The following is a 55,319-nucleotide window of genomic DNA, read 5'->3' as shown; positions in this document are numbered from 1 at the left end:
GCAGTGGGGCTGCAAGGACTGCCGCGGCCTGGTCACCGTCGACGGCGACCAGGTGCGGCCGGAGCCGGAGCTCTACACCCTCGCGCACCTGTCCCGGGCCGCGTCGCCCGGCGCCCGCGTCATCGCCTCGAGCGCGACCCCGGGCCTGTCGGCGGCCGCCTTCCGCAACCGCGACGGCAGCATCGGCGTGTTCGGTCAGAACGCCACCGGCGCCACCCGGACGGTCGCCATCAGGATCACCGGCCGGATCGACCTGTCCTACACCGTCGCTCCGGGGGAGATGTTCACGTTCCGGAGCGCGGCCGCCTGAGGGCGGCGACCAGCAGGACCGTGGCGATCGCGCCGAGGACGATGCCCGCGACCAGCAGCCCCACGGCGATGTTGTCGAGGATCGGGATGGTGGCACCCACCGAGACGTCGGCGGCCACCGGCGTGGTGCCCTCGCCGTTCATCACCACGAGCGTCCAGCTGCCCTCGTCCGCCGGCCAGGTGATCGTCTGCTGTCCCTGGCCGCTGGCCGAGGCCACCCAGAAGTCCTGGTCCTGCGGGGCGCCGCGCGGGGAGCCGCCGTCGACGAAGTCGGTGTCCGGTGTGCGGTCGCCGCCCAGCGGGTCGTTCACCGTCGAGCGCGCCACGCCGGCGAGGTAGGCCTCGACGTCGCTGGTGCGGGCGATCCCGACGAAGACGCCGTTGTCGGTCCGCGCGTCCGCCTCGACCTTGACGGTGCCGAGCCAGCGCTCGGGCAGGTCGGCGGCCGGGGTGCCGTTGCGCAGCTCCACCTCGGGGCTGGTCGCGGCGTACCCGGGCGAGGCGAACACGACGTCCGAGCTCATCAGGTAGCCCTGGCCGTCGCGGACGGCGTCGTCGGCGAGCCGCAGCACGCCACCACCGGCCAGCAGGCCCAGGGAGGAGAACGCGAGGACCGCGCCGACGATCACCGCGATGATCCGCCCGGCGCCCCAGCGCGACGGGGGCCGCGCGGGCGGGACGCCGGGTCCCTGCGCGGGTCCTTGCACGGGTCCCTCCACCGGGCCCTCCACGGGGCCGGCGCCGAACGGTGCGGCGGCCGGTGGGACGGGGGAGGGCGGGCCCTGCGGGGGTGGTCCGGTGGCCGGCGGCGGGCCGCCGCCCACCGTGAGCAGGCCGGTTCCCGGGTCGGTGCCTCCCAGGTCTAGCCGGAACGGCGGGTAGTCGTCGGTCATCAGGGCGGCGTACGCCGCGACCCGCAGCACCCAGCGGTTGAGCCCGAGCACGAGGTCGAAGATCCCGCGCGGGTAGCGTCCGGTGAAGAGCAGCACGACCGCGGCCACGAGCACGAGGAGCCCGATCAGGCCACCGCTCCAGCCCTGGGAGGCGTCGGCCTCGCCGCTGGTCGCGACGTACACGCCGGTGCCGACGAAGAACGCCACCACCACGTAGTGCGGGATCGCGAGCAGCCACCACTTGACCAGGGCCAGGCCCCGCGAGAGCTGGGCGGGGTACTCGATCTCGAGGTGGGCCGGGTAGTCGGGCCGGTCCTCGAGGGTGAACGGCGGGTAGCGGTCGGTGCCCAGCCCGCCGTACGCGTAGTAGGCGACCCGCCAGCTCCAGCGCAGCACCCCCACGTTGAAGTCGAAGACGGCGCGTGGGTAGCGACCCGTGACCAGGATCGCCACCCACGCCACCACGCTGAGCACCACGAACGCGACCCACAGCAGCGCCAGGACCAGGTAGTGCGGGATCGCCAGCAGCCACTTGACCAGCCACAACCAGCGGCTCAGGTCGGCGTCCAGCGTCGCATCCACCCGGACGGGGTAGCCGTGCGAGCTCATGGTCCCTCCCTCTCAGCGCGCCCTCGGTGGTCCTGCGCGCGGACCCGGCTCAGGACTCCGGGCGCTGGACCGGGATCGGGGTCGGCCCCGTCGACGTCGAGACGGTCGGGAACCCGACCTCGAGGATCCCGTCGCGGTACGTCGCGGTCACGGCCGACGGGTCGGTGCCCTGCGGCAGGCGCACGCTGCGCGCGAACGCGCCGTACCGGAACTCGCTGTGCTCCTTGTCGCGCTCCTCCTCGCGACGCTCGCCACGGATGGTGAGCACGTCGTCGTGGACGGTGAGCTCGATGTCCTTGGTCGGGTCCACCCCGGGGATCTCGGCCCGGATCGTGCCGTGGCCGTTGTCCACGAAGCTCTCGACCCGGATGAAGTGGCCGCCCTCCCGCGGCGAGAGACCGACTCCGGACTCGAGCCAGTCGAGCATGTCGGCCAGCCGGTTCGAGGCGCGTACAGCAACAGTGGACATGGTGGGTTCTCTCCTCTCGGCAACCGGACTGACGGGGCCGGTCCTGACCTCCAGCGTTGCCCCGGCCCGGAGGCCGACGCAGGGGAGAAGGTCCCGCTGGGGCAGGGACGTTGTGCGGGAAGGGCACACTGGCGGCGTGCACGCCCAGCCCCGCCTGCTCGCGACCCGGGTCCCCCGTCGGCCCGAGGGCGTCGTCGTCGTGCTGCACGGCGGCGCCAGCAGGCCGGGCCGGCCAGCCGTCAGTCCCACGCAGCTCTCCGTGGTGCGGATGGTGCCGGTGGCGCGACGCATCGCCCGCGGCGGTCGGGGGCGGCTCGTCGTCCTCCGGCTGCTGAACTCCTACCGCGGCTGGGACGCCACGCACACCCCGCTCGACGACCTCGCCTGGGCGCTGGGCCGGGTGCGCGACCGGCACGGTGACCTGCCGGTGGCGCTGGTCGGCCACTCCCTCGGAGGCCGGGCCGCGCTGCTGGGCGGGGCCGAGAGGGGGGTCCGCAGCGTGGTCGCGCTCAACCCGTGGGTCTACCCGAGCGACCACGCCGACCTGACCGGCCGTCGGGTGCTGGTCGTGCACGGCACCGAGGACCGGGTCGCCGACCCCGGGCGCTCGGCGACGGTGGCCCGCAACCTGGCCGGCACCGCCGAGGTCGAGTACGTCGAGGTGCCCGGCGCCCGGCACGCCATGCTGCGCAGGGGCGGGCGGTTCGAGCGGCTGGCGTCCGCTTTCGTCAACCAGACCCTCCTCGGTGACGGCGACCTGACGGCCCGGTGACCAGTGGTGGGGAAGCCCCAGATTTGGGCAGACGGATACCAGGCCGACCACGTAGGGTCGAGGCACGGCCCGCAACGTCAGCGGCATAGTCAACGGGAGGCGGCCTTGCGCCGGGCACTGGTCATCATCGTGGGGGCGGTCGTCGCTGCCCTCGTGCCGTTCTCCGCTGCGCGTGCCGACAGCACCGTGGTCGTGCGGGGGCTCGGGTTCTCGGCCGACAGCATGACCAATCTCGCGATCGTCGGCTGCGCCGACCTCTTCGGCATCGGCGGCGGCTCGCCGACGACGTACCTCTCGCCCAGCCCCGGCGGCCCGGCCGGAAGCCGCAGCCTGAAGTTCGACCTCGACGGCGGCACCGCCGTCGGCTCCCAGCACCGGGTCTCCTCGATGGCCGCCACCACCGTGGCCGGCCTCTCGGTCCTGGCCCCGCAGGGGACCAGCGGCGTGGCGTACGCCGGCTACCAGTCGCCCGAGGACGCCGGCACGACCCTGGTCTGGGTCGGTCGGGCCCCCCTCTCCGTCGCTGCCGGCCCGTGGCGCCGGCTGGACGCGCCGGCCCTGACCTACCGCTGGACCAAGTACGACCTCGCCAGCCGCCAGCCCGTCGACTCCGGCGCACCGACCAGCAGCACGGTCAGGGCCTTCATGGCGGCGCACGGCGGTGACGGTGCCGGCTTCTACGCCCTCGGCCTCGGCTGCGACGGCCGGCCGTTCAAGGTCGACGCGCTGCGCACCGGCCGCGCCGGCGACGTCACCACCTACGACATCGAGGGCTACACCACCGCGACCGGCATCAGCGGCTCCGCGATGCGGATCTCCGCGGGCGACGCCCTGACGATCAACGGCCACGTGTCCAGCGACATGATCGGCCCGCTCGCCCAGGGCCTGCTGGTGCTCGAGGCGCAGTCGTTCGGCGAGCAGGGCTTCAAGCCGGTCGACGGGGCCGCCCTCGAGGTGTCGGGCGGCGGCACCAGCGCGACGGTCAGCCCGACCACGCACACCGTCTACCGCTGGCGGTTCGGTGGCTCCTCGTCGGCCGAGGGCAGCGTGTCGCCCGTCTTCACCGTCGACGTCGCGCCCGTCGTCACCGCCACCCCCGACGTCGCCGCCGCCAAGGCCGGCGGACAGCTCGCGATCGTCGGCACGACCACGCCGGCCCGTCCGGGCACCCGCGTCACGCTCTGGCAGGTCGGCCCCCACGGTCCCGTGCGGATGGGCACCGACACCACCGACGCCGACGGCGCCTACCGGGTCACCGTGCCCCGGGGCGAGACCGGCGGCTTCCGCTACTTCGTCACCGTGCCGGCGGGCGGGGGCAACCTCGCCGGGCAGTCGCCCACGCAGTCCTTCGCGCCCCTGCAGTAGGCACGCCACCGGGCTTGGTGCGGTCGGCGAGAGTGGGGGCATGCGCGCTCACGTCCTCACCGCCACCATGACCGCAGCCGCCGCGGCGATCGGCAGCCGCGGCACCACGCCCGACAGCGCGTGGTACAGGTCGCTGGACAAGCCGTCCTGGCAGCCGCCGGGCGTCGCGTTCCCGCTGGTGTGGACCCCGCTCTACGGCCTGATCGCGTGGGGGACCGGCCGGCTCGTCGAGCGCGCCGCACCCGAGGACCGGGCCCGGGTGGTCGCGCTCACCGGCGCCGACCTGGCCGTCAACGCCGGCTGGTGCTGGGCCTTCTTCGACCGTGAGTCGCCCCGGGCCGGGCTGGCGACCATCGCGGTGCTGAACGGGCTGAACCTGGCGCTGCTGCGGGAGGCCGCCCGACGGGACCGGACCGCGGCGGCCGCGCTCGCGCCGTACGTCGCGTGGACCGGGTTCGCGACCGCGCTGAACGCCTCGATCTGGCGCCGCAACCGGTGACCGACCCCCTCGCCGACCCCGATCGGCTGCTCGCCGTCCGTCTCCTCCGGGAGGAGCGGGACCGGACGGCCGACCGCCTGGCCCGCCTGCGCCGCGACTTCCGCGGGGTGGTGGACGCCTCGCTGGACTCCAACGCCGACGACGAGCACGACCCGGAGGGCGCCACGATCGCGTTCGAGCGCTCGCAGGTCGACGCGCTGATCCGCCAGGCGGAGGCGCACCTGGCCGAGGTCGAGGCGGCGCGCACCCGCCTCGCGACGGGCGCGTACGGCGTCTGCGAGGTGTGCGGCGAGCCGATCGCGCCGGAGCGGCTGGAGGTCCGGCCCACCGCCCGCACCTGCGTGCGGTGCGCCTGACCCGGGCGTCAGGAACATCGGCGGCGGTGCCGCGGTTGGGCGTCGTATGAGCCAGCTGTTCAGCCCGATCACCCTGCGCGAGGTCACCGTCCGGAACCGGGTGTGGGTCTCGCCGATGTGCCAGTACTCCGCCGTCGACGGTGTCCCGGACGACTGGCACCTCGTGCACCTCGGCTCGTTCGCGCGCGGCGGTGCCGGGCTGGTGCTCACCGAGGCCACCGCCGTCGTCCCGGAGGGGCGCATCTCGCCGGCGGACACGGGGATCTGGAACGACCAGCAGCAGCAGGCGTGGGCGCGGATCGTGGAGTTCGTGCACTCGCAGGGTGCGACGGCGGGCATCCAGCTGGCGCACGCGGGCCGCAAGGCGTCCACGAAGGCGCCGTGGGAGGGGCGCGGATCCGTGGGCGACGAGGACGGTGGCTGGCAGCCGGTCGGCCCCTCGGCCTCGGCCTTCCCCGGCCTGCGTGACCCGCGGCCGCTCGGGCTCGACGAGCTGCCCGGCGTGGCCGTGGCGTTCGGTGACGCCGCAGAGCGTGCCCTCGCCGCGGGCTTCGACGTGCTCGAGATCCACGCCGCGCACGGTTACCTGCTGCACGAGTTCCTCTCGCCGCTGTCCAACCAGCGCCAGGACCAGTACGGCGGCTCCTTCGACAACCGGGTGCGCCTGCTGCTCGACGTCGTTGCCGAGGTGCGCCACCGGGCCGGCGAGGCGGTCCCCGTCGTGGTCCGGATCTCGGCGACCGACTGGGTCGAGGGTGGCTGGACGGCCGACGACTCGGTCCGGCTCGGTGTCCTGCTGCGGGAGGCGGGCGTCGACCTCGTCGACGTCTCCTCCGGCGGGAACGCCCTCGCGGAGATCCCGGTCGAGCCCGGCTACCAGGTGCCCTTCGCCCGTCGCGTCCGCACCGAGGCGCGGGTGCCCACCGGCGCCGTGGGGCTGATCACCGAGCCCAAGCAGGCCGAGGAGATCGTCGCGGACGGCTCTGCCGACGTCGTGCTGCTCGCCCGCGCGCTGCTGCGCGACCCGCACTGGGCGCTGCGCGCGGCGCACGAGCTCGGGGTCGAGGTCGGGCGGGGGATCGACTGGCCGGACCAGTACCTCCGCGCCGCCCTCTGACCGGCACGAGTCAGGTCTGCTCCTCGCGCAGCGCGGTCGCGGCCTCCTCGATGATCTTGCGCATCGCGGTCTCCGCCGTGGCGCTGTCACCGAGACGGACCGCGCGGGCCACCTCGTCGTGCAGCGCGATGGCCTCGGGGTTGGGGCGCGCCGGCATCATGCCGTGGTGGGTGCGGCCGCTGAGCACCTCCTCGACGACGCCGTCGAGGGCCCGCAGCATCTCGTTGCCGCTCGCCTCGAGCAGGGTGCGGTGGAAGATCGTGTCGGCGAGCAGGTAGGCGTCGAGGTCGCCGTCGCGACCGTGCACGACCATGTCCGACACCGCCGCGGCCAGGATCCGGCACTGGTGGCCGTCCGCGCGCTGGGCGGCCAGGGCCGCCGCGACCGGCTCGATCCCGCGCCGCAGCTCCGAGAGCGAGAGCAGCTGCTCGGTCCGGTCGCCCTCGTCGAGGCGCCACCGGATCACCCGCGGGTCGAAGACGTTCCACCGGTGTCGGGGCTGGATGGTGATGCCGACCCGGCGTCGCGAGGCCACCAGCCCCATCGACTCCAGCACCCGGATGGCCTCGCGGGCCACGCTGCGCGAGACGGCGTACTCGCTGCAGATGCCGTCGAGCGTGAGCACCTGCCCCACCTCGAGCCGGCCCGACGCGATCCGGCCACCCAGGGCGCTCAGGACGCTCGCGTGCTGGCCGGGGGGCGGGATCGTGGTCACGGCAAACATCATGTCACCCTGGCTCTCGTTGCGTAATGAACGGGCAATTTCCTTCTAGGGGTTGCAAAAGTATGACTAATCGGGTCACCATGTGACGACCAGCACAACCCCGCCCGGTGCGAACGCGTCGGGCACGAGCCAGGGAGTACGCCGCATGCAGCACCCGCCGCTCCTCGTCGTCATGGGTGTCTCCGGATCGGGCAAGTCCACGGTCGGAGCCGCACTCGCCCAGCGCCTCGGCGTGCCCTTCGTGGACGCCGACGACCTGCACCCCGCCGCCAACATCGCCAAGATGACCCGCGGTGAGCCGCTCGACGACGACGACCGGCACCCCTGGCTCGAGACGATCGGCGACTGGCTCGCCGGCCACCCCGAGGGCGGTGTGGTGAGCTGCTCGGCGCTGAAGCGGAAGTACCGCGACCAGCTCCGTGACCACGTCGCGAGCCTGGAGTTCCTGCACCTGCAGGGCAGCCGCGAGGTGATCGCGCGCCGCCAGGCCAGCCGGCCGGGCCACTTCATGCCCGCCTCGCTGCTCACCTCGCAGTTCGCGACCCTCGAGCCCCTCGGACCGGACGAGCGCGGCGTCGTGATCGACGTCGACCAGAGCGTCGACCGCATCGTCCAGCAGTACGTCGACCGGCACGCCGCCGCGTCCACCCCCGTGAAGGAGAACTGATGTCCACCCTGACCGCCCTGCTGCCGCTCGCCGGCACCAGCCTGATCGAGCCGGTGGCCGGCGGGACCCAGCTGATCCTGGCCACCCTGCTCGGCATCGCGCTGATCGTCGTGCTCATCACCGTCGTCAAGGTGCACCCGTTCCTGGCCCTGACCTTCGGTGCCCTCACCGTGGGCGCCGTCGCCGGGCAGAACATCCTGGCCAACGAGGCCAAGACCGGCGTGCTGCCGTCCTTCCTCGCCGGTTTCGGGACGACCGCGGCCGGCGTCGGGACCCTGATCGCGCTGGGTGCCATGTTCGCCAAGCTGCTGGCCGACTCCGGCGGCGCCGACCAGATCGTCGACACCATCGTCAGCCGGGCGACCCCGCGCACCCTGCCGTGGGCGATGGCCCTGGTCGGCGGCATCATCGGCCTGCCGATGTTCTTCGAGATCGGCCTGGTCATGCTGATGCCGGTGATCTACCTGGTCGCCCGGCGGGCACAGGTCTCCCTGATCACGGTCGGCATCCCCGCGCTCGCCGGCCTCTCGGCGATGCACGGGTTCGTGCCCCCGCACCCCGGCCCGGTCATCGCCGTCGGCAACCTGGGCGCCAACCTGGGCCTGACGCTGGGCCTCGGCGTGCTCGTGGCCGTCCCGACCGTGATCGTGTCGGGCCCGGTCTTCGGCCGGTTCGCGGGTCGCTGGGTCGACATCCCCGCGCCGGCGACGTACGACACCGCCGCCCAGCAGGTCTCCGACGGCCCCGGCGCCACCACCACGCTGCGCCGCCCGACCTTCCGGGTCACGCTGTTCAGCGTCCTGCTCCCGGTCGTGCTGATGCTGGGCAAGGCGCTGGCCGACGTGCTGGCCGACGACCCGACGGCCCCGGCCCGGCGCGTCCTCGACCTCGTCGGCGAGCCGTTCTTCGCGCTGCTGATCGGCCTCGTCGTCGCCATGTTCACCCTCGGTCGCGGCTCGGGCATGGACCGCAACCGCATCTCCGTCACGCTCGGCGAGTCGCTGCCGCCCATCGCCGGCATCATCCTCATCGTCGCCGCGGGCGGCGGGTTCAAGCAGGTCCTCGTCGACACGGGCGTGGGCACCCTGCTCGGTGACTGGGCCCGCGACGCCAACGGTTCGGTGCTGCTGCTCGCCTGGGTCCTGGCGGTCCTGATCCGCCTCGCCACGGGCTCGGCGACCATCGCCACCATCACGGCGTCCACGCTGGTCGTGCCGCTCGTGGCCGGGCTGCCGTCCGCCGAGGTCTCGCTCGTCGTGCTGGCCATCGGTGCCGGCTCGGTGTTCTTCTCCCACGTCAACGACGCCGGGTTCTGGCTGGTCAAGGAGTACTTCCGGATGGACGTCCCGCAGACCATCAAGACCTGGTCGGCGATGGAGACGGTGCTCTCGGTCAGCGGCCTGGTGTTCGTCCTGCTCCTCAACCTGGTGATCTGACCCGGCAACGTCGTACGCCCCGGTCGCCCGCGCGACCGGGGCGTATGACGTCCACGCCTGCGTGATGCATCCTGTGCCGATGCTGATCAAGGGACCGGACGCGGGGCGACTGCGGGTGCCGGCCGTCCTGCGCGACGAGCCGCAGTACCGGCTGCTCTTCGGCAGCCAGGTGCTCTCGATCCTCGGCGACCGGGTCACCTCGATCGCGCTGCCGTTCGCGGTGCTGGCCACCGGTGGCGGGGTCGCGGACGTGGCGCTGGTCTCCGCGGCGCAGTTCGTCCCCTTCGTCGTCCTCGCGCTGCCCGCGGGAGTCTGGGCCGACCGGCTGGACCGCAAGCGCATCCTGGTCGCCTCCGACCTGGTCCGGATGGCCTGCCAGCTGGTGGCGGCGGCGCTGCTGCTCGGGGGAGGGGCGTCGGTGACGGCGCTCGTCGTGCTGGCCGCGGTGTACGGCGGCGCCGACGCGTTCTTCGCCCCCGCGTTCACCGGGCTGCTGCCCTCCACGGTGAGCCCGGCCAACCTGCAGCCCGCCAACGCGCTGCGCGGGCTGTCGTTCTCGGTGGCCAACGTCGTCGGACCGGTGGTCGCCGGGCTGCTGATCGCGTACGCCGGAGGGCCGGGTGGTGCGTTGCTGTTCGACGCCTCGACGTTCGTGGTGTCGGTCGCGCTGCTGGTGCCGCTGCGACCGCGGGTGGTGGAGCGGGCCATGCACGAGGAGGACCCGGCCGCCACCACCGACCACTTCTGGACCAGCCTCCGCGAGGGCTGGGGGGAGGTGCGCCGCCGGCGCTGGGTCGTCGCGTTCCTGGCCGGGATGAGCGTCTACCACGCGGTGGTGCTGCCCTCGATCTTCGTGATCGGGCCGGTGCTCATGGACCGCGAGCTGGACGGCGCCCGCTCCTGGGCGGTGGTCACGGCGTGCTTCGGGGTCGGCTGCGTGCTGGGCGACCTGCTCTTCCTGCGCTGGCGCCCGCGGTTCGCGCTGCGCGTCGCCAGCCTGATGCTCGTCGGGGCCTCCTGCCAGGCCGCCTTCATCGGCAGCGGGCTGGGCGCCTGGGGCATCGGTGCGCTCGAGCTGCTGGCGGGCATCTGCGTGACGGGTGCGTTCACGCTCTGGGAGACCTCGCTGGGCGAGCACGTGCCCGAACGGTCGCTGTCCCGGGTGTCGAGCTACGACTACCTCTCCACGGCCGGCGTGATCCCGCTCGGCAACCTGCTCGCGGGCCTGGCCAGCGCGGCGTACGGCCTGCACGCCACGCTGGTCGGCATGACGGTGATCGGCGTGGGCGTGTCCGTGGCCGTGGCGTCGTCGAGGTCGGTGCGGACCCTGCCGCGGGGCGCGGAGGCGGCTCAGGCGGGCTGAGCCAGCACGTCGTCCATCGGCAGCGGCACCAGCTGGTCGTCGGTGGCGAGGTGGACGACGTCGGTCTCCACCCCGGCGCTGCGGCAGGCGGCGTACAGGCTGCGGGCCCAGGCGAGGTCGTCGGGGCCCGGGCCGCCGCGTCCGGGACGGGAGCGCAGGAAGGCGACCCGCTCCCCGCCGCGCATCTCGCCGCGGAAGAACCCGAGGAACTCCACGAGCGACGCCTGCTGCTCCGCGTCCGGCGGGTCGACGGTCTCCTCCACCTGGGTCAGGTGCGGCAGCGGCGTGTGGTCGGCCTGGATGAACATCACCCACAGGCTGTGCCCGTCGAAGCCGAGCGGCTCCATGAGGTGTCGCCAGGCGGCCTCGAGGTCGGCCTGGGTGCGGATGGTGGGCGTGAACGGCGTCTTCTCGGTCATGCGGTCCAGCCTCACCCGGGGCGCCGGTCGGCGCGACCGGTCATCCACAGGGGCCGGCCGGGTCAGAGCACCGACCGGTAGACCTCCACGGTCCGCTCGGCGATGGCACCCCAGCTGAACGCGTCGATCGCGCGCTGCCGCCCGGCCCGACCCATCTCCGCCGCGCGCTCCGGGTCGCCGACGACCTCGTTCAGGGCCGCGGCGAAGTCGGCGACGTACTGCTCGGGGTCGAGCGGGGTGCCGGTGCCGTCACCCGCCTGCTCGATCGGCACCAGCCGGCCGGTCCCCCCGTCGACCACCACCTCCGGGATGCCGCCGGTCGCGGTCGCCACGACCGCCGTCTCGCAGGCCATCGCTTCGAGGTTGACGATGCCGAGGGGCTCGTAGATCGAGGGGCAGGCGAACGCCGTGGCCGCTGTGAGCAGCGCGACGACGTCGCGGCGCGGCAGCATCTCGCGGATCCACACCACCCCGCCGCGGGTCGCGGCGAGCCCGTCCACGAGACCGACGACCTGTGCCTCGATCTCCGGGGTGTCGGGCGCGCCCGCGCACAGCACGATCTGCACCTCGGGCGGCAGCTGCGCGACCGCGCGCAGGAACAGCGGCAGGCCCTTCTGCCGGGTGATCCGGCCCACGAAGACCACCGAGGGGCGGTCGGGGTCGACGCCGAGCTCGCGGACCCGGTCGGGGTTCGCGACCGGCCGCCAGTCGTCGGTGTCGATGCCGTTGTGGACCACGTGGACACGGGCCGGGTCGATCGAGGGGTAGGAGGCGAGCACGTCGTCGCGCATCGCCGACGACACCGCGATCACGGCCGCCGCGGCTTCGTACGACGTCTTCTCCACCCACGACGAGACGGCGTACCCGCCCCCGAGCTGCTCGGCCTTCCACGGCCGCAGCGGCTCGAGGGAGTGAGCGCTGACGACGTGCGGCACGTCGTAGAGCAGCGAGGAGAGGTGGCCGGCGAAGTTGGCGTACCACGTGTGGGAGTGGACCAGGTCGGTGCCGGCGCAGCCGTCGGCGATCGAGAGGTCGACGCCGAGGGTCTTCAGCGCGCCGTTGGCGCTCGCGAGCTCGGCGTGGTCGGCGTACGACGTGGTGCCGGGCTCGTCGCGCGGCGCACCGAACGCGTGGACGCGGGTGTCGAGGTCGGGCAGCGCGCGCAGCGCCCGCACGAGCTCGGCGACGTGGACCCCCGCCCCGCCGTAGATCTCGGGTGGGTACTCCTTGCTGAGGACGTCGACGCGCATGCCGTGAAACTACCCCTGCCCGTGGATGGCCCGACAGGGCTAGCGTGCAGCCATGAGCCCGAGCAGCCGCAAGAAGGTCCTGGCCATCGTCCTCGCCGGCGGGGAGGGGAAGCGGCTGATGCCGTTGACGGCGGACCGGGCCAAACCGGCCGTCCCGTTCGGCGGCATCTACCGACTCATCGACTTCGCCCTGTCCAACGTCGTGAACTCCGGCTACCTGCAGGTGGTCGTGCTGACCCAGTACAAGTCGCACAGCCTGGACCGCCACGTCACCCAGACCTGGCGGATGTCGACGATGCTCGGCAACTACGTCACCCCGGTGCCGGCCCAGCAGCGGCTCGGCAAGCACTGGTACCTCGGCAGCGCCGACGCGATCTACCAGTCGCTGAACCTGGTCCGCGACGAGCGGCCGGACATCATCGTGGTGGTGGGCGCCGACCACGTCTACCGGATGGACTTCTCGCAGATGGTCGACCAGCACGTGTCGAGCGGCGCGGCGTGCACGGTCGCGGCGATCCGCCAACCCATCGAGATGGCCGACCAGTTCGGCGTCATCGACGTGCAGCCCGACGACCCGTCCCGGATCCGGGAGTTCCTCGAGAAGCCCACCGACCCGGTGGGGCTGCCCGACAGCCCGGGCGAGGTGCTGGCGTCGATGGGCAACTACGTGTTCGACGCCGACGCCCTGGTCGAGGCGGTGACCCGGGACGCCACGATGACCGGCTCGAAGCACGACATGGGCGGCGACATCGTCCCCGCCTTCGTCCGGCGCAACCAGGCGGGCGTCTACGACTTCAAGGACAACGACGTCCCGGGCGCGACCGAGCGCGACCGCGGCTACTGGCGCGACGTGGGGACGATCGGGTCCTACTACGCCGCGCACATGGACCTGGTCTCCCCGCTGCCGGTGTTCAACCTCTACAACTTCGACTGGCCGATCTACACCTCCTACGGCCCGCAGCCGCCGGTCAAGATCACGCCCGGCGAGGACGGGATCGCCTCGCGGACGCTGGAGTCGCTGCTCTCGCCCGGGGCGGTCGTCAGCGGCGGCTCGGTGAGCCGGTCGGTGCTCTCCCCGGCGGCCTTCGTCGGCTCGGGTGCGGAGGTGAGCGACTCGGTGCTGATGAACGGCGTCCGGGTCGGCGCGGGCGCGGTGGTGCGCAACGCGATCCTCGACAAGAACGTCGTGGTCGCACCCGGCGCCAAGATCGGTGTCGACCCCGACGCGGACCGGGCCCGCGGTTTCGTGCTCGAGGACGGCCTGACGGTGCTCGGCAAGGACCAGGTGTTCGGGGACTGAGGCGTTCCAGGGGATAGTCCGGCACGTTCTGCCCGCGGACGTGGCGAGAACGTGCCGGACTATCCGTCAGAGAAGGCCTGCGGCGCGCGCGGGTCCGGCGTACGCCGCGGCGAGGCTGTCGACGGTCTCGTGCGCGTTGAGGCCGCTCGGGTTCGGGACGACCCAGAGCTCGGCGCCCGCGAACGGCTCGGGCTGGCGGCCGAGGGTGGCCTTCGGGTGCCCGAAGGCGTGGCGGTACGCCGTGATGCCGGCGACCGCGACGACGCGCGGGGCGACCCGGCGGACCAGCTCCTCGAGCCGCCGGCCGCCCTCGCGCAGCTCCTCCCGGCTCAGCTCGTCGGCACGGGCCGTGGCCCGGTGCACGAGGTTGGTGATGCCGATGCCGCGGGCGCGCAGGCTGCCCCGGTCGGCGTCGGTCATCCCCGCCAAGGGGTCGACCGGGTGCTCGAGGACTCCGGCGCGCAGCAGGGCGGGGTAGAAGCGGTTCACCGGGTGCGCGAAGTGGGTTTGGGTCGCGGCGGTCCACAGCCCGGGGTTGATCCCCACGAACAGCAGCCGCACGTCGGGGCCGAGCAGGTCGGGCACCTCGGTGTCGCGGAACGACTCGAGCTCGGCGCGGGTGAAGCGGGGCACGCCCGCATGCTGCCACGCCCGTCCGCCGGTGGGCGGGCCGGGGAACCCACGACGGCCCGGTAGCGTCCCACTGTCATGCGACGAACTCTCGGACCCCTGCTCCTGTCCCTGGTGCTGGCCTCGGGCCTGCTCGCCGGCTGCGGCGACGACGGGTCGGGCACGGCCACCGACGACGGCTCGCCCTCGGCGAGCGAGAGCCCCTCGGAGTCGGGCAGCCCGATCGGCAACGGCACCGTGGACTTCACCCAGGTCGCGCTGATCAGCCAGTCCGGTGCCGGCGGCCGGGCCAGCCAGCGGCCCACGGTGCTCGACGACGAGGCGGCCGTGGGGGCGTTCGCCCGGCAGTTCCGGACCGACGCCGTCGGGAACCGCATCGAGCAGGCGATCGCGAAGGCCGACGTGCCTGACGACCAGACCGTGCTCGGCGCCGTCGTCGCGGTGGGCTGCGACGTGCCGCCGGGGGTGACCGTGCACCGGATGGGGGACGGCCTGGCCGTCACCGCGATGAAGGTGCGCAAGCCGCTGCCCGAGTGCCTGGTCGCGGTGACCACGGTGGCGCTGGTGGCCGTGGACTCTGACGTGCTCTGAGCCCGGTCGGGTCGAGCCGGTCAGCGCGCCACCACGGGGAGGTGGACGACCGTGTCGTCGAGCACCACGGCACCCGGCGTACGACTGCCCATGCCCACGAAGGTGTCGCTGACGGGGCTGGCGAGGATGAACAGCGACTGGCCGGCGGGCACGTCGACGGCCACCGACGGCAGCGCGATCCGGCGCCGCTCGCCGGTCACCGGCGCGGGCTCGTCGAGCGGCAGCACGTTGTTCTGGACCAGGTGGGCGTCGGCCGCGGACGTGCCGACCGCGAGGCCGTAGAACGCGCGGTTGCCCACGCCGAGGGCGGTCAGGTCACCGGAGAGGTACGGCGTCCCGGCCACCCGGACCGGGCCGTCGACGATCCTGTACGACAGCGGCACGCCCCCGGTCTCGGGGGTGGCGACGGTGCCGACGTCGTACGCCGTGTCCGCCTTGACGGAGCTCACCGTCGTGCAGGTGCTGGTCGGCGTGGCCAGGTGGTAGCGGCCGTAGCCGCGCAGCCCGGTCTCGCGGCCCTTGAGCTGCTCGTCGAAGAAGCGGACCGAGAGCCGCTCGAAGCTGCCGCCCGCCAGCCTCCGGCTGCACGGGTCGGACGTGACGTCGATGCCCGGCGGGGTGACCGCCGGAAGCACGTGGCCGCCGTTGTAGGCGACGAAGATGCTGTGCCGTCGGGCCCGCTTCGTGATCGTGTGCCGCCAGCTGGCCAGCCCCTGCTGCAGCGGGAACAACGAGTCGGTGGTGCCCTGGCCGAACAGGACCGGGATGTCGAGGCGGCGGCCGTGGTCGACGTGCCACTTCGGGCCGTTCTTCTCGAAGAAGGCCACCATGTCCTCCTCACCAGGCACCGAGCCGTCCGGCCAGGTGCCGGTCGCGGCACCCTCGACGAGCGCGGCGTACACGTTCGGCGGGAGCGCGTCGGAGGCGGTGGAGGCCGCCGAGAGGGCGGTGGCCCAGGCGGTGCGGACGACGTCCTCGGGCGCGAGGCTCTGGCTGAGGTCGTACCACGTGATCTCGGGGGCGAGCGCGTCGAACACCGGCCTGCCCTTCAGGCGCAGCTCCTCGAAGGCGCCGAGGAGCTGGTAGCCGCCGCCGTAGCTGCCGCCGATCGCCCCCAGGCGGGGGTCGCCCGGGCCGTCCTGCTGCACCCAGCCGAACCGGCTCACCAGCCGGACCAGCCTGCGCACGTCGTGGCCCTCGACGCCGGGGTTCTCGACGTACGCGTGGCCGCCGCTCTCGCCGAACCCGCGCTGGTCGAAGGAGAGGACGGCGTACCCCGCGTCGAGGAAGCGCCGGAACGCCGCGGGGTCGGTCGTGCGCGAGCCGCCCCAGCCGTGGCTGTGCATGATCATCGGGACCGGGTGCCGCCTCGTCGCGCCGGCGGGGCGGAAGAGCGTGAAGCAGATCCGGACCTTCGTGGTGCTGCCTGGGTCGGGCACGCTGGTCAGGCAGTCGTCGGCGACCCTCACCCGGCTCGTCGGGGCCGCGCCGGCCGCGGCCGTGGCGGCCGGGAGCGCGGTCAGGGTGGCGGCGGCGAGCACGGCGCCGAGGGCGAGGGCGATGCGCGACTTCATGGGGTCCCCGTTCGCGATGGTGGTGCGTGTTCCAACGACCTTCCCGTCGAGACGTCATGCGAACCGTGGTCCAGACCGAGCCACGCGGGCACCGTCGCACTAGGGTGCGGCTCGTGGGGCAGCCGTGGAACACCTTCATCGAGGGGGACAACCTCGAGGTGCTCGGCCGCCTGGACGAGCCGGTGGACCTCGTCTACATCGACCCGCCGTACAACACCGGCAACGACTTCGCCTACCGCGACGACTTCCGGCACGGCGACGCACGCAGCACCCGGCACCAGGCCTGGGTGGCGATGATGCGACCGCGGCTCGAGGCCGCCCGGTCGCTGCTGCGCGACGAGGGCGCGATCTTCGTGAGCATCGACGACAACGAGGTGGCGCACCTGCGGCTGCTGATGGACGAGGTCTTCGGTGAGGCCGGCTTCCTGGCGCAGGTCGTGGTGAACCTGAACGCCAAGGGGCGCCAGCTCGGCAAGGGCTTCGCCACCAGCCACGAGTACCTCCTCGTGTACGCCAAGGACCCGCGGCGCTGCGTCCTCGACGCCAGCAGCAGCGACGCCGTCGACGAGCGGGACTTCCCGCTCACCGACGAGCCGACCGGCCGGCGCTACCGCCGGCTGCCGCTGCGCAACACCAACAAGAAGTTCAACCCGCAGACCGCCCGCACCCTGCACTTCACGGTGTGGGGTGACCCGGTCACCGGGCGGGTCTCGACCACGCCGTTCGACGGCGCCCGGGAGATCGGCCCGGTCTTCGGCGACGGCCGGCCGGCGGTCTGGCGCTGGTCGCGCCCGCTGATCGACCAGCGCCCCGACGACCTGGTCTGCCGCACCGTCAAGGGCAAGCACGGGGACCGCGTCGACGTCTTCCAGAAGGACTGGCTGCACAGCGACGCCCCGGGCGGCCGGCGCAAGAAGCTGCGCACGATCTGGCTGGCCGAGGAGATCGGCTCCACCGACACCGCGGTGGCCGAGCTGAAGGAGATCGTCGGCCACGTCTTCGAGTCGCCCAAGCCGACCGGGCTGATCCGCCGGATCCTCGCGACCATGCCCGACGACGTGCGCGTCCTCGACTTCTTCGCCGGCAGCGGCACCACGGGCCACGCGGTCGCGCTGCAGAACGCCGAGGACGGCGGCACCCGCCACTGCACCAGCATCAACTCCGCCGAGCCGACCCGGGAGGGCTCCAACGCCCGCAACGCCGGGCTGCTCACGGTCGCCGACATCACCCGCGCCCGGCTGCGCGCGGTCGCCGAGACGGTCGGTGGTGGACTCGAGGAGGACCCGCCACACTGGCGGCCATGACCCCACCCCCTGAGCAGCAGTCCGGCGGCGCGCGCGTCGCCCTCGTCACCGGCGGATCCAGCGGCATCGGCGAGCGGACCGCGGTGCGGCTGGGCCGGGCCGGCTTCGAGGTGTACGCCGTGGCGCGGCGGGTGGACCGGATGGCCGCCCTGGAGCGCGAGGGCGTCACGACGTTCGCCATGGACGTCACCGACGACGCCTCGATGGTGGCCGGGGTCGAGCGGGTGGTCGCCGAGCGCGGGCGGATCGACGTGCTCGTGAACAACGCCGGGTACGGCTCCTACGGCGCGGTCGAGGACGTGCCGATCGACGAGGCCCGCCGCCAGTTCGAGGTCAACGTGTTCGGGCTCGCGCGGCTGACCCAGCTGGTGACGCCGCACCTGCGCCGGCAGGGGAGCGGGCGGATCATCAACATCTCCTCGATCGGCGGGAAGTTCTACGAGCCGCTGGGCGCGTGGTACCACGCCACGAAGTTCGCGGTCGAGGGCTTCAGCGACAGCCTGCGGATCGAGCTGGCGCCGTTCGGCATCGACGTCGTGCTGGTCGAGCCCGGCCCGATCCGCACGGAGTGGAACGAGATCTCCCGCGAGAGCCTCACCGCGACGAGCAGCGGCGGCGCCTACGAGGAGATGGCCGCCCACGTCCGGGGGGTGCTCGAGCGCGCCGACACCAGCAGGCTGATGTCGAGCCCGCCCGAGGTCGTGGCGAAGAAGATCGTCAAGGCCGCCACGGTCCGCCGGCCGCGCGCCCGCTACCCGGTCGGCCGCAACGCCGGCACCATCCTGGGTGCCCGCCGGCTGCTGCCCGACGCGGCCTTCGACGCGGTCGTCAAGCGGATGTACCTGCCCTGACCCGGCTCACCGGTGGACGTCAGGGGCAGACCGCCTTCTCCAGCGCCGTCACCTCGTCGTCGAGGTGGGTCAGCAAGCGCTGCAGGTGCGGCACGGTGCGCCGACAGCCGGTCAGGCCGAAGTCCATGTTGCCGTCGTACGACGTGCAGGTGATGTTGAGGGCCATGCCGTTGATCGGGATCGAGAGGGGGTACTGCCCGACCAGCTTCGCGCCGTTCCAGTAGTGGGTGGTCCGGGGACCCGGCACGTTGCTGATGATCAGGTTGTACGGCGGCCGCACGATGCCCTGCATCTTCAGCAGCGGCGGCAGGATCGCCGGCGCCTGCCCGAGGGCGCTCATCGCCAGGATCTGCATCGGCGTCATGCTGGAGAGCGCCCGCTTGCCGTCGACCATCGAGAGGTGGATGGCGGCGAGGCGGTCGGCCGGGTCCTCGAGGTCGGTGCCGAGCTTGCACATCACCGCGCCGACGGCGTTGCCGCCCTCGGCGGAGGCCAGCTGCGACTGCTTGGCGTTCAGCCCGACCGGCACCATCGCCACGAGCGGGGCCTCCGGGAGGGCGCCGAGCTCGAGCAGGTAGGTGCGCACGGCGCCGGCGCACATCGCCAGCACCACGTCGTTCAGCGTGGCGCCGCTGGCCCTGCCGATGGCGCGGAGCCGCTCGATCGGCCAGTCCTGGGCGGCGAAGCGGCGGGAGCCGGTGATGCTGGTGTTGAACATCGTGCGCGGGGCGTAGAGGGAGAGCGACGAGGTCTCGTTGCGGACGCTCTTGTTGAGGGTCCGCACCAGGGCGCCGGGCAGGCCGGCGGCCTCGGCGGTGATGCCGAGCGCGGTCCGGAACGCCGCCAGCGGCACCTGGGCCAGGTCGTGGTGCGCCGGTTCCTGCGAGCTCTCCTCGGCGCGCGCGGCTCGGCCCGGCCGCACCCCCCACGGCGCGGGCATGCCGCGCTTCTCGGGGTCGGTCGTGAGCACGCTCTGGATCAGCCGCATCGCCGAGACGCCGTCGACGAGGGCGTGGTGGGTCTTGGTGTACATCGCCACGCGGCCGTCGCGCAGGCCCTCGATGACGTGCGCCTCCCACAGCGGTCGCTCCCACGCCAGCCGGGTGCCGTGCAGGCGACCGCAGAGCTCGAGCAGCTCGCGCACCCGGCCGGGCTTCGGCAGGGCGCTGTGCCGCACGTGGTGCTCGATGTCGAACTGGTCGTCGTTCTCCCACACCAGCTGGCCGGCCGTCCGGAGCGACCGCTTGGGGTGCTTGAGGAAGAGGGGCGAGATCTCCTCGACGTCGCGCATCTGCTCGAACATCTCGCGCACGTAGCCGCGGCCGGCCCCCTCCGGCTTCTCGAAGAGCTGGAGACCTCCCACGTGCATGGGCTGGCTGCGGTTCTCGGCGAGGAGGAAGGCTGTCGACGTCGGATCGATCGGTGAGACCACGCGTACCCCGTTTCTGGTCGTGACGTCCGATCCTTGCCGCTGGTGGCGGTCGCCACAAGGGCAGTACGCAGTGACGCCCCTGACGTCCCGCAGGTCCGTACCATGCGGGACATGGCGAACGGACCTCTCGGACCTCATCCCCCCCTCGGCCTGCTGGGCCGTCTGTTGGGCCGCCTGCTGGTGGTGGTGGGCCTGGTCGTCGGCGGGCTCGCCGTACCGGCCGCGGCCTCGGCGGACAGCTACTCCGCGCCGCTGCGGCGCGCCGTCTCCGACCTGCGCGTGGCGTCCGAGGTGCGCACCGGCTACGACCGCGACCTGTTCCCGCACTGGGTCGACGCGGACGGCGACGGGTGCAGCACCCGCAACGAGGTGCTGATCGCGGAGGCCGACGACCCGGTCACCGTCGGTGCCGGCTGCTCGCTCAGCGGCGGCCGCTGGTTCTCCTACTACGACCGGGTGTCGTGGACCGACACCGGCCGCATCGACATCGACCACATGGTGCCGCTGGCCGAGGCCTGGGACTCGGGGGCACGGCGCTGGCGGACGAAGATCCGTCAGGCCTACGCCAACGACCTCGGGGACGGTCGCACCCTGGTGGGGGTCACCGACAGCGTCAACCAGTCCAAGGGCGACCAGGACCCCGCCGAGTGGATGCCGGACTTCGGCACCTGCCGCTACGTGCGCGAGTGGGTGGCGGTCAAGCACCGGTGGCGGCTGAGCGTCGACCGGGGCGAGAAGGCCGCGCTGGCCTCCCTCGCCGCCGACTGCACGAACACGACGATCACGGTCGAGCTCGCTCGCTGACGGGCCACCTGCCGTCCACAGGCGGGTCGCCGGGACCGCTCGTCCCCAGGCCCCTCCGCGACGACCCGGCTCGGTCCCTTCCCGCTCCTAGCGTCCTGCGTACGCCGGAACTCGCCGGCGTCTGACCGCAGGAGCACCACATGAAGAACCTCATCGCCGTCGGGGCCGTCGTCACCGCCCTCGTCACCGGAGGAGGGGCCGCCTGGGCCGCCGTCGGCGACGCGCCCGGGCCGGGCACGATCGTCGACGTCAGCGGCGACGCCGACAACGGCTTCACCATCGAGCACTACGACGGAAGCACCGACTACCCGCCGACCCTCTCCGAGGCGCGGGCCGAGTGCGAGGAGTACCGCCACCACGTCTCCGTCGTCCGCTGCCGGACGCACGTGCGGGTCTGGTACCGAGGCATGGGCCGGCTGAAGCGCGCGCTCGACTACGCCCACGCGCAGTAGGGCGACCGCGCGCGGGGCCGCCGCGTGGCAGGATCTGCGCCATGGAGGCCGGACCACTCGACCGCTTGTGGAGTCGTGGCCGCACCTCCCTGCGGGCGCGGGTCCGGCGGTGGGAGTCCAAGCGCTGGCAGATCGCGCAGTGCTCCCTCGCGGCGGGCGCTGCGTGGCTGGTCGCCTCCGACGTGCTCCACCACGACACGCCCTTCTTCGCGCCGATCGCCGCGGTGGTCAGCCTCGGCACCTCCTACGGCCAGCGGCTGCGCCGGGTGGTCGAGGTGACCATCGGCGTGGCCGTCGGGGTCTTCCTCGCCGACCTGCTGGTGGCCTGGCTGGGGCAGGGGTTCTGGCAGCTGTCGTTGATCGTCGCGCTGGCGATGTCGACGGCGTTCCTGCTCGACGGCGGCCAGCTGTTCGTCACCCAGGCGGCCGTCCAGTCGATCGTGGTCGCCACGCTGATCCCCGACCCCGGGGCGGCGCTGACCCGGTGGACCGACGCGCTGGTCGGTGGTGCCGTGGCGCTGGTCGCGGCCACCGCGGTTCCGGCCGCGCCGCTGCGCCGTCCCCGGGAGCAGGCAGCCGTGGTGATGCGCAAGATCGCGGCGCTGCTGCGCGCAGCGGGGGAGGTGATGGTCGACGGCGAGGTCGAGCGCGCGCTCGCACTGCTCGCCGACGCACGCTCGACCGACCACCTGATCCGGGAGCTGCAGGACGCCGCCGACGAGGGGCTCTCGGTGGTGGCGTCCTCGCCGTTCCGGGTCCGGCACAAGGGCAACCTGCGCCGGATGGTGGAGCTGGTCGACCCGCTGGACCGGGCGCTGCGCAGCACCCGGGTGCTGGTGCGCCAGACGGCGGTGGCCGCCTACCACCGGCGCCCGGTGCCCAGCTCCTACTCGCTGCTCGCCCTCGACCTCGCCGACGCCGCCGACGTGGTCGCGGCCGAGCTGAGCGCGGACCAGATGGCGGTCGGCGCGCGCCCGGCGCTGCTCGCGGTCGGCAACGCGACCGGCCAGGTCGAGCGCACCGACCAGCTGACCGCCGAGGTGGTGCTGGCCCAGATCCGCTCCGTGGTCGTCGACCTGCTGATGCTCACCGGGCTCGACCAGCTCGAGTCCACCGACGCCCTGCCCCCGCCACCGCGATGACCGGGACCGGGGCCGGCCGTCCGGCTGCTCGACGGTGGGTGCTGCACGTGGACCTCGACCAGTTCATCGCCGCGGTCGAGGTGCTGCGCCGGCCCGAGCTCGCCGGGCTGCCCGTGGTCGTCGGCGGTCGTGGGGACCCGACCGAGCGGGGCGTGGTCGCGACCGCGTCGTACGAAGCCCGCGAGCACGGGGTCGGGTCGGGGATGCCGCTGCGGCTGGCCAAGCGCAAGTGCCCGGACGCGGTGTTCCTGCCCGCCGACCACGCGGCGTACGACGCCGCCTCCCACGAGGTCATGGAGACGCTGCGCTCGCTGACCTGGCGGGGCGCGCCGCTGGTGGTCGAGGTGCTCGGCTGGGACGAGGCGTTCGTGGCGGCCGGGGAGGGGGAGGGGGGTGGGTCCCCCGAGCAGGGCGATCCCCGGGAGCTGGCCGACCTGATCCGGGCCCGGGTCCTGGAGGCGACCGGGCTGCACTGCTCGGTCGGGATCGGCGACAACAAGCTGCGCGCCAAGATCGCCACCGACTTCGGCAAGCCCCGTGGCGTGGCCCGGCTGACGGCCGACACCTGGTTCGAGGTGATGGGGGACCGGCCGACCGACGCGTTGTGGGGGATCGGCCGCAAGACCGCGAAGAAGCTGGCGGCCCTCGGCATCGACACCGTCGCCCAGCTCGCGGCCTCGGACGCGCGGGTCCTCGCGGCCGAGCTCGGCCCGACGATGGGGCCGTGGTACCACCGGCTCGGGCGCGGTGAGGACTCCAGCCCCGTCGACGCCACGCCGTGGGTGCCGCGGGCGCACGGCCGGGAGGAGACCTACCAGGTCGACCTCGAGGACTGGGCGCAGATCGCGGCCGAGGTGCGCGGCCTGACCCGGCGGGTGGTCGCCGACATCGACCGCGAGGGCCGGCCGGCGGCCCGGGTGGGGATCAAGGTGCGGTTCCGGCCGTTCACCACGCTGACCCGCAGCCTCACCCTGCCGGAGCCGACCAACGACCCCGAGGTGCTCGCCGACGCGGCGGTCTCGCTGCTGGACCGGGTCGGGCACGACCGGGCCGTGCGCCTGCTCGGCGTCCGCCTGGAGATGACGGAGCCGGGTCCGTGATCGGCGACCGGTGGGGCGTGACCGAGGACGAGGTCGCCCGTGAGTACCCGTGCGACGGGTTCGTGCCGGCGCCGACCCTGCAGGCCTGGCGCGGGGTGACCGTGCACGCGGCCCCGGCCGTGGTGTGGGACTGGGTCGTCCAGGTCCGTTGGGCGCCGTACTCCTACGACTGGATCGACAACCTCGGGCGCCGTTCGCCGCGGCACCTGCTCGACGCGCCGGCGCCCGCGCCCGGCGACCGGTTCACCAGCACCGCGGGCCGCCCGGCGGGCCGCCTGCTGGCGGTCGAGCCGGGCGTGCACTACACCGGCCGGATCATGGGCGCGGTGATGTCCTACGTGGTCGTGCCGGTCGACGAGCGCACGACCAGGCTGCTGCTCAAGGTCGTCATGGGCTCGCACCGCTGGCTCGCTCCCGCCGTCTCGGCGGGCGACCTGGTGATGGCGCGACGCCAGCTGCTCAACCTCAAGCGGCTCGCCGAGGGCCACCCCGGATGAGGCCCTCGTCCTGACCGACGAGCGGCGTGGCGACGTCAGCCGCCGTCGCGCCCGAGCCCGGCCCGCAGCTCCCGGACCACCGAGTCGACGACGGCGACCAGGTCGCCCCCGGTCCGCTCGGCGACCGCGCGCTGCCGCTGGTACGACGCACCGCGCTGCGGGATGTCGGCCACCCCGGCCAGCTCGGCGGAGCAGCCCAGCCGGTCGGCCACCGGCTCCAGGCGCGCCAGCAGGTCGGCGAGGTCCTCGGTGACCAGTCGCTCGTTCGACGCGGCGTCCAGGACGACGATCGCGTCCAGGCCGTACCGGGCCGCGCGCCACTTGTTCTCCTGCACGTGCCACGGCGGCATCGTGGGCAGCCGCTCGCCGGCCGCCGCGCGGGTGTCCAGGTCCACCACCAGGCAGTGCATGAGCGCCACCAGCGAGGCCAGGTCGTCGAAGTCGGAGATGCCGTCGCAGACACGGTTCTCCAGGGTGCCCAGCCGGGTGGCCGGGCGCACGTCCCAACGGATCTCGGAGAGCTCCTCGATCACGCCGGTGACCAGCTGGTCGGAGGCGAAGGCCTCGAACTCCGACCACTGCTCGAACTGGAACGGCAGGCCGGCCGTGGGCAGCTGCTGGAACATCAGTGCGCGGTTGGAGGCGTAGCCGGTGTCGACCCCGGCCCAGATCGGCGAGGACGCCGACAGGGCCAGCAGGTGCGGGTAGTGGTTCAGCAGCGAGGAGAGCACCGGCATCACCCGCTCCTTCGACGGCAGCCCGACGTGGACGTGCACGCCCCAGATCAGCATCTGGCGGCCCCACCACTGGGTGCGGTTGATCAGCTCCTCGTAGCGGTGCCCCTCGGTGAGCTGCTGGCGGGTCCAGGAGGCGAACGGGTGGGTGCCCCCGCCGTACAGGTCCACGCCGAGCCGGTCGGCCACCGGCACGACCGACTCGACGGTGCGGCGCAGGTCGGCCATCGCCTCGCCCACCGTGCCGCAGACCCCGGTCACGATCTCGACGGTGTTGCGCAGCAGCTCCTTGTGCAGCCGTCCCTCGTCTGGCAGCCGCGGCCCCGCGGCGGCGAACAGCTCGGCCGCGTTGTTGCTCAGGTCGCGGCTCGACTTGTCGACGAGGGCCAGCTCCCACTCGACACCGATCGTCGGCTCGGGGGAAGCCCGGAAGTCGATGCGCACCCGGACAGCGAAGCACATCCGCGCCCTGCCAGCATGGTCCCCATGCTGGAGGCTCGCGCACTGAACCTGACGCTGGACTTCTGCCTCAGGGTCGGCGAGATGCTCCTCTCCTCCGGAGCGGGCGCCGCCGACGTCACCGCGACCATGCGGGCGCTGGCCTGGCACCTCGGTGTCCGGCACCCCGACATCGACGTCACCTTCACCTCGCTGTCGATGAGCTTCCAGCACAGTCCCGAGGACCCGCCGCTGATCCAGATCCGCCAGGTCAAGCAGCGCGACATCGACTACGAGGACCTGACCCTGGTCGACCACCTGGTCCGCGACGTGCTCTCGGACCGGGTGGACCTGATGGAGGCCCGCACCACGCTGGCCCGGATCGTCTCCTCGGGCCACGCCACCCCGCGCTGGGTGGTCACGCTCGGTTGGGGCGTGATGTGCGCCGGCGTCGGCCTCCAGCTCGGCGGCACGGCCACGGTCGTGGCGATCGCGTTCGCCGCCGCGGTGTGCATCGACCGGTCCCAGCTGCTGATGTCGCGGCGCCGGCTGCCGTTCTTCTACCAGCAGGTCGCCGGCGGCGGCATCGCGACGATCCTGGCCGCCCTCGCGGCCTCCACCGGGCTGGTCGACGACCCCTCGCTGGTCGTGACCGCGAACATCGTCATGCTGCTGGCCGGGATCGGGTTCATGGGTGCGTTGCAGGACGCCCTCTCCGGCTTCTACGTCACCGGTGGCGCCCGCCTCACCGAGGCGCTGCTGGCGACCTCCGGCATCATCGCCGGCGTCAGCGGCGGCCTGACCCTGGCGGGCCTGTTCGGGGTCGAGATCGGCCGCCTCGACCCCGGCGCCGGCGGCAGCGTCAAGGCGGTCTCGATGATGGCGCTGGGCGGCGCGATCTGTGCCGGGGCGTTCGCGTTCTCCTCCTACGCGCCGAGGCGCATCATCGTGCCGATCGCCGGCATCGCCGCGCTTGCCATGGTCATCTCCCAGACCCTGGCCCTGCAGGACGCGGGGCGGACGTGGCCCACGGCCCTGGCGGCGTTCTTCATCGGCCTGGTCAGCTACACCGTCGCCGGGCGGCTGCGGGTGCCGCCGCTGGTGGTCGTGGTGTCGGCCGTCGTGCCGCTGCTCCCCGGGCTCTCGATCTACCGCGGGCTCTCGCTGCTGGCCGAGGGCAACGGCTCGACCTCGACGTCCGAGGGGCTGCTCGCGATGGTGACCGCCGCCTCGGTCGCGACCGCGCTGGCCTCCGGGGTGATCCTGGGGGAGTACGTCGCCCAGCCGCTCAAGCGCGAGGCCCAGAAGCTGGAGAGCCGGCTGGCCGGCCCGCGTCTGGTCGGTCCGCTCAAGGTGCGGACCAGCCGCAAGGCGCGGCGCGAGGCACGCCGGGAGGGGCAGGACGCCGCCGGCGCCCTGGTCGAGGACTGATGCGTCAGCGGGACGCGAGCACCGCCAGCCAGGCCGCGCTGCTGCCGTCGTACGGCGCGTGCCCGGCCGAGACCGCGGCCTGGACCCGGTCGCAGGACCGCATCGCGAGCCGGGCGATCTCCTCGGGGTAGTCGAACCGGATCCGGTGCTCGGCGAACTCGTCCTCGTCGTCGACCCACACCCGGCCGGTGGTCCCGCGCACCACGTCGAGGTCGAGGTCGACCGCGCGCAGCACCGGCCCGTCCCACACCGGCGGGGTGGTCATGTCGACGTAGACCTGCACCGGCCCGCCGACCGCGTGGAAGGTCGCCAGCCAGCCGCGCTCCTCGTCCGGGCCGGGCGCCGGCACCAGGCCGACCTGGTCGACGGGGGCGACGTAGTCGGCGCCGGGCCTCGACATGCGGGTGCCGCCGGGGATGCCGACCCAGTCGCCGTGCTCGTCGGAGCCGAGCAGCACCGCGTCGAACTCCCAGTGCGGGCGGTCGCCCCACTTGGTCATCACCATCCGGACGGCAGCACCCGGGCCCGGGCGGTCAGCGTGCGTCACACGCCGGTTCTACCACTCAGACGACGGTCGTCTTCGGCGGCACGACCTTCTGGCTGACCGTGGCGATGATGTCCTGGTAGCGCGATCCGGTGAGCTTGGCGAGGTGGTGCAGCGCGTGCGCGTCGAGGCCGACGAGCACCCGGGCCTTGTTGCCCAGGATGCCCTTCACGATGATCTCGGCGGCGCGCTCCGGGGTCATCCGGGCCAGCTTCTCGTCGAAGAGCCGCGCGGTCGCGTCCTTGTCCTCGCGGGCCGAGACCCGGGCGTTGCGGGCGATGGCGGTCTTGATGCCGCCCGGGTGCACGGCGGTCACGCCCACGGGGTGCCCGGCGATCAGCATCTCCTCGCGCAGCGCCTCGGTCAGCCCGCGCACGGCGTACTTGGTCGCGTTGTAGGCGCTCTGGCCCGGCATGGAGATCAGCCCGAAGAGCGAGGAGAGGTTCACGACGTGGCCGTCGCCGGAGGCGATCAGGTGCGGCAGGAACTCCTTGGTGCCGTGCACGACGCCCCAGAAGTTCACCCCCACGATCCAGTCCATGTCCTCGTAGGTCAGGTCGACCAGGTCGCCGGCCAGCGCGACGCCGGCGTTGTTGATCACGACGTTGACCCGGCCGAACTGCCCGGCCACGGCGGCGGCGTACGCCGCGAAGGCGGCCCGGTCGGCGACGTCGAGGCGGTCGCTGCGCACCTCACGCGCGCCGGCGGTGGTGGCCAGCTCGACGGTCCGTGCCAGCCCGGCCTCGTCCACGTCGGAGAGCGCGAGCAGCGAGCCGCGACGGGCGGCGTTGACGGCGAGCGCGCGTCCGATGCCGGAGCCGGCCCCGGTGATCACGACGACCTTGTCCTCGAGGGTCTTCATGCGGTCACTTCCTCGGTCTGGCGGGGTCGGGTGGTGGTGCGGGGCGCGGTGACGTCGTACGCCGCCACGTCGAAGCGGGACAGCAGCCCGCGGAAGGCGAAGGTGGAGCGCGGCCACAGGGTCGTGTTGCGCCCGTGGTCGTCGAGGTACCAGCTCGAGCATCCTCCCGTGCTCCACACGGTCCTCCTCATCCGCCGCTGGAGGTCGGCGTTCCACGCCCGGGTGGCCTCCGGCGTGGGCTCCACGGCGGCGTACCGGTGTGCGTCCATCGTGCGGATCGCGTCGCGGAGGTACTCCACCTGCGACTCGATCACGAAGACCATGCTCGAGTGGCCCAGGCCGGTGTTCGGGCCGACCAGCATGAACAGGTTGGGGAAGCCGGGCACGGTGGTGCCCTTGTAGGCCGCCATCCCGCTCTCGCGCCACTGCGCGGCCAGGGTCCGGCCCCCGCGGCCGGTGACGTGCTCGGTGATCGGCAGCTCGGTGGTGAAGAAGCCGGTGGCCACGACGAGCACGTCGACCGGGCGCTCGACGCCGTCCTCGGTGACGACGGCGTCGGCGGTGACCCTGCTGATCCGGTCGGTGACGACCTCGACGTTGTCGGAGTCCAGTGCGGGGTAGTAGGTGTTGGAGATCAGGATCCGCTTGCAGCCGATCTCGAAGGTCGGCGTCAGCCGCTCCCGCAGCGCGGGGTCGGACACGCCCCGGGCGAGGTTGGCCAGCGCCATCTTCTTCGCGGGCAGCGCCAGCTTCGGCTGCAGGGTGAAGCCGGGTACGTAGGTCTCCCGGCCCCAGTAGATCGCGGTCCGGTAGAGCTTCTGCAGGCCCGGGACGTGGCGCAGGGCCAGCTTCTCGAGCCGGCCGTAGCGCCGGTCGTTGCGGGGGAGGACGTACGGCGCGGTGCGCTGGTAGACGTCGAGGTGCCCGACCTGCTTCTGGATCTCGGGGATGATCTGGATGGCCGAGGCCCCGGTGCCGATGACGGCGACCCGCTTGCCGGTGAGGTCGACGTCGTGGTCCCAGCGGGCGGAGTGGAACATCTCGCCGCGGAAGTCCTCGATGCCGTCGATGTCGGGCAGCCGCGGCTCGGAGAGGCCGCCCGCGCCGAGCACGAGCGTGGTGGAGGTGATCGTGGTCCGGCCGCGGGCGTCGGAGACCTCGGTGCGCCAGACCTGGGCCTCGTCGTCCCAGGCGGCCGACTCCAGCGTGGTGTGGAACCGGAACCGGTCGAGGGTGCCGGACTCCGCGGCGACGCGCCGGAGGTAGGCCTGGATCTCCGGCTGGGGGGAGAACGACATCGACCAGTCGGGGTTGGGGGCGAACGAGAACGAGTAGAGCTGGCTCGGCACGTCGCAGGCCGCGCCGGGGTAGGTGTTGTCGCGCCAGGTGCCGCCGACGTCGCCGCCCTTCTCGATGACCAGGAAGTCGTCCTCGCCGTCCTCGGCCAGCTTGATCGCCGCACACAGTCCGGCGAAGCCGGCGCCCACGACGAGGTGCTTCACGTGCCCCGGGGAAGTCATGGCCCGACGGTATTGGCGTTATTGAACAAGTGTCAATAGAATGCCCGTCGTGACGGCCGACACACCCCCCGACGCTCCCGCCCCGCGTGAGCCCGGGGCCGCGCGCACCCGGCTCAGCCCGGAGCAGCGCCGTTCCCAGCTGCTCGACCTCGGCGTGCGCCTGCTCGCGACGCGCTCGCTCGACGAGCTCTCGATCGACCTGCTGGCCGAGGAGGCGGGCATCTCCCGGGGGCTGCTCTACCACTACTTCGGCAACAAGCACGCCTTCCACGAGGCCGTCGTACGCCGGGCCGCGGACGACCTGATCGCCCAGACCGCGCCGCCGGTGGACGGCGAGCCGCTGGAGCGGCTGCTGATCTCGGTGACGGCGTACCTCGACTACGTGGTCGCCAACCACGAGGGCTACCTCTCGCTGGTCAAGGGCGCGGCGAGCGGCAACGACACGCTGCGCGAGATCTACGACGAGGCCCGCTCGGCGCTGACCGACCGGATCTTCCGGGAGGACGCGCAGGGGCAGATCATCCCGGACACGCCCGCGACCCGGCTCGTCGTGCGCGGGTGGGCGGCGATGACCGAGGAGCTGGTGCTGACGTGGGTGCGCGACCCCGCCGGGGTCAGCCGCGAGGAGCTGCTGGCGGTGATCGCCGCGTCCCTGCCGGCCCTGGTGGAGGTGCTGCCCTGAGATCCGCCCGCGGCCACCGGGGCCGGGGGATACTGGGGACATGGACGAGCTCGTCGAGCTCTCGGTGGCGGAGTGCCTCGACCTGTTGTCGACCGACACGGTCGGCCGGGTCGCCTTCGTGACGCCCGCCGGGCCGCGGCTGGTGCCGGTGAACTACGCGCTGCACGAGGACGCGGTCGAGATGCGGACCACGGCGTACAGCGAGCTGGGGGTGTACGCCCCCGGCCACGAGATCGCCTTCGAGATCGACCAGCTCGACGGCCAGCGACGCCGCGGCTGGAGCGTCGTCGCGCACGGCGTGTGCGAACGCATCGAGGAGCCGAACGCCGGCAGCTGGCACCGCACCGGCCCGGGGCCCGAACCCTGGGCGGGCGGCGTCCGGCCGCTGTGGCTGCGGCTGGAGTGGCGCGAGCTCACCGGCCGCCGGGTCGGTGGGCAGCACTGGCCGCACCCCGTGGTCAGCGGGCGCGGCCGGGGCTACTGAGCGTCCCGGGCCGGGTTGCGGGCCGGGCTACTGGACGCCGCTGGACAGGTCGTAGACCGTCACCCCGTCCACGGTCTGCGCCTCGAAGCTGGCCGCCACCCAGGTCGCGATCTCGGTCGAGGAGCTCCCGCTCGCGCCGGGACCGCCCATGCCGCTCATGCCGCCGCCGGCGATGAACCAGTGGATCTCGCCGTCGGCCACGTAGGTCTGGAACTCCTCCAGCGTCGGGCTGGGGTCGCTGCCGTTGAAGCCGCCGATCGCCATCACCGGCTCCTCGCTCGCCAGCTGGTAGCCCGCGGCGGAGTTGGACCCGACCGCGGCCGCGACCCACGTGTAGGCGTCGGCGTCGGTCTGGAGCAGGGCGGTGAGCGCGGCGCTCGAGGTGCTGCCGATCAGGAGCCCGCCGGCGCTCGAGCCGCCGGTCGTGCCCGTGCCCCCCGGGCCACCACCCATCCCACCGGGGCCGCCCATCCCACCCGGGCCGCCCATCCCACCCGGGCCGCCCTGGCTGCTCGGCCCGGCGCTGGGGATGGAGCCGGTGTGCGGCGTGGCCGCGGTGGCGAGGGAGTTCGCCGTGGGGCCGGCCAGCGCGGCCACGAGCGCGGTCACTGCCACCGCGCGGCCCGCCTGGCGTGGCAGGTGCCGGACGCCGGCCAGCATCAGCGCGGCCGCGAACCCGAGGGTCGCCACGGCGTACTTCAGCCACGGGTGCCAGTCACCGGCCCGGTCGAGGAGGAAGAACGCGAGTGCGGACGTGCACGCGGTGGCCAGGGCCAGCAGGCCGGACGCGACGAGGGAGTCGCGGTGGCGCCACAGCGTGTGGGCACCGATCGCGACCAGCGCCGCGATCGCGGGGGCGAGGGCCACGGTGTAGTAGGCGTGGAAGATGCCGGCCATGAAGCTGAAGGTCAGGGCCGTGACCAGCAGCCAGCCGAGCCAGAGCGCCAGCCCGGCCTGGACCCGGCGCGGCCGGTCGAGGCCGCGCGCGAGCCAGAGCCCGGCCACGCCGAGCACCAGCGCCGCGGGCAGCAGCCAGGCGACCTGACCGCCGATCTCGCTGTCGAACATCCGCAGGACGCCGGTCTCGCCCCAGCCGCCGTTGCCGCCGACCGAGCCGGTCTCGTCACCGGTGAGCCGGCCGAGGCCGTTGTAGCCGAGGGTCAGCTCGAGGATCGAGTCGTCCTGGCTGCCGCCGATGTAGGGGCGTGAGGACGCCGGCCACAGCGAGACGATGGTGACCCACCAGCCGCCGGCGAGGACCATGGCCCCGAACGCGACCAGCAGGTGGCCGACCCTCCTGCGCAGCGGGATCGCGGCGAAGACGGCGTACACCAGCGCCAGCGCGGGCAGGACCAGGAAGGCCTGCAGCATCTTGGTGAGGAACGCCAGGCCGACCAGCGCTCCGCCCAGCGCCAGCCACCGCACCGGCCGCCCGCCCTCGGCCGCCCGGGTCGCGTCGACCGCACGCTGGGTGGCGTAGGCGGACCCGACCAGCAGCAGCACCAGCAGGGCGTCGGGGTTGTCGAAGCGGAACATCAGCACGGCCACGGGCGTCAGCGCCAGGGTCGCACCGGCGAGCAGACCCGCGGCCGCGGACCCCGTCGTACGCCGTACGGCGACGTGGAGCAGCGCGACAGCGGCCACCCCCTCGAGCGCCTGGGGCACGAGGATGCTCCACGAGGAGAGCCCGAAGAGGCGTACCGAGAGCGCCATGGGCCACAGCGAGAGCGGGGTCTTGTCGACGGTGATGGAGCTCGCCGCGTCCGAGGAGCCGAAGAAGAAAGCCTTCCACGACTCCGACCCTGCCTGCGCCGCGGCGGCGTAGAACGAGTTGGCCCACCCGGAGCTGCCCAGCCCCCAGAGGTAGAGCGCCGCGGTCCCGAGCAGCAGCCCGGCCAGCGCCAGCCGCTCCCACGGCCGGGACGCCGGCGCCGGTCCGCGTGTCGACGGTGGTGCGGTGGGCGAGGTGGAGGGTGCAGGCAGGGTCTGGGTCGTCATGGCCCGCAGCCTGTCGGCCCGGTCTGGCACCCCCGTCGGTCCGCCCTGTGGGCCCCCTGTGAACGGATAGTCCGGCACGTTTCGAGGTGATCCCGTCAGAGAACGTGCCGGACTATCCGTCGGCGCCGCCATCACGACAGAAACGTGCCGGACTATCCCGGGAGCTCGACGGTGAGGGTGGTGTCGCCGGGGGAGGAGGCGAGGGAGACGGTGCCGCCGTGGGCGTGGACGATCGCCTCGACCAGGGCCAGGCCGAGGCCGGCGCCGCCGACGGGAGCCTCGCCGTTGCTGACGGCCCGGGTGCGGGCGACGTCACCGCGGGCGAACCGCTCGAAGGCGTGGTCGACCAGATCCGGCGGGAACCCGGGGCCGTCGTCGTGCACCGAGAACCGGCCGCCGCCGGGGGTGGCCCGGACGGACACCGTGACGGTGGTGCCGGCGGGGGTGTACTTGCGGGCATTGGTCAGCAGGTTCGTCACCACCTGGTGCAGCCGGCGGTCGTCACCGGTCACCTCGACCGCGTCGTCGGGCAGGTCCAGCCGCCACCGGTGGTCGGGCGCCACCACCCGCGCGTCGGACACCGCCTCCAGCAGCAGCCGGGTCAGGTCCACCGGCTCCCGCTCCAGGGGCCGGCCCGCGTCCAGGCGGGCGAGCAGCAGCAGGTCCTCGACCAGGGCGGTCATCCGGCCCGACTCCTCCTCGACCTTGCCAAGGGCCGCGCCCACCGCGCCGGCGTCGTCGGGACGCCGCCGCGCCAGCTCGGTGTAGCCAGCGATGGTGGTCAGCGGGGTGCGCAGCTCGTGCGAGGCGTCCGCGACGAACTGCCGAACCTGCTGCTCGCTGCGGTGCCGCGCCTCCAGCGACGACTCGACGTGTGCCAGCAGCGTGTTCAGCGCCGACCCCACCTGGCCGACCTCGGTCCGCTCGTCGGTGAGGTGGTCGGGGACCCGCTCGGTCAGGTCGATCTCGCCGGACGCCAGCGGCAGCTCGGCCACGGTGTGCGCGGTCTGCGCGACCTCGCGCAGCGGCCGCAGCTGACGTCGTACGACGACCAGGCCGGCGCCCGCGGCCGCGCCGACGCCGAGCAGGGTCAGCAGCAGCTCCCAGCCGATGAGGGAGTTCACCGTGGCGTCCACGTTCTTGGTCGGGAGGCCGGTGACCAGCCGGTCGCCGTCGGGCGTCTGCACGACGGTCACCCGGTAGGAGCCGAACCCGGGCAGGCTCACCCCGTGCACGCCGTCGTCCGCCGGCACCGCGGAGAGCTCCCGCAGCGCGGACGTCGACAGCGGGGTGCTGCCGGCGCGCTCCTCGCTGTTCACGAAGCCGCGGGCCGTGCCGCCGCCGATCGCGGCGATCAACGTGCCCGGGCCCTGGTAGCGCGAGTCCAGCGGCGGCCGCGGCGGGCCACCTTCGTCGTGGTCGTCGTCGTTGTCGCCGGCCCGGAGGACCGACGACCTCACGTCCCGGTCCAGGCGGTCCATCAGGGACGAGCGCATCGCCAGCGTCGTCACGGTCGCGATCAGCAGGCACACGACGGCGACCAGCGTCACGGCCGTGAGCACCAGCCGCGACGTGAGCGAGGCGAAGCGCGACCTCACGTCGCCGGCTTCAGGACGTAGCCCGCGCCGCGCATGGTGTGGATCATCGGGTCGCGCCCGGCGTCGATCTTCTTGCGCAGGTAGGAGATGTACAGCTCGACGACGTTGGCCTGGCCGCCGAAGTCGTAGTTCCAGACCCGGTCGAGGATCTGCGCCTTCGACAGCACCCGGCGCGGGTTGCGCATCAGGAAGCGCAGCAGCTCGAACTCGGTCGCGGTCAGCGAGATCTCCTGCCCGTCCCGGAACACCTCGTGGCTGTCCTCGTCGAGGCTCAGGTCGCCCACGGTGAGCACCGACGACGTGGCCGCCTGCTGGGCACCGGCCCGGCGCATCAGCCCCCGCAGCCGGGCCACCACCTCCTCCAGCGAGAACGGCTTGGTGACGTAGTCGTCGCCGCCGGCGGTCAGGCCCGCGACCCGGTCCTCGACCGCGTCGCGGGCGGTGAGAAACACGACGGGTACGTCGGGGTCGGTGCTGCGCATCCGGCGCAGCACCTCGAGCCCGTCGAAGTCGGGCAACATCATGTCGAGCACCACCGCGTCGGGCCGGAAGTCCTTCGCCGCCGCCACCGCCTTCGACCCGGTGTGGGCCGTCGCCACCTCCCAGCCCTCGTAGCGCAGGGCCATCGAGATCAGCTCGGCGATGTTGACCTCGTCGTCGACGACGAGCACGCGCAGGGGGGACCCGTCGGGGCGTGTCAGCTCCATGGCCCCACTCTGCCGCCGAGCCGGCCGGTTCTGCTGTGCCTTTCCTGTGTGAAACCTGTGCGTGTCGCGTCGGGTACGGCGGTAGCCGGCTCACGGAGGCAGCACAGGATCCGCACAGCAGCACGCACGAGAGTCGGCGGCATGGACGAGCAGACCCCTCAGGACCCCACGCCGACGACCGCCCCCACCCCGACGACCGCCCCCGCGACGCGCGGCCCCGGCCTCCGCGACCGGGTTCTCGGCTGGCGCGGCGTCACGGCCGTGGCACTGGCCAGCGTCATCCTCGGGGGCGTGGGCGGTGCGGTCCTCGGGGCGGTGAGCGACGGCGGCGACCGCAGCGGGATGCGTGGCGGTCCCGGCGGCGTCGGCGGTCCCACGCGGGGCATGCCGGCCGGTGTCCCGGGCCAGCTGCCGCCGAGCACGGCCCCGCAGCAGCAGGGCGGCTCGGACGGCTGACCCGCGACGGCCCGACGATCCCCTCGGGCCGGCAATCGGTTCGCCCGGCCGACCACGGCACAGGCAGAATGGCCGGCATCATGTCCGGCCCCGCAGCTCCGCCCGATGAGACGGCACCGTTGGAGATCACCTATCCACCCGAGCTGCCGGTCACCCAGCGCCGCGACGACATCGCCTCCGCGATCCGCGACCACCAGGTCGTGATCATCGCCGGCGAGACCGGGTCGGGGAAGACCACGCAGATCCCGAAGATCTGCCTCGAGCTCGGCCGTGGCCGGCGTACGCAGACCGGACGTGGCCGGGACGGCAAGCCGCGCTGGAGCGGCGGCCTGGTGGGGCACACCCAGCCCCGCCGGATCGCCGCGCGCTCGGTGGCCGAGCGGATCGCCGAGGAGCTCGGGACCGAGCTCGGGGACCTGGTGGGCTACCAGGTGCGCTTCACCGACCGCACCTCCCGGTCGAGCCGGGTCAAGCTGATGACCGACGGCATCCTGCTCGCCGAGCTGCAGCGCGACCGGATGCTGCGCAGGTACGACACGATCATCATCGACGAGGCGCACGAGCGCAGCCTCAACATCGACTTCCTGCTCGGCTACCTGCGACGGCTGCTGCCGAAGCGGCCCGACCTGAAGCTGATCATCACCTCGGCCACCATCGACCCCGAGCGGTTCGCACGCCACTTCGCCGACCGGCGGGGGAATCCCGCGCCGATCATCGAGGTCTCGGGGCGCACCTACCCCGTCGAGATCCGCTACCGGCCGCTCATGGAGCTCGCGGAGGCCGACGAGGAGGGGGAGGCGGTCGTCCGCGACCAGACCGAGGCGATCGTGGACGCGGTCAAGGAGCTCTCCGCCGAGGGGCCCGGCGACATCCTGGTCTTCCTGCCCGGCGAGCGGGAGATCCGTGACACCGCCGACGCCCTCTCCGAGCTGACCCGGTCGACGCGCGGCGGCGGGCTCGAGGTCGTGCCGCTGTACTCCCGGCTCTCGGCCGCCGAGCAGCACAGGGTGTTCGCCGCCCACACCGGCCGCCGGGTGGTCCTCGCCACCAACGTCGCCGAGACCTCGCTGACGGTGCCCGGCATCCGGTACGTCGTCGACAGCGGCGTCGCCCGGATCAGCCGCTACTCGGCGCGCACCAAGGTGCAGCGGCTGCCGATCGAGCCGATCAGCCAGGCGTCGGCCAACCAGCGCTCGGGCCGGTGCGGCCGCGTCGAGGCCGGCATCGCGATCCGGCTCTACTCCGAGGAGGACTTCGAGGGGCGCCCGGAGTTCACCGACCCCGAGATCCTGCGGACCAACCTCGCCTCGGTGATCCTGCAGATGACCTCGCTCGGTCTCGGGGACATCGCGCGGTTCCCGTTCGTCGAGCCGCCGGACAAGCGCAACGTGAGCGCCGGCGTGCAGCTGCTCGAGGAGCTCGGCGCCCTCGGGACGGCCCAGAAGAAGGCCCAGCAGGCGGCCCAGAAGGAGGCCCAGCAGGAGGCCCGGGACCAGCCCCCGCAGGGCGCGCAGCTGACCCGGGTCGGGCGGCGGCTGGCCCGCCTGCCGATCGACCCGCGGCTGGCCCGGATGATCATCGAGGCCGAGCGGCTCGGCTGCGTGCGCGAGGTGGTCGTGATCGCGGCGGCGCTCTCGCTGCAGGACCCGCGCGAGCGGCCGGCCGAGATGCAGGCGCAGGCCGACCAGCAGCACGCCCGGTTCAAGGCCGAGGACAGCGACTTCCTGACCTGGCTCAACCTGTGGCGCTACCTGAAGAAGCAGCAGCGCGAGCTGTCCTCCTCCGCGTTCCGGCGGATGTGCAGGCGGGAGTTCCTCAACTACCTGCGGGTGCGCGAGTGGCAGGACTTCGAGTCCCAGCTGCGCCAGGTCTGCAAGGAGATGGACATCGACGTCGGCCACCCGGCCGACAACCCCGACGCCGACGGCATCCACCAGGCGCTGCTGTCCGGCCTGCTCAGCCACATCGGGCTGCTCGAGGAGCGCGACAAGGAGAAGGCCCCCGGCGGGCGCCGGCCGATGCGGGAGTACCTCGGAGCCCGGGGCGCGCGGTTCGCGATCTTCCCCGGCAGCGGGCTGGCCCGGAAGAACCCGCAGTTCCTGATGGCCGGCGAGCTCGTCGAGACCAGCCGGCTCTGGGCCCGGCAGAATGCCGCGATCAAGCCCGAATGGGCCGAGCGCCTGGGCGAGCACCTGGTCAAGCGCACCTACAGCGAGCCGCACTGGAGCAAGAAGCGGGCCGCGGTGATGGCCCACGAGCGGGTCACGCTGTACGGCGTACCGCTGGTCGCCGACCGGCTCGTCGGCTACGGCAGGATCGACCCTGCGCTGGCTCGCGAGCTCTTCATCCGGCACGCGCTGGTGTACGGCGAGTGGCACACCCGCCACAGGTTCTACGAGAAGAACCTCGCCCTCCTCGAGCAGGCCGAGGAGCTGGAGCACCGCGCCCGCCGCCGCGACATCGTCGTCGACGAGCACACCCTCTTCGACTTCTACGACGCGCGCGTGGGCGCCGACGTGGTCAGCGGCGCGCACTTCGACCAGTGGTGGAAGCGCGCCCGGCAGAAGCAGCCGGACCTGCTGACCTTCGACCCCGAGATGCTGACCCACGACACCGCCGAGGAGATCCGCGCCACCGACTACCCGGAGACCTGGGTGGGCGAGGGGCTGACCTTCCCGATCAGCTACCACTTCGAGCCGGGGGCCGCCGACGACGGTCTCACCATCGACGTCCCGGTCGCCACCTTGAACCGGGTCGACGCCGACGACTTCTCGTGGAACGTCCCGGGACTGCGCGAGGAGCTGGTGACCAGCCTGATCCGCAGCCTGCCGAAGAACCTGCGCGTCAACTTCGTGCCCGCTCCCAACCGGGCGAGGGAGTTCCTGGCGGCCGTGCCGCCGGGGGAGGAGCCGCTGCTCGACGCCCTGGAGCGCTACTTCCGCTCCACGACCGGGGTCGTCGTGCCCCGTGAGGCGTGGGACTGGAGCAAGGTCCCCGACCACCTGCGCCCGACCTACCGGGTCGTGGACGACACCGGTCGGGAGCGGGCCCGGGGCAAGGACCTCGAGGCGCTCAAGGAGCCGCTGCGGCCGAGCTTCGCCCAGGCCATCGCCGAGGTGGCGGCCGACAGCGGCATCGCCCGGACCGGCGAGACCGACTGGGTCTTCGGGACCATCGAGTCGTCGTTCACCCAGAAGCGGGCCGGCCACGAGGTCCGCGGCTTCCCCGGCCTGGTCGACGAGGGGGAGAGCGTCGGGCTGCGCGTCCTCGGCTCGGAGGTGGAGCAGGAGGCGCAGCACCGGCTCGGCGTCCGCCGGCTGCTGCTGCTCACCACGCCGTCGCCGGTGAAGACGGTGCTCGACGGGCTCGACAACGCGCAGAAGCTCGGGCTCGCGGGGTCGCCGTACCCCTCCGTCGCCGAGCTGCTCGAGGACTGCCGGGCCGCGGTGCTCGGCACCCTGGTCGACTCGCGCCCCGTGGTGCGCGACGAGAAGGCCTTCGCGGCGCTGCGGACCGAGGCCGAGCGGGACCAGGAGGCCCACCTGCGCGCCGTGCTGGCCGACCTGATCGGGGTGCTGGACGCGTGGCGGCAGGCGGAGAAGGCGCTCAGCGGCCGCGCCGACATGACGATGCTGCCGGCGCTCTCGGACATGAAGGCGCAGCTCGCCCGGCTGGTGCACCGCGGGTTCGTGGGCGAGGCCGGCGCGACGCAGCTGCGCCGCTACCCGGCGTACCTCGACGCGCTGCAGCACCGGCGCGAGCGGCTGCCCGGGCAGGTCAACCGGGACCGCCAGCTGATGGACCAGATCGGCGACCTGCAGGACGCGTGGCTGCACCAGGTCGAGGCGCTTCCCGAGGGACGTCCGCCCGGTGCCCACCTGCGGCAGGCGCGGTGGATGCTCGAGGAGTACCGCATCTCGTTGTGGGCCCAGCACCTCGGCACGGCGTACGCCGTGAGCGACCAGCGGATCCGGAAGGTGCTGGGGTAGGGCTGCAGGACTCCCCGGCTGGCCGGGGAGTCCTGTGCTTGTCGACCGCTGCAACGGTCGACAAGCACAGGGAAAGGCCGACAAGTAGCCTGTCGAGGTGAACGATCGACCCCATCACCGGCCGATGACACCGGGCGCCAACTTCTTCGAGGCGATCACCGGCGGGGTCGACCCGGCCGTGGTGAGCGAGGCCGCCGACCGCGCGGCGACGCTACTGGTCCGCGGGGCCCGGCAGGCCGACGACGACGCCGTCGCCGACCGGCTGCTGCACCTCGCCGACACCGAGGGCATCGAGGCGATCGCCGAGGTCTGGTCCGGCTCCCCGGCCGACTCGCTGGCCGGCTGCCTGTGGCGGCTCTACCTGCTGCGCTCGTGGGTGTACGCCGATCCGGTCGCCGTCGCCGCCGAGTTCGAGGCCGGCCGGGCCCGGGCCCAGGTGGCCCGGGTCGTGGCCGGGGTCGCCGACCCGCCCGGACCCGACGAGCTCAAGGCCATGGTCGACCAGGTGCTGCGCGGCATCGCCGGGAGCGACTTCGCCGACGTGCTGCTGCGCGCCTCCGCCTTCGCCCGGGTGGTCGCGACCGGCCGGGCGACGCTGACCGGCCCGTCCGAGGCCGAGGTGCGCCGGATGCTGGTGCTGGCCGAGCAGCTCGAGGCCGCCGGCCACGCCGAGCTGCGGCACGGGCTCGCCTGACGTCGACTGGACCACCTGCGTCGGTGTGGGACGACTCTCAGCGAGGGGGCTTGAGTGCGGGGCCGGGCGTCGTAAGGTTGGACCTCGGAGCACGTCGGGCCGCGGCAGCCCCGGGTCCCAAAATAAGCCGCTACGAGCGGCCACGCGCCGTGAGGCGCTCCCGGTCCGGCGTGCTCCACCTTCGTCCCCGGCGCGGCACCGGCCGTGCCCTAGGCTCCGGGCATGGTGAGCCTCCGACGCCGACTCAGCGGCCTCCTGCGATCGACGCGCCGCGCCGTCCCGCGCCGCCCCGTCCCGCGCGGTCGCGACCAGATCGGCTACGCGCCCCGCGCCGACGGCCGCCCGGACCCCGGCGAGGTGGTCTGGGCGTGGGTGCCCTTCGAGGAGGGTGACGGCCGCGGCAAGGACCGGCCGGTGCTGCTGGTCGGCCGCCGTCGCACCCCCGAGGGCCAACGACTGCTGGGCCTGATGCTCACCAGCAAGGACCACGACCACGACGCCGCCGACGAGGCCCGCTGGGGTCGGCAGTGGATGGACGTCGGCACCGGCGGCTGGGACAGTGCGCGGCGGCCCAGCGAGGTCCGCCTGGACCGGTTGCTCGTGCTGGACCCCGGGACGGTCCGGCGCGAGGGCGCAGCCCTGGACCGCGCCACGTTCGACCGGGTGCTGGACGCGGCCCGGCAGCTGCACGCGCTCGGGTGACCGAGCCCACGCGCCGGGACCGCCGCAGCGACCGGGAGGCGACCCTCCGGTCGGTAGGGTGGAGTGCCGGCAGCCGCGTCCAGGACGCGGTGCCGCTGAGGCACGGGCAGGGACGGGGCGAGAGGAATCGGGTGAAGGTGCTGCGCAGGTCAGCGGGGGCGGTCCTGGACGGACGGTCGCGCCGTGGAGGTGGCCGGCGTACGGCTGCCGCACTGACGGCCGCGGCCCTGGCGCTGGCCCTGGCCGGCTGCGACAGCGGGGGCGCCCAGCCGGGTCCGACGCTGCGCAGCGAGAGCAAGAGCACCACCCCGACGCCGCGAACGGCGCTCAGCTTCGGTGTCTACGGCCCGCGCGACGAGGTCGCCGCGCTGCAGGGCGTGGTGGACACCTTCAACGCCTCCTCCGAGGGCAGCAAGGTCACGCTGCACTCGTGGGCCGACCACGACGCGATGGTCTCGGACCTGCGGTCCGCCGGCTCCGGCTCCACCGAGCTGCCGGACGTCTTCATGGTGTCCCGGTCCGACCTCGCCTGGCTGCAGGAGGACGGCCTGACCCAGCCGGTCGACGAGATGCTCGACGAGCGCGGCGTGGACTTCGGCGACGGCTACTCCCGCGACGCGCTGCAGGCCTTCAGCGCGGACAACCGCCTGCAGTGCATGCCGTACGCCATCTCGCCGATGGTCATCTACTACAACACCCGGATCGTCGACTTCGCCCGGATGCGTGACAAGGGCCTGGACGCCCCGGACCCCGAGGGCACCAACGGTCGCTGGACCTTCGACCAGTTCGAGGCGGCCGCCAAGTTCGCCTCGCGTCCGCGCAAGGGCACCCGCGGTGTCCACATCGACCCGACCCTGCGCGGCCTGGCGCCGTTCATCTACTCCGGTGGGGGGCAGGTCTTCGACGACGAGGAGACCCCGACCTCGCTCGCCTTCTCCGACGGCGACACCCGCGCCGCGCTCGAGCGCACCCTCGAGGTGCTGCGCGACCCGCACCTGACCCTGACCGGCGAGCAGCTCGCCAAGGCCCCGGCGCTGACGTGGTTCGAGCGCGGCAAGCTCGGCATGATCGCCGGTTTCCGCTCGCTGGTGCCCGAGCTGCGCCAGGTGCCCGGGCTGCAGTTCGACGTGCTGCCGATGCCGGCGCTGGGCGGGAGCGCCACCGTCGGCGACATCACCGGGCTGTGTGTGTCCGCCGACTCGGTCAGCACTCCCGAGGCGGCCGACTTCCTGGTGCGCGTGCTGTCGACGGCGTCGGTCAACCGGGTGGCCCAGACCGGCTACATCGTGCCCGCCAACCTCGAGGCCGCGGCGTCCGACAGCTTCCTGCAGCCGAGCCGCCAGCCCGCCCACCCGGCGGTCTTCAACTCCAGCGTGCGGTCGGTGCACCTGCCCCCGCTGATCGACCACGGGCCCGAGCTCGAGAGCGCGGTCGCCGACAGCCTCGACGAGCTGTTCACCGTGCCGGTGCTCGACCTCGATGCGATCACCGAGCAGATCGACGAGGAGTCGCGGAAGGTGCTCGACCCCGAGAGCGGGAGCGAGAGCCCCGACGCCGGGTAGGCCGGGTCAGGCCTCCGGTGACCGGTCCGCGGCCTTCGCGTCCGTGGCTTCCGCGTCGGCCTGCAGCACGGCGGTGGTGAGCACGGGCGCGGTGAGGGCGATCTGCCAGCTGCGGGCGCCGTACGTCGCGAGCTGGGCCACGATCTCGTCCAGCAGCGTCCCGGGCTCGCGGGTCCGCGGCGGGGTCCACAGTGTGCGCCGCAGGTAGTCAGGGGTCAGGAGGTTCTCGACCGGCAGGTTGTTGCTCTCCGCGATCCGGGTCAGCTCGTCGCGGGCCAGCGCCAGCCGGCGGGCGGCGACCGGGTCCTTCTCGGCCCAGGCGCGCGGCAGCGGCGGTCCGTCACCGCGCGGGGAACGGGTCGGCAGGTCGTTCTCGGGCATCTCCGCGGCCGCGGTCAGGGCCGCCATCCAGCGGCCGGCGTACCGCTCCGCGCCGCGGCCGTGGAAGCCGCGGGTGCGCAGCAGGGCGCCCTTCTCGGTCGGCATCGCCTGGGCCGCGGCCACGATGGCGGAGTCGGGGATGATCCGGCCGGGCGTCACGTCGCGCTGCTCGGCGATCTGGTCGCGGGTCTCCCACAGGGCGCGGACCGCGCCGAGGGCCCGGCGGCCGCGTACCCGGTGCAGCCCGGAGGTGCGCCGCCAGGCGTCGACGCGGGCCGGCTGCTCGAAGCCGCGCAGCGCGTCGAACTCCTGGCGCGCCCAGTCGTCCTTGCCCGCGGCGACCAGCTCGGCCGCGAGGGCGTCCCGCAGCTCGACGAGGACCTCGACGTCGAGCGCGGCGTACTCCAGCCAGGGCTCCGGGAGCGGCCGGGTGGACCAGTCGACCGCGGAGTGCTCCTTGGCCAGCCGGTAGCCCAGCAGGGTCTCCACCAGCGTCGCGAGCCCCACCCGGGGGTAGCCCAGCAGCCGTCCGGCGAGCTCGGTGTCGAACAGCGCGCTGGGCCGCAGGCCGACCTCCGCGAGGCAGGGCAGGTCCTGGGTGGCGGCGTGCAGGATCCACTCGGTGCCCTCGAGCACCTCCTGGAGCGGCGCGAGGGACGCGAAGGCGATCGGGTCCACGAGGTGGGTGCCGGCGCCCTCGCGGCGCAGCTGGATCAGGTAGGCGCGCGAGGAGTACCGGTAGCCGGACGCGCGCTCGGCGTCGATCGCCACCGGACCGGTGCCGGCCGCGATCGCGCGGCAGACCTCCGCCAGCCCGGCCTCGGTCTCCACGACCGGGGGCAGGCCGTCGCGCAGGTGCAGCAGCGGGCGTGCAGGCTCCTCCGGAGCGGTGACTGAGTCCTCCGGAGCGGTGACTGAGTCCTCCGGAGCGGTGACTGAGTCCTCCGGAGCGGTGACTGAGTCCTCCGGAGCGGTGACTGAGTCCTCCGGAGCGGTGACTGAGTCCTCCGGAGCGTCGGTGGGCTGCTCGTCTCGGGGCTCGGCATCGGAGGGGTCGGCGAGGGGAACCATGGAGGTCAGTGTCCCGGACCCCGCTGGCCGCGTCGGCTCGGGATCACCGCAACGCCCTCGGGGACGGGTGGCAGGCCCACCGCGGTGCACAGCAGCTCGCCCCACGCCTCGACGTGCGGAGCCATGTCCAGCGGGGCGCCGGGTGCGGCCTGCGGGCTCGGCCGCGGCGACCACGAGGCGCGGATCTCGAGCTGGGCGGTGCCGCCCTCGTCGGCCATCCCGCCGAAGCTCTCGGTGGCGACCTTGGTGACGGTGCCGGAGGCGGCGGCGTACGTCGCGCCGTGGGCGTCCAGCGCCTCGGTCAGCCACGACCAGCCGACCGCGCCCAGCATCGGGTCGGTGATCAGCTCGAGGTCGATCTCGGCGCGGGCGTAGGCCACGCAGCGGAACGTGCCGTCCCAGGCCTCGTTGCCGGCGGGGTCGTGCAGCAGGATGATCCGGCCGGTCCCGACGTCGGTGTCGTCGACGGTGACGTCCGCGGACAGCGCCGCGGCGTACGGCGCGATCCGCTGCGGCGCCGGCATCTCCTCGCAGAAGACCTCCGGGCGCAGCCGCGCGGCGTGCATGCTGTCCACGGCGTCCCGGAACTCGGGGGGAACAGCTCCCGCACCCGTGCCCGGGTGCGTCTCCTGACGGACGACCATGGGTTCACAGTAGGTCGGGGACCCGGTCTCGATGTGCGAACACGCCGGTTGACCTGCGAGGCTTCGCCTGTGAGCAGCCGTCCCGACCTCTCCGAGAGCGCCTTCCTGAAGGCCGCACGTGGCGAGCCCGTGCCGCACACGCCGGTCTGGTACATGCGCCAGGCGGGCCGTTCGCTGCCGGAGTACCTCCGGGTGCGCGAGGGCGTCGGCATGCTCGAGTCGTGCATGGACCCCGAGCTGGTCGTGGAGATCACGATGCAGCCGGTGCGGCGGTACGGCGTGGACGCGGCCATCTTCTTCTCCGACATCGTGCTGCCGCTCAAGGCCGTCGGGGTGGATCTCGACATCAAGCCGGGCGTCGGCCCCGTGGTCGCCGAGCCGGTGCGCACCCTGGCCGACGTCGAGGCGATCCCCGACCTCACCCCCGAGCACGTGCCGTTCATCACCGAGGCCGTCCGCGGGCTGGTCGGCGAGCTCGGCGGCACCCCGCTGATCGGGTTCGCGGGCGCGCCGTTCACGGTGGCGTCGTACCTCGTCGAGGGCGGCCCCTCCAAGGAGCATGCCCGGACCAAGGCGATGATGTTCGGCGCCCCCGACGTCTGGGACGCGCTGATGCGCAAGATCGCCGGGATCGCCGCGGCCTACCTCGAGGTGCAGGTCGCCGCGGGCGCCAGCGCGGTCCAGCTGTTCGACTCGTGGGCCGGTGCGCTCACCCCGCAGGACTACCGCGCCCACGTGATGCCCCACTCCGCCCACGTGCTCGAGCGCGCGGGCGCGCTGGGCGTGCCGCGGATCCACTTCGGGGTCGGCACGTCCAACCTGCTCGGGCTGATGGGCGAGGCCGGCGCCGACGTGGTCGGCGTCGACTGGCGGATGCCGCTGGCCGACGCGCTGCCGCTGGTGGGCGACCGCGGCGTGCAGGGCAACCTCGACCCGACGCTGGTCTTCGCACCCACCGACGTGATGACGTCGCGGGCCGCCGAGGTGATCGAGGCCGGCCGCGCCGCGAAGGGCCACATCTTCAACCTCGGCCACGGCGTCATCCCCTCGACCGACCCCGACCAGCTCAAGCGGCTGACGGAGTTCGTGCAGTCCTACCCGCTCTGACGGGCCGCGTCAGCCCCGCGGGGCCGTCGCCTTGGTCGTCTCGCTCTTCGAGGTGGCCTTCTTGGCCGTCCGCCGACGGCTCGTGGTCTTCGTGACGGCCTTGGACGGGCGCAGCCGGACCCGCACGGGCTTCTCGGGGAGCTGCTCCACGTCGACGTAGTCCTGGGCACGGACCAGCTCGACGAGCTTGGGGTAGCCGTAGTTGCGCGAGTCGAACGACGGGTTGTTCGCGCCGATGTGGCTGCCCACGCCGGAGAGGGCCGCCCACCCGTCGTCCTGCGAGACCGACTCGATCGCGGCCACCAGGATCCGGCGCAGGTCCGGCAGCGGGGTGGCGGCCTCGTCGTCGGGCTCGGCCGCGGGCGTGGCGGGCGGTGCTTCCTTGCTGCCGAGCACCTCGAGGTAGATGAAGCGGTCGCACGCGGCCACCAGGGAGGCGGGGGTGCGCCGCCGGCCGAGGCCGATCACGGTCTTGCCGGACTCGCGCAGCCGGGTCGCCAGCCGGGTGAAGTCGCTGTCGCTGGACACGATGGCGAACCCGTCGAGGTTGCCGGAGTAGAGCAGGTCCATCGCGTCGATGATCAGCGCGGAGTCCGTGGAGTTCTTGCCCGTCGTGTAGGAGAACTGCTGCACGGGCTGGATCGCGTGCCGGTGCAGCTCCTCCTTCCACGGGGTGAGCTGCTGGGTCGTCCAGTCGCCGTAGGCACGCTTGACGGTCGGGACGCCGTACCGCGCGAGCTCCTCGAGCATCGCGCCCGCGTGCGCGGCCGAGGTGTTGTCGGCATCGATCAGGACGGCGAGGCGTCTGCTGCTTGCTGGCACCCCACCAGCCTCGCAGGTTCCGCGGGCGTGGGGGAGGGAACGGGTCGGGCTCAGCCCTCGGGCAGCGGCGTGGTCGGGGGAGTACGCCGACGGCGGAGGGCCCGCAGCGCCGGCCACGCGAGCAGGGCCAGGACCAGCAGGACGACCAGGAACGGCAGCAGTGCGCCGAGCGCGGTGGCGAGGCCCACGGCCACGGCGGTGAGCCCGTGCCAGCCCGCGGAGAGGCCGGCGAGGAAGCCCGTGCGGTCCTCGTGCGTGGTCGCGCCGGCGTGCCGCTCGTGCTCGATGTCGACGGTGATCGTGGCCATCGACGTCTGGTCGGCCAGGTAGGCCGACTGCTGCTCCAAGGAGTCCAACGCGGCCTGCCGCTGGGAGAGCTCGGACTCGATCAGCACGATGTCGCGCAGGTTCTGCGCCCGGTCCAGCAGCGTCTCCACCCGGGCGACGCTCCGGCGCTGGGCGCGCAGCCGCACCCGGGTGTCGATCACCTTCGTCGTCACGTCCTTCTCGTCGGAGCTGCCGTAGGCGAGCTCCGCGACACCGCGCAGGGCGCCCATCGCCGCGTCGAAGTCGGCCGAGGGCACCCGCAGCACCAGGCGGGCGTTGACGGTCCGGCCCTCGTCGTCGGAGTCGGTCTCGTCGCTGGTCACCTCGCCGTCGTACCTGTCCACGACCCGGCGTACGTCGCGCCGGGCGGCCGCCACGTCGGTGGCGCGGAGCTGGACCCGGCCGGTCGAGATCACGGCCTTGCGCTGCACGCGGTCGCCGATGTCGGTGGCCACCGCACGGCGGGCTGCCGACTCGGCGGGCGCGTCGCCGGCGACCGATCCCGAGATGGCGTCCGTGGAGCCGGCAGCGCTCCCGTCCGAGGAGCCTCCGGAGGAGCAGGCATCGAGGGCGAGGGTGGCGGTGAGGCCGAGGGTGGCGACGAGGGCGACGGCGGTCCGGCGGCTGCGGTGCGTGCGGGTCATGCAGTCTGGGACGGATCCCTGCCCGGAGGGGTTCCCCGACGGTAGGCGCGGGCGTGCGAGACGAGCGCGGCCTGGAGGTCACGGACGGGGAGCGGTGCCCGCTGCCCGCGACGCTGGCGCAGCACCAGCGTGATCGCGGTGCGGTCACCCGAGATCGGGCGGTAGGTGATCAGGCCGGCCCGCTCCATCGGGTCGCCGGCCACGCTGTAGTCGGGCAGGACGGTCAGCCCGAGGCCCTCGGCCACCATGACCTTGCCGAGCTCGGCGCCGTCGGTCGTGTAGCTCACCGGTGGCATCTGGGAGCCGAAGAGCCGGTGCGCGAAGCGGTGCATCAGGTAGCCGGCGCGCATCGCCACGAACGGCTCCGCCCGCAGCTGGTCGATGCGCACCTCGTCCTGGGCCGTGAGCGGGTGGTCGGCGCGCAGCACCACCACCGGGCGACCGTGGACGAGGGCCTGGCCGACGAGGTCCGGCTCCGGGTCGTCGCCCTCGAGCACGTTGACCATCCCGAGGTCGAGGCTGCCGTCGAGCAGGCCCTGGTGGATGTCGGACTGCTGGGTGTTGATGACCTCCACCGTCGTCGAGGGGTGGGCGGAGCGGACCTCGCTCACCGCGGGGACGAGCAGCGTGGAGGTCGCGGTGCTGACCGTGCCGACCCGGATCGCGCGGGTGCTCGTGGCCTGGTCGCCGGCGGCGGTGCGCAGCCGCTCGACCGCCTCGAGCACCTCCACCATGTTCTGCTGGAGCTCGCGGCCGCGCCGGCTGATCCGCGCACCCGAGCGGTGCCGGTCCAGGAGCGTGACGCCGAGCTCGCGCTCGAGCTTGCTCACCGCCTCGCTCAGCGCCGGCTGGGAGATGTGCAGGTGCTCGCTCGCGCGGCGCAGCGACCCGTGCTGGGTCACGGCGGCGACGTACTCGAGCTGTTCGATCCGCACCGGGGGTCCTCCTGCTGTCGTGGGGAGCTGGCTCTCGCCGGGTGACAGGCGGTGCCTGTCACCCCATCGCCGACTCCGCCCGCGTGGCGGGCTGTCTCGGCTTGCACCGGTCATCAAAGTACATCAACATGATTGACATAAGGGCCCAAGCGCCGCGGAGCCGAGCAGACGAGGAGTGCCGAGGATGAGGACCGAGACCGACAGCGGTGTCGCGGGCGCCCCGAGGGCCGGGAGCCCGACGGTGCCCGTGCTCTCCTCCGCCGAGGCGCTGCGGGTCGCCGAGGAGGCGGCCGCCCAGCTCGCGCAGGAGGCCTCCCGCCGCGACGCCGAGCGCCGGTTGCCCGGCCCGGAGCTCGAGGCGATCACCGCCGCAGGGCTCTTCGCGATCACCGTGCCGGCCCGCCACGGCGGGGCCGACCTGCCCGCCGAGGTGGTGGCCGAGGTCTTCCGGCTGCTCGCCACCGGCGACCCCAGCGTGGCGCAGATCCCGCACAGCCACTTCGTCTACGTCAACGCGTTGCGGCACCAGGGGACCCCGGCCCAGCAGGAGTTCTTCTTCGGGCAGGTGCTCGCCGGCCGTCGGTTCGGCAACGCCCAGTCCGAGGTCGGCACCCGCCACGTCCGCGACATCCGTACGACGCTGACCCCGACCGGCAGCGGCTGGCTGCTCAACGGCGTCAAGGGCTACAGCACCGGCGCGCTGTTCGCGGACTGGATCCCCGTGTTGGCCCACCTCGACGAGGACACGGAGCCGGCGCAGGGGCCGCTGCACGTGGCCTGGGTCGAGCGCACCGCGCCCGGCGTGACCGTCCTCGACGACTGGGACGGGCTCGGGCAGCGGACCACCGCCAGCGGGACCGTGCGGCTGGAGAACGTCGCGGTGCAGACCGCGCGCATCACGCCGTACCACCTCACCTTCGAGGGTCCGCAGACCTACGGCGCCTTCGCCCAGCTCCTGCACGCGGCCCTCGACGCCGGCATCGCCAGGGCCGCCCTCGACGACGCCGCCCGCTTCGTCACCTCCAAGAGCCGGCCCTACCCGGACGCCCAGGTGGAGCGGGCCGCCGACGACCCGCTGGTCGTGCACGCCTTCGGCGAGATGGAGCTCTCGGTCCGTGCGGCCGAGGCGCTGCTCGCCGAGGCGGGCCGCGCGGTCGACCGGGCGGACGCCCACCTGGACGAGAAGTCGGCCGCCGAGGCCAGCCTCGCGGTCGCGGCCGCCCGCGCCTCCAGCAGCCAGGCGTCGGTCGACGTCGCCAGCCGCCTCTTCGAGGTCGCCGGCACCCGCTCGGCGCTCGCGAGCCTCAACCTCGACCGGCACTGGCGCAACGCCCGGACGCACACCCTGCACGACCCGGCCGCCTGGAAGGTCCAGCACCTGGGCCGCCACGCGGTCGACGGAACCCTGCCGCCCAACCACGGCCAGCTCTGAGGAAAGGACCCCGATGACCTCCCCCCTGAAGTTCCACTGGTTCCTGCCGACCAACGGCGGTGACGGCCGACAGGTGGTCGGCGGCGGCCACGGCGTCGACGCCATCCCGTCGGGTCGCCCGGCCTCGGTCGCCTACCTCGGCCAGGTCGCGCGCGGTGCGGAGGACATGGGCTTCGACGCGGCGCTGACCCCGGCCGGCGCGTGGTGCGAGGACGCGTGGCTCTCCACCGCGATGCTCAGCCAGGTCTCCGAGCGGCTGAAGTTCCTGGTGGCCTTCCGCCCCGGGCTGGTCTCGCCGTTCCTGGCCGCGCAGATGGCCGGCACCTTCCAGAACCTCACCGGCGGCCGGCTGCTGCTCAACGTCGTCACCGGCGGCGAGAGCCACGAGCAGCGGATGTTCGGCGACTTCCTGGACAAGGAGGAGCGCTACCAGCGCTGCGACGAGTTCCTCACCATCGTGCGCGCCCTCTGGCGCGGCGAGACCGTCGACTTCCACGGCCGGCACCTGCAGGTGGAGAACGCCTCGCTGGGCCAGATCCCCGACCCGGTCCCCGAGATCTACTTCGGCGGCTCCTCGCCGGTCGCGGGTGAGGTCGCGGCCAAGCACGCCGACGTCTACCTGACGTGGGGCGAGCCGCCGGAGGCGGTGGCCGAGAAGGTGAAGTGGATCCGACGGCTCGCCGAGGCGCAGGGCCGCGAGATGAAATTCGGGATCCGCATGCACACCATCACCCGCGACACCGCCGAGGAGGCGTGGGCCGAGGCCGACCGCCTGATCGCGGGGATCGACGAGGACACCATCGCCAAGGTGCAGGCGGGCCTGCGCCGCTCCGAGTCCGAGGGACAGCGCCGGATGCTCGAGCTCAACGGCGGCAACAAGGGCGACCTCGAGATCCACCCCAACGTCTGGGCCGGCGTCGGCCTGGTCCGCGGCGGCGCCGGCACCGCCCTGGTGGGCAGCCACCAGGAGGTCGCCGACCGCATCGAGGAGTACCACTCGGTCGGCATCGACGAGTTCGTGCTCTCGGCCTACCCGCACCTCGAGGGCGCCTACTGGTTCGGCGAGGGCGTGCTGCCCGAGCTCGCGAGGCGCGGGCTGTGGGAGCACCCGCACCCGACCGCGGTCAGCGCCCAGGTGCCGTTCGCGGCCGACGCGGGGCGGGCCGCCTCGTGAGCGGCACCGGTGCCGACGCGCCCCGCGTCGCGGTGGTGGTCGGCAACCCCAAGCCGCGCTCGCGCACCCTCACGGCGGCGCTGCACGTGGCCCGCGAGCTGGCCGGCGCCGAGCCCGACCTGGTCGTCGACCTGGCCGACCTCGGTGCGGCGCTCCTGGACTGGCAGGACCCGACCGTCTCCGGGCTGGTGGGGGAGGTGGGTGCCGCCGACCTCGTGGTCGTCGCGTCGCCCACCTACAAGGCGACCTACAGCGGTTTGCTCAAGCTCTTCCTCGACCGGTTCTCGACCGACGGGCTGCGCGGCGTCGCCGTCCCGCTCATGCTGGGCGCCGGCCCGGCCCACGCGCTGGCCCCGGAGCTCACGCTCCGGCCGCTGCTCGCCGAGATCGGCGGCACCACGCTGCGTGGCCTGTACGTCCTCGACAGCGCGCACGACGACCCCGCGGCGTACGCCGGCTGGCTGGCCACCGTGCGACCGGCCGTCTCGTCCCTGCTCTCCGCACCGACAGGAGTCCTCGCATGACCGTCACCGCACTCACGACCAACCAGGACCTCGACCCGAAGCGCCTCCGCGAGGCGTTCGGGGTGTTCCCCAGCGGCGTGGTCGCCGTGGCCGCCGAGGTGGACGGGCAGCTGACCGGTCTGGCCGCGAGCTCCTTCACCTCCGTCAGCCTCGAGCCGGCCCTGGTGTCGTTCTCCGTGGCCAACACCTCAAAGACCTGGCCCACGCTGCGCCGGGCCGACCGCCTCGGGCTCACGATCCTGGCCGACCACCACGGCGACGTCTGCCGACGGCTGGCCGGGCCGGTCGAGCACCGCTTCGACGACGTGTCCGTGACCACCACCGGGGACGGCGCCGTGACCCTCGACGAGGGGCTCGCCCGCTTCGACTGCTCGGTCTACCGCGAGGTGGAGGCCGGCGACCACACGATCGTGATCCTCCAGCTGCACGCGGTCGAGCACGCCGACACCTCGCTGCCGCTGGTGTTCCACCGCAGCGCCTTCACCCGCATCAGCGACGAGGTCGCCTGATGTCCCAGAGTCCTCGCAAGGTCGCACTCGCCTCCGCGGTGGGTGCGACCATCGAGTGGTACGACTTCTTCCTCTACGGCACGGCCGCGGGGCTGGTCTTCGACAAGCTCTACTTCAACGGCCTCGACGGCCCGGCCGCCCAGTTCGCGGCGTTCGCGACCTTCGCGGTCGGGTTCCTCGCCCGCCCGGTCGGCGGGCTGGTCTTCGGTCACTTCGGGGACCGGGTCGGCCGCAAGAAGATGCTGCTGCTGACGCTGGTCATCATGGGCGTGGGCACCGCGGCGATCGGGCTGCTGCCGACGTACGACCAGATCGGCGTGTGGGCGCCCGTGCTCCTCGTGGTGCTCCGGGTGCTCCAGGGCATCGGCGTCGGCGGTGAGTACGGCGGCGCGGTGCTGCTCGCGGTGGAGTTCGCCCCCGCGGAGCGGCGCGGCTTCTTCGGCAGCTTCGCCCACATCGGTGTGCCGGGCGGCCTGCTCCTGGCCTCGGGCGCGTTCTCGGTGGCCAGCCTGCTGCCGGACGAGGCGTTCCTCGCCTGGGGCTGGCGGGCCTGCTTCCTGATCAGCGTGGTGCTGCTCGCGATCGGCGCCTACATCCGGCTCTCGGTCATGGAGACACCGTCCTTCGCCCGGGTCCAGGAGCGGAAGCAGGTCGCGTCGGTGCCGCTGCGCGAGCTGCTGCGCCAGCAGCCGCGGGCGCTCCTGCTCGGCATGGGCACGCGCTTCGTCGAGGGCTTCACGTTCAACTTCTTCTCGGTCTTCCTGCTGGCCTACGTCGTCACCGACCTCGGGCTGCCGAAGTCGTGGGCGCTCAACGGGATCCTCGTCGGCGCGACCCTCGGCGTGGTGCTGGTCCCGCTGGCCGGTGCGTTCTCGGACCGGGTGGGTCGCAAGCCGGTGTTCCGGGCCGGCGCCTGGACGGCGCTGGTGCTCGCCTTCCCGGTGGCCGCGTTGGTGCAGAGCGGCGGTCGCCTGGCGATCTTCACCGCACTCGTGGCCGGCCTGGGCGTGGTGTACGGCACGGTCTACGGCCCGTTGGCGGCCTTCTGGTCCGAGCTGTTCGACACCCGGTTCCGCTACACGGCGCTCAGCTCGCTCTACCAGGTCTCGGGCGTCGTGGCCTCGGGGCTGACGCCGCTGATCGCCGCCTGGCTGGTCACGCTCGGCGACGGCACCCTGTGGTGGGTCGCGGGCTACAACGTGGCGGTCGCCGCGCTGAGCCTCACCTGCGCGCGGTACCTCCCGGAGACGCGTGGCCGCGACCTCGACCAGCCGGTCGGCACCCGGACGGCGCCGCGTCACGCGCGCGAGGTGCTCGCCGCCTGACGCCGCCCCCCTGAACCCCCGGCCCCAACCGTGCGCACCCGCGGCTGGGGCCGGGTCCTACTCTGGCCCGGTGAGTCGGGAACGTCGCGGTGTGGTCGTGGTCGGAGGCGGCATCGCCGGACTGGTGGCCGCACGCGACCTCGGCCACGCCGGCCACGACGTGCTGCTGCTCGAGGCGACGCCTGCCGTCGGCGGCAAGCTGCGCCGCGACGAGGTCGCCGGGATCCCGGTCGACGTCGGCGCCGAGGCGATGCTCAACCGCCGTCCCGAAGGCGTCGACCTCGCGGTCGCGGCCGGCCTGGAGATCGAGCACCCGGCCGTCGTCTCCTCCCGGATCTGGACCCGCGACGCGCTGCGGCCGCTGCCCCGGTCGCTGATGGGCGTACCCCTCGACCTCGACCAGCTCGCGGCCTCCGGGGTGCTCTCCGAGGAGGGCCTCGAGCGGGCGCGTCAGGAGCCCGGGCTGGCCGCCGAGCACATCGACGGCGATGTGTCGGTGGGTGACCTGGTCGCCCGCCGGTTCGGCGACGAGGTCACCGACGTGCTCGTCGAGCCGCTGCTGGGCGGCGTCTACGCCGGCCGGTCGCGGGAGATCTCGGCTCGCGCCGCGGTCCCGCAGCTGGTGGCGTACGCCGAGCGCGGCTCGCTGCTCGAGCAGGCCTCGGCGATCCCCCCGAGCTACGACAAGCCGGTCTTCGCCGGCATCCCCGGTGGGATGGGCCGGCTTCCCGAGGCGCTCGCGACGGGTCCGTTCACGGTCCGGACCGGCGTGACGGTGCGCGCGCTGCGACCGGCCCCGGACGGCGGCTTCGTGCTCGTCGCCGGCCCCACGACCGCCGAGGAGCTCGTTGAGGCCGACGCCGTCGTCCTCGCCACCCCGGCCGCGCCGACGTCCAGGCTGCTGCGCGACGTGGCGCCGACCGCGGCCGCCGAGCTGGCCGGCGTCGAGTCCGCGTCCGTGGCCGTGGTGACCCTCGCCTTCCGCGCCGCCGACGTCGCCGCGGCGATCACGGGGGACAGCTCGGGGTTCCTGGTGCCGCCCACCGAGGGGCGGCGCATCAAGGCCTCGACGTTCTCCTTCGCCAAGTGGGGCTGGGTGCGCCGCGCGGGGCTCGGTGCCCTCGACGGGGCGGACCTCGTCCACTTGCGGACCTCGCTGGGACGCCACCGCGAGGAGGTCGCGCTGCAGGCCACCGACGAGGAGCTGGTCGCCAGCTCGCTTGCCGACCTCGCCGACGCCACCGGGCTGGTCGCCCATCCGGTCGACACGCACGTGCAGCGCTGGGGCGGCGGGCTGCCGCAGTACGCCCTCGGCCACCTCGACCGGGTCGCCCGGATCCGTGCCGACGTCGCGCGGGTGCCCGGGCTCGCCGTCTGCGGGGCGGCGTACGACGGGGTCGGCATCCCCGCGGTCATCGCCTCGGCCCACCGCGCCGCGCAGCAGCTCGAGTCGGCGCAAGCTCGTCGCTGAAGCACGTCGAGTCGGCGCAAAGTCGGCGTGGAAGCAGGTCGAGTCGGCGCAAAGTCGGCGCGGAAGCAGGTCGAGTCGGCGCAAAGTCGGCGAGTTTGCGCCGACTCGACCTTGTTTGTCGGCGAGCTTGCGCCGACTCGACCTTGTTCTCCGGCGAGTTTGCGCCGACTCGACGAGGTTTGCCGGGTTGTCCCTGTCGGCCGGGACAACCGGCCCGGCACCGTCAGGTCATCGACAGAGACCGTCTGTCCCGACCTGAAGGAAGTACTGCCATGAGCACCCACGTCTCCACCAGCAACCCGGTCCGCTCCGACGTGCTCGACGCCGGGCCTCGCCCCGTGCCGGTCCGCCCCGCGAGCCGCTCCCGCACCTGGGCGCTGGCCGGCATCGGCTCGGCGCTGCTGGGCGCGGCCACCATCGTCACCTCGTCGATGATCGACACGGTCTACCTGGACAAGTACCAGGGCACCACGGACGGCATCGCCGCCGACCTGCAGGACAAGGCGCCGGTGATGTTCGCGTTCCACTCGATCACCATGGTGGGGGCCCTGCTGATGGTCGTCTTCGCCGCCGGGCTCTTCCGCCGGCTGCGTGCGGCGATGCCGGACAGCATCGCCCCGACGGTCG

54 protein-coding genes (2 of these 54 cut by a window edge) are annotated in these 55,319 nt (G+C 73.4%); 34 read left to right on the top strand and 20 right to left on the bottom strand.

What is annotated here, in order from left to right:
* Window positions 1-310: the end of a glycoside hydrolase family 30 protein gene (locus ACFO9I_RS03655; protein WP_379177896.1), read on the top strand. It extends 1,151 nt beyond the left edge of the window; the window shows 310 of its 1,461 coding nt (coding positions 1,152-1,461); its start codon lies off the left edge, out of view; its stop codon occupies window positions 308-310.
* On the opposite strand, the gene ACFO9I_RS03650 is transcribed toward ACFO9I_RS03655, so the two are convergent.
* Together ACFO9I_RS03650 and ACFO9I_RS03645 are read right to left on the bottom strand one after the other, a co-directional pair.
* Window positions 285-1,811 (bottom strand): DUF4389 domain-containing protein, encoded by a 1,527-nt coding sequence (locus tag ACFO9I_RS03650; protein ID WP_379177894.1) that lies wholly within the window; start codon window positions 1,809-1,811, stop codon window positions 285-287. The two genes, ACFO9I_RS03655 and ACFO9I_RS03650, sit on opposite strands and share 26 nt — an antisense overlap.
* A gap of 49 nt (window positions 1,812-1,860) precedes the next feature.
* Window positions 1,861-2,280 (bottom strand): Hsp20/alpha crystallin family protein, encoded by a 420-nt coding sequence (locus ACFO9I_RS03645; RefSeq protein ID WP_379177892.1) that lies wholly within the window; start codon window positions 2,278-2,280, stop codon window positions 1,861-1,863.
* A 136-nt stretch (window positions 2,281-2,416) separates the two neighbouring features.
* Here ACFO9I_RS03645 and ACFO9I_RS03640 point away from each other — a divergent pair, with 136 nt between their 5' ends.
* The 5 genes from ACFO9I_RS03640 (at window position 2,417) to ACFO9I_RS03620 (ending at window position 6,389) form a co-directional block, all read left to right on the top strand.
* Complete coding sequence (locus ACFO9I_RS03640; protein WP_379177890.1) at window positions 2,417-3,052, top strand: alpha/beta hydrolase; 636 nt, start codon at window positions 2,417-2,419, stop codon at window positions 3,050-3,052.
* Window positions 3,053-3,157: 105 nt separating this feature from the next.
* Complete coding sequence (locus tag ACFO9I_RS03635; protein WP_379177888.1) at window positions 3,158-4,417, top strand: hypothetical protein; 1,260 nt, start codon at window positions 3,158-3,160, stop codon at window positions 4,415-4,417.
* A gap of 40 nt (window positions 4,418-4,457) precedes the next feature.
* Window positions 4,458-4,916, top strand: coding sequence for a TspO/MBR family protein (locus ACFO9I_RS03630; RefSeq protein WP_379177886.1), 459 nt, complete (start codon window positions 4,458-4,460; stop codon window positions 4,914-4,916).
* A complete protein-coding gene (locus ACFO9I_RS03625; RefSeq protein WP_379177884.1) occupies window positions 4,913-5,272 on the top strand; it encodes a TraR/DksA family transcriptional regulator in 360 nt (119 codons plus the stop codon). Before ACFO9I_RS03630 ends, ACFO9I_RS03625 begins: the two co-directional genes overlap by 4 nt.
* A gap of 46 nt (window positions 5,273-5,318) precedes the next feature.
* Complete coding sequence (locus ACFO9I_RS03620; RefSeq protein ID WP_379177882.1) at window positions 5,319-6,389, top strand: NADH:flavin oxidoreductase/NADH oxidase; 1,071 nt, start codon at window positions 5,319-5,321, stop codon at window positions 6,387-6,389.
* A 10-nt stretch (window positions 6,390-6,399) separates the two neighbouring features.
* Here ACFO9I_RS03620 and ACFO9I_RS03615 read toward each other — a convergent pair whose 3' ends face one another.
* Complete coding sequence (locus ACFO9I_RS03615; protein ID WP_379177880.1) at window positions 6,400-7,113, bottom strand: FadR/GntR family transcriptional regulator; 714 nt, start codon at window positions 7,111-7,113, stop codon at window positions 6,400-6,402.
* A 145-nt stretch (window positions 7,114-7,258) separates the two neighbouring features.
* Between ACFO9I_RS03615 and ACFO9I_RS03610 the strand changes: the two genes are divergently transcribed.
* The 3 genes from ACFO9I_RS03610 (at window position 7,259) to ACFO9I_RS03600 (ending at window position 10,579) form a co-directional block, all read left to right on the top strand.
* On the top strand, window positions 7,259-7,780 hold the full coding sequence (locus ACFO9I_RS03610) for a gluconokinase (RefSeq protein ID WP_379177878.1): 522 nt from the start codon (window positions 7,259-7,261) through the stop codon (window positions 7,778-7,780).
* Entirely contained in the window at window positions 7,780-9,216 is a 1,437-nt protein-coding gene (locus ACFO9I_RS03605) for a GntP family permease (RefSeq protein ID WP_379177876.1), read from the top strand. Before ACFO9I_RS03610 ends, ACFO9I_RS03605 begins: the two co-directional genes overlap by 1 nt.
* Window positions 9,217-9,295: 79 nt before the next feature.
* Complete coding sequence (locus ACFO9I_RS03600) at window positions 9,296-10,579, top strand: MFS transporter (protein ID WP_379177874.1); 1,284 nt, start codon at window positions 9,296-9,298, stop codon at window positions 10,577-10,579.
* Here the strand turns inward: ACFO9I_RS03600 and ACFO9I_RS03595 are convergent.
* A complete protein-coding gene (locus ACFO9I_RS03595; protein ID WP_379177872.1) occupies window positions 10,567-10,998 on the bottom strand; it encodes a hypothetical protein in 432 nt (143 codons plus the stop codon). The genes ACFO9I_RS03600 and ACFO9I_RS03595 overlap by 13 nt on opposite strands.
* A 62-nt stretch (window positions 10,999-11,060) precedes the next feature.
* The gene (gene glgA, locus ACFO9I_RS03590) at window positions 11,061-12,248 is read right to left on the bottom strand and encodes a glycogen synthase (protein WP_379177870.1); all 1,188 of its coding nucleotides are present in this window, start codon (window positions 12,246-12,248) and stop codon (window positions 11,061-11,063) included.
* Window positions 12,249-12,300: 52 nt separating this feature from the next.
* Between glgA and glgC the strand changes: the two genes are divergently transcribed.
* Complete coding sequence (gene glgC / locus ACFO9I_RS03585) at window positions 12,301-13,548, top strand: glucose-1-phosphate adenylyltransferase (protein WP_379177868.1); 1,248 nt, start codon at window positions 12,301-12,303, stop codon at window positions 13,546-13,548.
* A 66-nt stretch (window positions 13,549-13,614) separates the two neighbouring features.
* On the opposite strand, the gene ACFO9I_RS03580 is transcribed toward glgC, so the two are convergent.
* Window positions 13,615-14,181: a mismatch-specific DNA-glycosylase gene (locus ACFO9I_RS03580; RefSeq protein WP_379177866.1), complete on the bottom strand. Its 567-nt coding sequence runs from the start codon at window positions 14,179-14,181 to the stop codon at window positions 13,615-13,617.
* A gap of 75 nt (window positions 14,182-14,256) precedes the next feature.
* On the opposite strand from ACFO9I_RS03580, the gene ACFO9I_RS03575 reads away from it, so the two are divergent.
* Window positions 14,257-14,769 carry a hypothetical protein gene (locus ACFO9I_RS03575; RefSeq protein ID WP_379177864.1) on the top strand — a complete coding sequence of 171 codons (513 nt, stop codon included), beginning with the start codon at window positions 14,257-14,259 and terminating at the stop codon, window positions 14,767-14,769.
* A gap of 20 nt (window positions 14,770-14,789) precedes the next feature.
* Here the strand turns inward: ACFO9I_RS03575 and ACFO9I_RS03570 are convergent, their stop codons facing one another.
* On the bottom strand, window positions 14,790-16,343 hold the full coding sequence (locus ACFO9I_RS03570) for an alpha/beta fold hydrolase (protein ID WP_379177863.1): 1,554 nt from the start codon (window positions 16,341-16,343) through the stop codon (window positions 14,790-14,792).
* 113 nt (window positions 16,344-16,456) lie between these two features.
* Here ACFO9I_RS03570 and ACFO9I_RS03565 point away from each other — a divergent pair, with 113 nt between their 5' ends.
* A complete protein-coding gene (locus tag ACFO9I_RS03565; protein ID WP_379177861.1) occupies window positions 16,457-17,647 on the top strand; it encodes a site-specific DNA-methyltransferase in 1,191 nt (396 codons plus the stop codon).
* On the top strand, window positions 17,644-18,498 hold the full coding sequence (locus tag ACFO9I_RS03560; RefSeq protein ID WP_379177859.1) for an oxidoreductase: 855 nt from the start codon (window positions 17,644-17,646) through the stop codon (window positions 18,496-18,498). Before ACFO9I_RS03565 ends, ACFO9I_RS03560 begins: the two co-directional genes overlap by 4 nt.
* A 19-nt stretch (window positions 18,499-18,517) precedes the next feature.
* On the opposite strand, the gene ACFO9I_RS03555 is transcribed toward ACFO9I_RS03560, so the two are convergent.
* On the bottom strand, window positions 18,518-19,930 hold the full coding sequence (locus ACFO9I_RS03555; protein ID WP_379177857.1) for a WS/DGAT/MGAT family O-acyltransferase: 1,413 nt from the start codon (window positions 19,928-19,930) through the stop codon (window positions 18,518-18,520).
* Between the two features lie 111 nt (window positions 19,931-20,041).
* Between ACFO9I_RS03555 and ACFO9I_RS03550 the strand changes: the two genes are divergently transcribed.
* From ACFO9I_RS03550 to ACFO9I_RS03530, 5 genes are all read left to right on the top strand, one after another.
* Window positions 20,042-20,734, top strand: a complete 693-nt coding sequence (locus ACFO9I_RS03550) for an HNH endonuclease family protein (protein ID WP_379177855.1) — start codon at window positions 20,042-20,044, stop codon at window positions 20,732-20,734.
* Window positions 20,735-20,874: 140 nt separating this feature from the next.
* Window positions 20,875-21,186: a hypothetical protein gene (locus tag ACFO9I_RS03545; protein ID WP_379177853.1), complete on the top strand. Its 312-nt coding sequence runs from the start codon at window positions 20,875-20,877 to the stop codon at window positions 21,184-21,186.
* 41 nt (window positions 21,187-21,227) lie between these two features.
* Window positions 21,228-22,328 carry an FUSC family protein gene (locus tag ACFO9I_RS03540; RefSeq protein WP_379177851.1) on the top strand — a complete coding sequence of 367 codons (1,101 nt, stop codon included), beginning with the start codon at window positions 21,228-21,230 and terminating at the stop codon, window positions 22,326-22,328.
* Window positions 22,325-23,428, top strand: a complete 1,104-nt coding sequence (locus tag ACFO9I_RS03535) for a DNA polymerase IV (protein ID WP_379177849.1) — start codon at window positions 22,325-22,327, stop codon at window positions 23,426-23,428. The genes ACFO9I_RS03540 and ACFO9I_RS03535 overlap by 4 nt, the downstream gene beginning before the upstream one ends.
* On the top strand, window positions 23,425-23,925 hold the full coding sequence (locus tag ACFO9I_RS03530) for a hypothetical protein (RefSeq protein ID WP_379177847.1): 501 nt from the start codon (window positions 23,425-23,427) through the stop codon (window positions 23,923-23,925). The genes ACFO9I_RS03535 and ACFO9I_RS03530 overlap by 4 nt, the downstream gene beginning before the upstream one ends.
* Window positions 23,926-23,960: 35 nt before the next feature.
* Here the strand turns inward: ACFO9I_RS03530 and ACFO9I_RS03525 are convergent, their stop codons facing one another.
* Window positions 23,961-25,103 carry a glutamate--cysteine ligase gene (locus ACFO9I_RS03525; RefSeq protein WP_379177845.1) on the bottom strand — a complete coding sequence of 381 codons (1,143 nt, stop codon included), beginning with the start codon at window positions 25,101-25,103 and terminating at the stop codon, window positions 23,961-23,963.
* Window positions 25,104-25,145: 42 nt separating this feature from the next.
* Here ACFO9I_RS03525 and ACFO9I_RS03520 point away from each other — a divergent pair, with 42 nt between their 5' ends.
* Complete coding sequence (locus tag ACFO9I_RS03520; RefSeq protein WP_379177843.1) at window positions 25,146-26,528, top strand: threonine/serine ThrE exporter family protein; 1,383 nt, start codon at window positions 25,146-25,148, stop codon at window positions 26,526-26,528.
* Between the two features lie 4 nt (window positions 26,529-26,532).
* Here ACFO9I_RS03520 and ACFO9I_RS03515 read toward each other — a convergent pair whose 3' ends face one another.
* Genes ACFO9I_RS03515 through ACFO9I_RS03505 form a run of 3 tightly spaced genes read right to left on the bottom strand, consistent with a single transcriptional unit; the run spans window position 26,533 to window position 29,454 of the window.
* Window positions 26,533-27,075: a DUF402 domain-containing protein gene (locus ACFO9I_RS03515; protein ID WP_379177841.1), complete on the bottom strand. Its 543-nt coding sequence runs from the start codon at window positions 27,073-27,075 to the stop codon at window positions 26,533-26,535.
* A 16-nt stretch (window positions 27,076-27,091) separates the two neighbouring features.
* A complete protein-coding gene (locus ACFO9I_RS03510; RefSeq protein ID WP_379177839.1) occupies window positions 27,092-27,934 on the bottom strand; it encodes an SDR family NAD(P)-dependent oxidoreductase in 843 nt (280 codons plus the stop codon).
* The gene (locus tag ACFO9I_RS03505; protein WP_379177837.1) at window positions 27,931-29,454 is read right to left on the bottom strand and encodes a flavin-containing monooxygenase; all 1,524 of its coding nucleotides are present in this window, start codon (window positions 29,452-29,454) and stop codon (window positions 27,931-27,933) included. The genes ACFO9I_RS03510 and ACFO9I_RS03505 overlap by 4 nt, the downstream gene beginning before the upstream one ends.
* 49 nt (window positions 29,455-29,503) lie before the next feature.
* Here ACFO9I_RS03505 and ACFO9I_RS03500 point away from each other — a divergent pair, with 49 nt between their 5' ends.
* Complete coding sequence (locus tag ACFO9I_RS03500) at window positions 29,504-30,136, top strand: TetR/AcrR family transcriptional regulator (protein ID WP_379177835.1); 633 nt, start codon at window positions 29,504-29,506, stop codon at window positions 30,134-30,136.
* 40 nt (window positions 30,137-30,176) lie between these two features.
* On the top strand, window positions 30,177-30,620 hold the full coding sequence (locus tag ACFO9I_RS03495) for a pyridoxamine 5'-phosphate oxidase family protein (protein ID WP_379177833.1): 444 nt from the start codon (window positions 30,177-30,179) through the stop codon (window positions 30,618-30,620).
* Window positions 30,621-30,647: 27 nt separating this feature from the next.
* Here the strand turns inward: ACFO9I_RS03495 and ACFO9I_RS03490 are convergent, their stop codons facing one another.
* The 3 genes from ACFO9I_RS03490 to ACFO9I_RS03480 form a co-directional block, all read right to left on the bottom strand.
* On the bottom strand, window positions 30,648-32,618 hold the full coding sequence (locus ACFO9I_RS03490) for an ArnT family glycosyltransferase (RefSeq protein ID WP_379177831.1): 1,971 nt from the start codon (window positions 32,616-32,618) through the stop codon (window positions 30,648-30,650).
* Between the two features lie 152 nt (window positions 32,619-32,770).
* A complete protein-coding gene (locus ACFO9I_RS03485; RefSeq protein WP_379177829.1) occupies window positions 32,771-34,216 on the bottom strand; it encodes a sensor histidine kinase in 1,446 nt (481 codons plus the stop codon).
* Window positions 34,213-34,923 carry a response regulator transcription factor gene (locus tag ACFO9I_RS03480; protein ID WP_379177827.1) on the bottom strand — a complete coding sequence of 237 codons (711 nt, stop codon included), beginning with the start codon at window positions 34,921-34,923 and terminating at the stop codon, window positions 34,213-34,215. Before ACFO9I_RS03480 ends, ACFO9I_RS03485 begins: the two co-directional genes overlap by 4 nt.
* A 141-nt stretch (window positions 34,924-35,064) precedes the next feature.
* Here ACFO9I_RS03480 and ACFO9I_RS03475 point away from each other — a divergent pair, with 141 nt between their 5' ends.
* From ACFO9I_RS03475 to ACFO9I_RS03455, 5 genes are all read left to right on the top strand, one after another.
* Entirely contained in the window at window positions 35,065-35,379 is a 315-nt protein-coding gene (locus tag ACFO9I_RS03475; protein ID WP_379177825.1) for a hypothetical protein, read from the top strand.
* Between the two features lie 80 nt (window positions 35,380-35,459).
* A complete protein-coding gene (gene hrpA, locus ACFO9I_RS03470) occupies window positions 35,460-39,368 on the top strand; it encodes an ATP-dependent RNA helicase HrpA (protein ID WP_379177823.1) in 3,909 nt (1,302 codons plus the stop codon).
* 97 nt (window positions 39,369-39,465) lie between these two features.
* Window positions 39,466-40,062: a hypothetical protein gene (locus ACFO9I_RS03465; protein WP_379177821.1), complete on the top strand. Its 597-nt coding sequence runs from the start codon at window positions 39,466-39,468 to the stop codon at window positions 40,060-40,062.
* 222 nt (window positions 40,063-40,284) lie between these two features.
* Window positions 40,285-40,764, top strand: coding sequence for a type II toxin-antitoxin system PemK/MazF family toxin (locus ACFO9I_RS03460; RefSeq protein WP_379177819.1), 480 nt, complete (start codon window positions 40,285-40,287; stop codon window positions 40,762-40,764).
* A gap of 131 nt (window positions 40,765-40,895) precedes the next feature.
* Window positions 40,896-42,326, top strand: a complete 1,431-nt coding sequence (locus ACFO9I_RS03455; protein WP_379177817.1) for an ABC transporter substrate-binding protein — start codon at window positions 40,896-40,898, stop codon at window positions 42,324-42,326.
* A 6-nt stretch (window positions 42,327-42,332) separates the two neighbouring features.
* On the opposite strand, the gene ACFO9I_RS03450 is transcribed toward ACFO9I_RS03455, so the two are convergent.
* Window positions 42,333-43,778, bottom strand: a complete 1,446-nt coding sequence (locus ACFO9I_RS03450) for a ribonuclease D (RefSeq protein WP_379177815.1) — start codon at window positions 43,776-43,778, stop codon at window positions 42,333-42,335.
* Window positions 43,779-43,783: 5 nt separating this feature from the next.
* Window positions 43,784-44,422: a DUF3000 domain-containing protein gene (locus tag ACFO9I_RS03445; protein ID WP_379177813.1), complete on the bottom strand. Its 639-nt coding sequence runs from the start codon at window positions 44,420-44,422 to the stop codon at window positions 43,784-43,786.
* Between the two features lie 69 nt (window positions 44,423-44,491).
* Between ACFO9I_RS03445 and hemE the strand changes: the two genes are divergently transcribed.
* Complete coding sequence (gene hemE / locus ACFO9I_RS03440; protein WP_379177811.1) at window positions 44,492-45,529, top strand: uroporphyrinogen decarboxylase; 1,038 nt, start codon at window positions 44,492-44,494, stop codon at window positions 45,527-45,529.
* Window positions 45,530-45,538: 9 nt separating this feature from the next.
* Here hemE and ACFO9I_RS03435 read toward each other — a convergent pair whose 3' ends face one another.
* The 3 genes from ACFO9I_RS03435 to ACFO9I_RS03425 are packed head-to-tail and all read right to left on the bottom strand — an operon-like array spanning window position 45,539 to window position 48,257.
* Complete coding sequence (locus tag ACFO9I_RS03435; RefSeq protein ID WP_379177809.1) at window positions 45,539-46,351, bottom strand: NYN domain-containing protein; 813 nt, start codon at window positions 46,349-46,351, stop codon at window positions 45,539-45,541.
* 50 nt (window positions 46,352-46,401) lie between these two features.
* Window positions 46,402-47,322, bottom strand: coding sequence for a DUF4349 domain-containing protein (locus ACFO9I_RS03430; protein WP_379177807.1), 921 nt, complete (start codon window positions 47,320-47,322; stop codon window positions 46,402-46,404).
* A complete protein-coding gene (locus tag ACFO9I_RS03425) occupies window positions 47,319-48,257 on the bottom strand; it encodes a LysR family transcriptional regulator (RefSeq protein ID WP_379177805.1) in 939 nt (312 codons plus the stop codon). Before ACFO9I_RS03425 ends, ACFO9I_RS03430 begins: the two co-directional genes overlap by 4 nt.
* A gap of 184 nt (window positions 48,258-48,441) precedes the next feature.
* On the opposite strand from ACFO9I_RS03425, the gene ACFO9I_RS03420 reads away from it, so the two are divergent.
* The 7 genes from ACFO9I_RS03420 to ACFO9I_RS03390 all read left to right on the top strand — a co-directional run.
* Window positions 48,442-49,689: an SfnB family sulfur acquisition oxidoreductase gene (locus ACFO9I_RS03420; RefSeq protein ID WP_379177803.1), complete on the top strand. Its 1,248-nt coding sequence runs from the start codon at window positions 48,442-48,444 to the stop codon at window positions 49,687-49,689.
* Window positions 49,690-49,702: 13 nt separating this feature from the next.
* On the top strand, window positions 49,703-50,863 hold the full coding sequence (locus ACFO9I_RS03415) for an LLM class flavin-dependent oxidoreductase (protein ID WP_379177801.1): 1,161 nt from the start codon (window positions 49,703-49,705) through the stop codon (window positions 50,861-50,863).
* A complete protein-coding gene (locus ACFO9I_RS03410; RefSeq protein ID WP_379177799.1) occupies window positions 50,860-51,387 on the top strand; it encodes an NADPH-dependent FMN reductase in 528 nt (175 codons plus the stop codon). The genes ACFO9I_RS03415 and ACFO9I_RS03410 overlap by 4 nt, the downstream gene beginning before the upstream one ends.
* Complete coding sequence (locus tag ACFO9I_RS03405; protein ID WP_379177797.1) at window positions 51,384-51,896, top strand: flavin reductase family protein; 513 nt, start codon at window positions 51,384-51,386, stop codon at window positions 51,894-51,896. Before ACFO9I_RS03410 ends, ACFO9I_RS03405 begins: the two co-directional genes overlap by 4 nt.
* Window positions 51,896-53,221 (top strand): MFS transporter, encoded by a 1,326-nt coding sequence (locus ACFO9I_RS03400; protein ID WP_379177795.1) that lies wholly within the window; start codon window positions 51,896-51,898, stop codon window positions 53,219-53,221. The genes ACFO9I_RS03405 and ACFO9I_RS03400 overlap by 1 nt, the downstream gene beginning before the upstream one ends.
* A gap of 70 nt (window positions 53,222-53,291) precedes the next feature.
* The gene (gene hemG, locus ACFO9I_RS03395) at window positions 53,292-54,692 is read left to right on the top strand and encodes a protoporphyrinogen oxidase (RefSeq protein ID WP_379177793.1); all 1,401 of its coding nucleotides are present in this window, start codon (window positions 53,292-53,294) and stop codon (window positions 54,690-54,692) included.
* Between the two features lie 272 nt (window positions 54,693-54,964).
* Window positions 54,965-55,319: the beginning of a hypothetical protein gene (locus ACFO9I_RS03390; RefSeq protein ID WP_379177791.1), read on the top strand. Its footprint extends 377 nt past the window's final position; the window shows 355 of its 732 coding nt (coding positions 1-355); the start codon lies at window positions 54,965-54,967; the stop codon falls past the right edge of the window.

The organism is Nocardioides sp. GCM10023255, assembly GCF_042653125.1.
Classification (GTDB): domain Bacteria; phylum Actinomycetota; class Actinomycetes; order Propionibacteriales; family Nocardioidaceae; genus Nocardioides.
Note: the sequence above shows the minus strand (reverse complement) of the source record. Positions and strands in the feature narration are given on the sequence as shown.

What these genes read in the sequence shown, in the direction of transcription:
- ACFO9I_RS03650 (WP_379177894.1), bottom strand. Translation starts at nt 1,811, where the DNA reads ATGAGCTCGCACGGCTACCCCGTCCGGGTGGATGCGACGCTGGACGCC.
- ACFO9I_RS03645 (WP_379177892.1), bottom strand. Translation starts at nt 2,280, where the DNA reads ATGTCCACTGTTGCTGTACGCGCCTCGAACCGGCTGGCCGACATGCTC.
- ACFO9I_RS03630 (WP_379177886.1), top strand. Translation starts at nt 4,458, where the DNA reads ATGCGCGCTCACGTCCTCACCGCCACCATGACCGCAGCCGCCGCGGCG.
- ACFO9I_RS03620 (WP_379177882.1), top strand. Translation starts at nt 5,319, where the DNA reads ATGAGCCAGCTGTTCAGCCCGATCACCCTGCGCGAGGTCACCGTCCGG.
- ACFO9I_RS03615 (WP_379177880.1), bottom strand. Translation starts at nt 7,113, where the DNA reads ATGTTTGCCGTGACCACGATCCCGCCCCCCGGCCAGCACGCGAGCGTC.
- ACFO9I_RS03610 (WP_379177878.1), top strand. Translation starts at nt 7,259, where the DNA reads ATGCAGCACCCGCCGCTCCTCGTCGTCATGGGTGTCTCCGGATCGGGC.
- ACFO9I_RS03605 (WP_379177876.1), top strand. Translation starts at nt 7,780, where the DNA reads ATGTCCACCCTGACCGCCCTGCTGCCGCTCGCCGGCACCAGCCTGATC.
- ACFO9I_RS03600 (WP_379177874.1), top strand. Translation starts at nt 9,296, where the DNA reads ATGCTGATCAAGGGACCGGACGCGGGGCGACTGCGGGTGCCGGCCGTC.
- ACFO9I_RS03595 (WP_379177872.1), bottom strand. Translation starts at nt 10,998, where the DNA reads ATGACCGAGAAGACGCCGTTCACGCCCACCATCCGCACCCAGGCCGAC.
- glgA (WP_379177870.1), bottom strand. Translation starts at nt 12,248, where the DNA reads ATGCGCGTCGACGTCCTCAGCAAGGAGTACCCACCCGAGATCTACGGC.
- glgC (WP_379177868.1), top strand. Translation starts at nt 12,301, where the DNA reads ATGAGCCCGAGCAGCCGCAAGAAGGTCCTGGCCATCGTCCTCGCCGGC.
- ACFO9I_RS03575 (WP_379177864.1), top strand. Translation starts at nt 14,257, where the DNA reads ATGCGACGAACTCTCGGACCCCTGCTCCTGTCCCTGGTGCTGGCCTCG.
- ACFO9I_RS03570 (WP_379177863.1), bottom strand. Translation starts at nt 16,343, where the DNA reads ATGAAGTCGCGCATCGCCCTCGCCCTCGGCGCCGTGCTCGCCGCCGCC.
- ACFO9I_RS03560 (WP_379177859.1), top strand. Translation starts at nt 17,644, where the DNA reads ATGACCCCACCCCCTGAGCAGCAGTCCGGCGGCGCGCGCGTCGCCCTC.
- ACFO9I_RS03550 (WP_379177855.1), top strand. Translation starts at nt 20,042, where the DNA reads ATGGCGAACGGACCTCTCGGACCTCATCCCCCCCTCGGCCTGCTGGGC.
- ACFO9I_RS03545 (WP_379177853.1), top strand. Translation starts at nt 20,875, where the DNA reads ATGAAGAACCTCATCGCCGTCGGGGCCGTCGTCACCGCCCTCGTCACC.
- ACFO9I_RS03540 (WP_379177851.1), top strand. Translation starts at nt 21,228, where the DNA reads ATGGAGGCCGGACCACTCGACCGCTTGTGGAGTCGTGGCCGCACCTCC.
- ACFO9I_RS03535 (WP_379177849.1), top strand. Translation starts at nt 22,325, where the DNA reads ATGACCGGGACCGGGGCCGGCCGTCCGGCTGCTCGACGGTGGGTGCTG.
- ACFO9I_RS03520 (WP_379177843.1), top strand. Translation starts at nt 25,146, where the DNA reads ATGCTGGAGGCTCGCGCACTGAACCTGACGCTGGACTTCTGCCTCAGG.
- ACFO9I_RS03510 (WP_379177839.1), bottom strand. Translation starts at nt 27,934, where the DNA reads ATGAAGACCCTCGAGGACAAGGTCGTCGTGATCACCGGGGCCGGCTCC.
- ACFO9I_RS03505 (WP_379177837.1), bottom strand. Translation starts at nt 29,454, where the DNA reads ATGACTTCCCCGGGGCACGTGAAGCACCTCGTCGTGGGCGCCGGCTTC.
- ACFO9I_RS03495 (WP_379177833.1), top strand. Translation starts at nt 30,177, where the DNA reads ATGGACGAGCTCGTCGAGCTCTCGGTGGCGGAGTGCCTCGACCTGTTG.
- ACFO9I_RS03490 (WP_379177831.1), bottom strand. Translation starts at nt 32,618, where the DNA reads ATGACGACCCAGACCCTGCCTGCACCCTCCACCTCGCCCACCGCACCA.
- ACFO9I_RS03480 (WP_379177827.1), bottom strand. Translation starts at nt 34,923, where the DNA reads ATGGAGCTGACACGCCCCGACGGGTCCCCCCTGCGCGTGCTCGTCGTC.
- ACFO9I_RS03475 (WP_379177825.1), top strand. Translation starts at nt 35,065, where the DNA reads ATGGACGAGCAGACCCCTCAGGACCCCACGCCGACGACCGCCCCCACC.
- hrpA (WP_379177823.1), top strand. Translation starts at nt 35,460, where the DNA reads ATGTCCGGCCCCGCAGCTCCGCCCGATGAGACGGCACCGTTGGAGATC.
- ACFO9I_RS03460 (WP_379177819.1), top strand. Translation starts at nt 40,285, where the DNA reads ATGGTGAGCCTCCGACGCCGACTCAGCGGCCTCCTGCGATCGACGCGC.
- ACFO9I_RS03450 (WP_379177815.1), bottom strand. Translation starts at nt 43,778, where the DNA reads ATGGTTCCCCTCGCCGACCCCTCCGATGCCGAGCCCCGAGACGAGCAG.
- ACFO9I_RS03445 (WP_379177813.1), bottom strand. Translation starts at nt 44,422, where the DNA reads ATGGTCGTCCGTCAGGAGACGCACCCGGGCACGGGTGCGGGAGCTGTT.
- ACFO9I_RS03430 (WP_379177807.1), bottom strand. Translation starts at nt 47,322, where the DNA reads ATGACCCGCACGCACCGCAGCCGCCGGACCGCCGTCGCCCTCGTCGCC.
- ACFO9I_RS03420 (WP_379177803.1), top strand. Translation starts at nt 48,442, where the DNA reads ATGAGGACCGAGACCGACAGCGGTGTCGCGGGCGCCCCGAGGGCCGGG.
- ACFO9I_RS03415 (WP_379177801.1), top strand. Translation starts at nt 49,703, where the DNA reads ATGACCTCCCCCCTGAAGTTCCACTGGTTCCTGCCGACCAACGGCGGT.
- ACFO9I_RS03405 (WP_379177797.1), top strand. Translation starts at nt 51,384, where the DNA reads ATGACCGTCACCGCACTCACGACCAACCAGGACCTCGACCCGAAGCGC.
- ACFO9I_RS03400 (WP_379177795.1), top strand. Translation starts at nt 51,896, where the DNA reads ATGTCCCAGAGTCCTCGCAAGGTCGCACTCGCCTCCGCGGTGGGTGCG.